Here is a 40,596-nt window from a genome sequence, read left to right on the forward strand (position 1 = left end):
TTCCAGAGTCAAGCGTTTATTTTCGCTTTTCTCTGCCGAAGTGCCCGGAGGCGCCTCGCTGACCGGCCGGCTTACTCGCCGTTGTTCCGTGTCAGTGGAGGCGCATTATAGGGAGTTATTCCGGGCTGACAAGTCTTAAATCGAAAAAACTTATCGATAGCCTAATTTTTAGGCGAAACGGTGATACAAAGCACAATTTCGCCTGGTTTATAAACAAAAACGAACCCCGCAGGGGCTCGTTTTACGCTTTTCACGCTCTACTGCACATTACTGCACGGCGGCAATGCGGTCGTCTTTCACCACCAGCTGTACCGTTTTGCCTGGAATCAGCTCCCCAGAGAGGATCTGCTGCGCCAGCGGGTTCTCGATCTGCTGCTGGATAGCGCGTTTCAGCGGACGTGCCCCGTATACCGGATCGTAACCGTTAGCGCTCAGCAGCTTCAGCGCCTCATCTGACATCTGCACGGCATAACCGCGCTCTTCCAGACGTTTATAAAGACGCTGCAGCTGGATCTGGGCAATCGAGGCAATATGTTTCTCACCCAGCGGATGGAATACCACGACCTCGTCGATACGGTTGATGAACTCCGGACGGAAGCTATGGCTCACCACGCCCATGACGATCTCTTTCATATGGCCGTAGTCCAGCTCACCGAAGCGCTCCTGAATCAGATCGGAACCCAGGTTCGAGGTCATAATCACTACGGTGTTGCGGAAGTCGACCGTTCTCCCCTGCCCGTCCGTCAGGCGTCCGTCATCCAGCACCTGTAAAAGAATGTTGAATACGTCCGGATGCGCTTTCTCTATTTCATCCAGCAGGATAACGGAATAGGGACGACGACGAACCGCCTCGGTCAGATACCCGCCCTCTTCATAGCCGACGTATCCCGGAGGTGCACCCACCAGCCGCGACACGGAATGTTTCTCCATAAACTCGGACATGTCGATACGTACCATGGCATCGTCACTGTCGAACATAAAGTTAGCCAGCGTCTTGCACAGCTCTGTCTTCCCTACCCCGGTTGGCCCAAGGAACAGGAAAGAGCCAATCGGACGGTTCGGATCGGACAGCCCCGCCCGGCTGCGACGGATAGCGTTCGAGACGGCCTCAACGGCTTCGTTCTGGCCAATCACACGGCTATGCAGCTGCTGCTCCATACGCAGCAGTTTTTCGCGTTCGCCTTCCATCATGCGGGCCACCGGAATACCGGTCCAGCGTGCCAGCACCTCGGCGATCTCGGTATCGGTCACTTTGTTACGCAGCAGACGCATGGTTTTGCCTTCCGACTGCGTTGCCTGCTCAAGCTGTTTCTCCAGCTCAGGGATTTTCCCGTACTGCAGCTCGGACATGCGGGCCAGGTCGCCAACGCGGCGAGCCTGCTCAATGGCAATCTTCGCCTGCTCCAGCTCGGCCTTAATGGTCTGCGTTCCGGAGAGCGAGGCTTTCTCCGCCTTCCACTCCTCTTCCAGCACTGAGTACTGGCGCTCTTTATCAGCCAGTTCGCCGTTGAGCATCTCCAGACGCTTAATGCTGGCGTCATCAGACTCTTTCATCAGCGCCTGCTGCTCCAGCTTGAGCTGGATAATGCGCCGGTCCAGACGGTCCAGCTCTTCCGGCTTGGAGTCGATCTGCATCCGAATGCTGGATGCGGCCTCATCGATCAGGTCGATAGCTTTATCCGGCAGCTGGCGGTCGGCAATGTAGCGATGGGACAGCGTCGCCGCCGCCACGATGGCCGGGTCGGTGATCTGCACATGGTGATGCAGCTCATAGCGCTCTTTCAGCCCACGCAGGATAGCGATGGTATCTTCAACCGACGGCTCGGCAACGAACACTTTCTGGAAGCGTCGCTCCAGCGCCGCATCTTTCTCAATATACTGACGGTACTCATCCAGCGTGGTTGCACCGACGCAGTGCAGCTCGCCGCGGGCGAGAGCCGGTTTCAGCATGTTCCCGGCGTCCATTGCGCCATCGGCCTTACCTGCGCCCACCATCGTATGCAGCTCATCAATAAACAGGATGACGTTACCCTCCTGCTTTGACAGGTCGCTCAGCACGCCTTTTAAGCGCTCTTCGAACTCACCGCGATATTTAGCCCCTGCCACCAGCGCCCCCATATCCAGCGCCAGCACCCGACGGCCCTTCAGCCCTTCCGGCACTTCGCCGTTAACAATACGCTGCGCCAGCCCTTCAACAATGGCGGTTTTACCCACGCCCGGCTCGCCGATCAGCACCGGGTTATTTTTGGTACGACGTTGCAGTACCTGGATAGTACGGCGGATCTCTTCGTCGCGGCCAATCACCGGGTCGAGCTTGCCCTGTTCGGCACGCTCGGTAAGATCGACGGTAAATTTCTTCAAGGCCTGACGCTGGTCTTCGGCCCCTTGATCGTTCACGCCTTCTCCTCCGCGCATCTGTTCAATTGCCTGGGTCACGTTGTTGGTATTCGCCCCCGCTGCTTTCAGCAGATCGGCGAGCGTGCCGCGCGACTCCAGCGCCGCCAGAACAAACAGCTCTGACGAAATAAAGTTATCGTTACGTTTCTGCGCCAGCTTGTCGCAAAGGTTAAGCACCCGCACCAGATCCTGGGACGGCTGAACGTCGCCGCCGGTACCCTCTACCTGCGGCAGACGGCTGAGCGCCTGGTCAATGGCGGTGCGGAGCTGACCGGCGTTGACACCGGCAGAGGTAAGTAACGGACGTACCGAGCCCCCCTCCTGTGTCAGCAAGGCGCTCATAAGATGAAGTGGTTCGATAAATTGATGGTCTTGCCCCAGCGCGAGTGACTGAGCGTCGGCAAGAGCAAGCTGGAATTTATTAGTAAGACGATCCAGACGCATAACTCCTCCCATAATACAGGTCAAATTTGCTACTGGAGATTAAATGAGGTCATCCCTCAATTATTCAAGGTTAATGATCTAAATTATGTACAAAGAATATTACACGTACTGGATCGTCTTGATTCTTTAGGTTATATCAGCCAAATGAAACTTGCCAGACGCCCGGTGGTTTTGTCGCGGCGATAAGAGAAGAATTCACTTTGTTCACTGAAGGTGCACCGGTCGCCACCGTAGACGGCGTCTACGCCGACGCGTGCCAGCCGCTGACGAGCAAGCTGATAGATATTAGCAAAATATTTTTCGCCTGCCGCACGAAATGCCGCTGAAGCGTTCGAATCTTCGGCAATAAAGGCGTCGCGCACTTCCGGGCCAACTTCAAAGGCATCAGGGCCGATAGCGGGTCCTAGCCAGGCAATGATGTTTTCCGGCTTATCTGCAAAACGGGCCACCGTCTCTTCCAGTACGCCTGCACACAGCCCACGCCAGCCCGCATGCGCGGCAGCGACTTCAGTTCCCGCACGATTACAGAACAGCACCGGCAGGCAGTCGGCGGTCATCACGGCGCACACCGTGCCGGGAGTATTGCTGTATGAGGCATCTGCGCGTTTAGAGGCATAAGGCTCGCCGGAAAGCGTAAGCACCGTTTTGCCGTGCACCTGCTCCAGCCAGACGGGCTTAGAGGGCAAACCGGCTGCGGCAAACAGCCGGCGACGGTTCTCCTCGACATGCTCAAGGTTGTCACCGCAGTGTGCGCCCAGGTTCAGGGAGTCCCATGGGGCAAGGCTCACACCGCCGTTGCGGGTCGAACTACAGGCCGCGACGCCTTCAGGCAGCGGCCACTGCGGAACAATCAGCGATGTCATAGCCAGTCAACGTCCTCTTTATGGGTTTCGAAATCGGCGCGCATGGCGTCGATCAGGTCGATCATATCCTGTGGGATCGGCGCATGCCACTCCATCTCGATACCGGTAATCGGGTGATAGAGACGCAGCATGGTGGCGTGCAGCGCCTGGCGATCGAACTGGCGCAGCGCGGTGATGAACTCATCAGATGCGCCCTTCGGCGGACGCGGACGGCCACCGTAGAGCTGATCGCCCACCAGCGGATGGGTAATGTGCGCCATGTGAACACGGATCTGGTGGGTACGGCCTGTCTCAAGACGCAGGCGCAGACGCGTATGCACACGGAAGTGCTCCATGATGCGATAGTGGGTCACCGCCGGCTTGCCCATCGGATGCACCGACATGTGGGTACGCTTGGTCGGGTGGCGGCTAATGGGCTCTTCCACCGTACCACCCGCCGTCATATGGCCAATGGCAACGGCTTCATACTCACGGGTGATCTCGCGCAGCTGCAGGGACTCCACCAGTCGGGTCTGGGCCGGTACGGTCTTAGCAACGACCATCAGGCCAGTGGTGTCTTTATCCAGACGGTGGACGATACCGGCGCGCGGCACGTCAACAATCGGCGGATAGTAGTGCAGCAGCGCATTCAGCACGGTGCCGTCAGGGTTACCTGCGCCCGGATGCACCACGAAGTCGCGCGGCTTGTTGATCACCAGAATATCGTCATCTTCATAGACGATGTTGAGTGGGATATCCTGCGCTTCAAAGCGCGCCTCTTCTTCGATCTCCGCATCGATGGCGACGCGCTCGCCGCCCAACACTTTCTCTTTGGGTTTGTCGCAAATCTTGCCGTTGACCTGCACGCGCTGGTCAAGGATCCACTCTTTTATGCGCGAACGTGAATAATCCGGGAACATTTCGGCCAATGCCTGATCTAAGCGTTGACCGAGTTGATTTTCGGACACCGTTGCGGTGAGTTGTACTAGTTGTGCCATAGACAGCTTCTTCGTTAACCTTGGGTTTTTACGGCTTTGCCGTTTAATATAGTGTGCTATTGTAGCTGGTCTTAATCGGGAGCAGGAACAGAGAATCCTCCCGCATAAACATTTTGAGGAAAGTCAAAACGTCATGACGCGCATGAAATATCTGGTGGCAGCCGCCACGTTGAGCCTGGCTTTGGTGGGTTGCTCCAGTTCAAAGGAAGAGGTGCCTGATAATCCGCCTAATGAAATCTATGCGACTGCTCAGCAAAAGTTGCAGGACGGTAACTGGAAACAGGCAATAACGCAACTGGAAGCGCTGGATAACCGTTATCCGTTTGGCCCTTACTCGCAGCAGGTTCAGCTGGATCTGATCTACGCCTACTATAAAAATGCCGATCTGCCGCTGGCCCAGGCCGCGATCGATCGCTTTGTCCGTCTGAACCCGACTCACCCGAACATCGATTACGTGATGTATATGCGCGGCCTGACCGACATGGCGCTGGACGACAGTGCATTACAGGGTTTCTTCGGCGTCGATCGTAGCGATCGCGATCCTCAGCACGCCCGCGATGCGTTTAATGACTTCTCGAAGCTGGTACGTGGCTATCCGAACAGCCAGTACGTTACCGATGCCACCAAACGACTGGTCTTCCTGAAGGATCGTCTGGCGAAGTATGAATACTCCGTGGCGGAATACTACACCGAACGCGGCGCGTGGGTGGCGGTGGTTAACCGCGTAGAAGGCATGCTGCGTGACTTCCCTGACACGCAGGCGACGCGTAACGCCCTGCCGCTGATGGAAAATGCCTATCGCCAGATGCAGATGAACGCTCAGGCGGATAAAGTCGCGAAGATTATCGCGTCCAACAGCAGCAGTACCTGATAGTCAAAAACCGATCGTTAAAAACACCAACGGCAGCTCTCGGGCTGCCGTTTTTTTATGCGGTTTCGGCTGCCCCTAAAGAAGTAGGCGGCAACGTAACTTATCAACTATGGCTCTCCTTCTCCTATCCAGCAAGTAAAATCTCATCTCTTCCTGTCCTATCTCACAAAATGTCGGCATTGACAAAAAGTGACAAAAATACGTGATTTACATCACACTTTTTGACCTTCAGAAAGGTATGCTGAGATCACCTGGACGGAAAGACAAGAGGTAACATTTATGACAGTGAACATTACCAGTAAACAAATGGAAATTACTCCGGCAATTCGCCAGCATGTCGCAGACCGTCTCGCCAAGCTAGAAAAATGGCAAACTCATCTGATTAATCCCCATATCATCCTCTCGAAGGAGCCGCAGGGTTTTGTTGCTGACGCAACCATTAATACCCCTAACGGCCAGCTGGTCGCCAGTGGCCGACACGATGATATGTATACCGCTATCAACGACTTGATTAACAAGCTGGAACGGCAGCTCAATAAAGTGCAGCACAAAGGTGAAGCCCGTCGCGCCGCCACGTCGGTGAAAGACGCCACCTTCGTTGAAGAAGAAGAAGAGTAATCCTTTACGAAGAGTAGTCCTTTACATTGAGTGTCTCACCCACGCGCCTTCGGGCGCGTTTTTTATTGACAGGGTGAAAACAGTACGGTTACTTTACCTGTAGACACAGACAGGACTATCCCATGAAACAGACGCCGTTTTTCTTCGCACGCTTTTTTACCTTCCCCTGAATGGGAGGCGTTTCGTCGTGTAAGAGTATGTGCGAAGACGAACAGCAAGGCCTCCCAAACCGGGGGGCCTTTTTTTATGGCTGATAGACAGATAACGATAACGACTAAGGCAACACTATGACACCGGAAAACCCGCTGCTGGATCTGCGTAAAAAGATAAGCGCCCTGGATGAGCAACTGCTGGCGCTGCTGGCCGAGCGTCGCCAGCTCGCCGTTGAGGTGGGCAAAGCCAAGCTGACCTCCCACCGTCCGGTGCGCGATATCGACCGCGAACGCGATCTGCTGGAGCACCTGATCCAGCTGGGCAAAACGCACCATCTTGATGCGCATTACATTACCCGTCTGTTCCAGCTGATTATTGAAGATTCCGTTCTGACCCAGCAGGCCCTGCTCCAGCAGCATCTCAATCAAACCAACCCGCACTCGGCGCGAATTGCCTTTCTCGGCCCCAAAGGCTCCTATTCGCACCTGGCCGCACGTCAGTACGCGGCGCGCCACTTCGAGCAGTTTATTGAGAGCGGCTGCGCAAAGTTCCACGATATCTTTCAGCAGGTAGAGACTGGCCAGGCCGACTATGCCGTCGTGCCGCTGGAGAACACCAGCTCCGGGGCGATCAACGATGTCTACGATCTGCTCCAGCACACCAGCCTGGCGATCGTCGGGGAGATGACCGTACCGATCGATCACTGCGTGCTGGTTTCGGGTACGACCGACCTGAGCAAAATCGAAACGGTCTACAGCCATCCACAGCCCTTCCAACAGTGCAGCCAGTTTTTAAACCGCTATCCGCAGTGGAAAATTGAGTATACCGAGAGCACCTCGGCGGCAATGGAGAGAGTGGCCCAGGCGAATTCGCCTCATGTAGCGGCGCTGGGCAGCGAGGCGGGCGGTGCACTCTATGGCCTACAGGTGCTGGAGCGTAACCTGGCAAACCAGACGCAAAACATCACTCGCTTTATTGTGCTGGCGCGTAAACCGATTAACGTCTCCGATCAGGTACCGGCTAAAACGACGCTGCTGATGGCCACGGGCCAGCAGGCCGGGGCGCTGGTTGAGGCGCTGCTGGTGCTGCGTAACCATAACCTGATTATGACTAAGCTGGAGTCACGCCCCATTCACGGCAACCCGTGGGAAGAGATGTTCTATCTGGATATCCAGGCCAACCTGGAGTCTGCATCCATGCAGAAAGCCCTGCGCGAGCTCGGGGAGATCACCCGCTCGTTGAAAGTGCTGGGCTGCTATCCTGGCGAGAACGTTGTCCCGGTCGATCCGGCTTAACGCTCAATAAAGGGGGATTTCTTCACGCCTGCCACGCTTACCGGCAGGGTGAAGATAGCCCCGGAGAGCGGAAACTTCGCCAGCTCGTCCTGCTTCATATTCTCCCGGGTGGTGGTGATAAACAGCGTCTTCATATCTTCACCGCCAAAGCACACCATCGTCGGGCAGCGCACCGGCAGGCGATACTCTTCTAGCTGTTCGCCCTCAGGGGAGAAACGCGCGATGCGCCAGCCGTCGTACAGCGCGCTCCAGTAACAGCCCTCGATGTCCGTGGCCGCGCCGTCCGGCTGCCCCTCCTCTTTTTTAAAGGTGCGGAACACCTCACGCTTGCCGGGCTCGCCCTGCTCATCCAGCGGCGTGCGGTAGATCACCTCCTGCGGCGTGTCGGAGGTGTACATCCACTTCCCGTCCGGGCTAAACGCTAATCCGTTGGCCCCAAGGATATCGCACTGGATTACCTTCGGGGTCAGATCGTTATCGACCCGCACCAGCAGCGCGCCGTTGTAATCCTGCGGTGCCCAGAATGTGCCAGCGTAAAAACGACCAGCATGATCGGTCCCACCGTCGTTAAAGCGCGCCAGCTCCGGATTAGAGGGGTTATCACACACTTTATGAGTCAGCAGGCCGCGTTTGTCCGCCAGCCAGATGGCACTACGCATCGCAACGATGAAACCGCCCTTCTCGCGCAGGGCAAAGCAGCCCACCTCTTCCGGAAACCGCAGGACGGTATGCTCAGCGGACGCCAGATGATAGCGGTGGATCTCTCCCTCCAGAATATCGGCCCAGTACAGCGCCTGTTCCGATTCGCTCCAGACAGGACATTCCGGCAGATGACCGGTGTAATCAAATAGCAGTTGCGGCTCAGCCATAGAGACTCCCATACAGTAAAAAGGCCAGCGGGTAACCCACTGGCCTTAAAGTATATACAGCTTTTAACCTATTGACGGTTGTCGTTTGCCTGACGTAGCAGGACCCGACTCTCGCTCTGGAAGCGCTGGGCGTAGTCGCCAAACCAGTGCTCAACCTTGCGGAAGCTATCGATAAACGCCTGCTTGTTGCCCTGCTCCAGCAGCTCAATCGCTTCGCCAAAGCGCTGGTAGTAGCGCTTGATCAGCGCCAGATTGCTTTCCGAGGCCATAATGATGTCCGCATAGAGCTGTGGATCCTGGGCAAACAGCCGCCCGACCATTGCCAGCTCCAGACGGTAGATGGGCGAGGAGAGCGCCAGCAGCTGCTCCAGCTGCACGTTCTCTTCCGCCAGATGCAACCCGTAGGCGAAGGTAGCGAAGTGGCGCAGCGCCTGAATAAACGCCATGTTCTGATCGTGCTCAACGGCACTGATACGGTGCAAACGGGCACCCCAGACCTGAATCTGCTCCAGCAGCCACTGGTAGGCTTCCGGCTTGCGTCCGTCGCAGTAGACCACCACCTGCTTCGCCAGGCTGCCGCTGTCCGGGCCGAACATCGGATGCAATCCTAAGACGGGTCCTTTATGCACGCTCAGCATGGCCTGCAGCGGCCCGCTTTTCACCGAGGCCAGATCGACAAGGATGCAATCCTCCGGCAGCGGCGGCAGGGAGGCGATCACCTGCTCAGTAACATGAATCGGCACGCTGACGATCACCATTCCGGCGTCGGCGACAATATTGCCCGCCTGCGCCCAGTCATCCTTCTCCAAGATACGTACCTGGTAGCCGGAGAGGGTCAGCATCTTCTCAAACAGCCGGCCCATTTGGCCGCCGCCGCCCACAATCACTACCGGACGCAGCGTCGGACAGAGGGTTTTGAACCCTTTATCGTTCTCGCTGGAGTAGGATTCACGCATTACGCGCCTGAGCACGTCCTCAATCAGATCCGGCGGTACGCCAAGTGACTCGGCCTCCTGACGGCGAGAAGCCAGCATAGCGGCCTCGCGCTCGGGCACGTAGATCGGCAGGCCATATTTACTCTTAACCTCGCCGACCTCGGCCACCAGATCCAGACGCTTCGCCAGCAGGGCCAGCAGCGCCTTATCTACTTCATCAATTTGATCGCGCAGGGCGGTCAATTCAGCAACCATAACAACCTCTTAAGCCAGACGTGCTGCCAGATGCCCACGCAGATGTTGGTTAATCTCACGCAGCAGCGCGTCAGTCGTCTCCCAGCTGATGCAGGCATCGGTCACGGAGACGCCATGTTTCATATCGCCGCGCGGCTGCTCGGACGATTGATTACCCTCATGAATATTACTCTCGATCATCAGGCCAATGATCGATCGGTTACCATCTTTGATTTGCGCCACAACGGATTCAGCGACCGCAGGCTGGCGACGGTAATCTTTATTCGAGTTACCGTGGCTGCAGTCTACCATCAGGGCGGGCTTCAGGCCTGCCTGCATCATCTCTTTCTCGCACTGCGCCACGTCAGCCGGGCTGTAGTTCGGCGCTTTGCCGCCGCGCAGGATCACGTGTCCATCCGGGTTGCCCTGGGTTTGCAGCAGGCACACCTGACCCGCCTGGTTGATACCGACAAAACGGTGCGGCATTGCCGCCGCGCGCATGGCGTTGATCGCCGTCGCCAGGCTACCGTCGGTGCCGTTCTTAAAGCCGACCGGCATGGAGAGGCCGGAGGCCATTTCACGGTGGGTCTGGGACTCGGTAGTGCGTGCGCCGATGGCCGACCAGCTAAAGAGATCGCCCAGGTACTGCGGGCTGTTGGGATCCAGCGCTTCGGTTGCCAGCGGCAGGCCCATGCTGACCAGCTCCACCAGCAGGCTACGGGCAATTTTCAGCCCGGTTTCGACATCAAACGAACCATCCATATGTGGATCGTTAATCAACCCTTTCCAGCCAACGGTGGTACGGGGTTTTTCAAAATAGACGCGCATGACCAGGTAGAGGCTATCGCTGACCTCCTCGGCAAGGGCTTTAAAGCGGTGAGCGTACTCAATGGCCGCCTGCGGATCGTGAATGGAGCACGGCCCGCACACTACCAGCAAACGCGGATCGCGCCCGGCAATGATATCGGAGATAGTCTGACGCGATTGCGAGATCTGCGCCTCCTGCTCTGCCGTCAGCGGAAACTCCGCCTTCAGGCGTTCCGGAGTGATTAAAACCTGCTCGTCGGCGATATGGACATTATTCAGCGCGTCTTTTTGCATGATGGCGATCCTGGTCGTTCGTTGCGATAGTCTTTAGCGATAGTGTTCTCAGCAGAGAGTAACCTAACAGTATCACAACCGGTAAAGATTTCAATCCATAATACGTACATAATTGTTTACATTACCCCTTAAAATGCAATTTAATTGCGCTTTTTATGTAAACAAAAATGCACACCGAGCAACCTGACGGCAACCAGGCTACGCTTTAATAACAGAAAAAGGAGCACGATAATGAAACCTGGAATGTACGCACTCTTAGCCATTCTGCTGTCTGGCTGCTCGGTTGAACCCTATACACACGCTCCCACATGGACCGGCACCGACTGGTACAGCACCGGGAAAGACGACGCCCTCTCTGGCGCGGTGGTCAAAGAGAACAGCGTCCTGGCTGCTCTGCACAATGACGCCAACGTCGATCGAAACCGCTATTTACAAGGCTATAAGGCAGGCCTGAAAAGGATTTGTCACGACGATTTTCTCTATGCCTGGGGTCGTGCGGGTAAAATCTATCCAGCCGGCTGCGACACGCAGGAGAGCGCCGCCCAGCTGCGTAGCGCCTGGCAAGCAGGTATGGACGAAGGCACCCGCGACGCCGTTCTCAATTAACTGCCGAAATATTATTCAATCTGTGAATAAGTCGAGATCACCCCTGGTCTATCCAGGGTAATATAACCACGATCTTAACAGGGGATATGCAGGTAAACGCTGTTTTTCTGCTACGTGTAATTATCAGCCGTCGTTGCGGGGAAATAATGATGAATAGGGATCTTTCACGGCCAACTTTTAAGCGTACCCTACGTAGAATCAATATTATTAACGTGATTATTACGATGACGCTGGTTTGGTTTCTTATCTCCGTCACGTCGGTACTGACGTTAAAGCAGTATGCCCTACGTAACTTAGAGCTGACGGGCGCGACCATGAGCCGCAATCTGGAGTTTGCCCTCGCCCGCCATGATGCGGCCGCCGCTGCCGATACGCTCTCTACGCTTGGCCAGCGGGGGCTCTATAGCGCGGCCGAGGTACGCGATGCAAAACAGCATGTCGTGGCAGGCTGGTCTTCGATGCCGAAGAGCAGCTATGACAAAGCCAGCGATCTCATCCGCCGGGGACTGCTTCCCGAACCGGTTAGGCAGCCGATCGTGCACGACGGTACACAGATCGGCGAGCTGCATCTGACGGCCCAGGCCAGCCTGATTGGCCACTTTATTCTGCTCTCCCTCGGCGTCCTGACCGGATCTATCCTCTTTGCCTCCGCCGTGGCGCTCGCCATCAGTCGCTATCTGCATAACGGCGTGTTCAACGCTCTGCAAAATATCACTGACGTGGTGCATGACGTGCGGACCTACCGCAACTTTTCTCGTCGCGTCGCCGACGAGCGTATTGACGAGTTTCATCGCTTTGGTCAGGACTTTAACAGCCTGCTGGATGAGATGGAGGAGTGGCAGCTGAGCTTACAGGCGCGCAATGCCCTGCTCCTGCGTACCGCCCTGCACGATCCGCTGACCGGACTGGCTAACCGTGCCGCGTTTCGCAACGCCATCGCTGCCCTGATGAAGGATGACGCCGCCCAACGCTGCTCGGCGCTGCTGTTTCTTGATGGTGATAACTTCAAGTACATTAACGACACATGGGGGCACGCCGTCGGCGACAGCGTCCTGATTGAGGTGGCGAAAAGGTTATCCGCCTTTGGCGGCAAGCAGCATATGGCCTACCGTCTCGGCGGAGATGAGTTTGCCATGATCCTGACCGGCGTGCATACCGAACATGAGGTAAAGCGTCTCACAGGCGCGCTGGTCCAGCAGTTCTATCATCCTTTCGATCTGCATAACGGCTCTACCACCATGATGACCCTCAGCATTGGCTATGCGCTGGCATGGGAGCACGCCAGCGCCGAAAGCCTGCTGGAGCTGGCGGACAAAAATATGTACAAGGTCAAGCAGCGCCAATCAAAGACGCCCTGACTCCTGTTCCGGCTGCAATGGTGCAGCGCTGGCCCGACGCCAGCGCACAATATCGACAGCAATAAACAGCAGCAGGCTGATGCCCAGTACCGGTAGCGCCAGCCCAATCAGTAGGGCAAGGATCAGGGTAATTATCCGTTCTCCCCTGCCGAGCGCCAGCCAGCTCTGCATCAGCGTTTGCACTGGGCTCATGCCGCCCTGCGCCGGACGGCGGATCCACCACAGCCGATAGCCCACCACGATGCTCACGCACAGCGCACTGCCAAACAGGATCAGCGCCAGCTGGTTTGGCAGGCCGAACAGCACACCCATATGGAAATCGACGCCCCAGCGGGTCAGCTTCGCCATCAGCGGGAAGTCAGCAAAGCGCGTCTGGTCGATCGCGGTCATGGTGTGACCATCGATCGCTACGGCATCAACCTGCGTGGGCCAGGCCCGGTCGATCTCCGTGACCGTCCACGCCTGGTCTGCACTGCGCGGCGGGCGGATCTCAAGACGGGAAGCATTGATGCCGGTCTGGCGGGCTACCTGCAATACCTCATCATACTGCACGCTGTCGGCATCGCTCTCCGCCATCGGCATCGTCATTCCCTCATGGTGCTCATGATGGGCATGATGTTCCGCATGGGGATCGGCTGGCTGGGCGGCTCCGTGCAGTTGGGTATTCACCTGCGGCGTCATCCAGCCCAGCGCCGCGCGCATTTTATCAACGTTACCTCCCGCCCACTGAGACCAGGTCAAACCGGTCGCGGAGAAGAGCAGCATGCCTGCCAGCAGCACCCAGCCCAGGCTCACGTGCAGGCGACGGCTGTTCTGCACCCGATTGTTAATCCGTCGTTTGGGCCGGGTGAACCACCACAGCGCAATGCCGCCGAGGGCAGCAATCCACATCCATGACGCCGCCAGCTCGCTATAGAGTCGCCCGACATCGCCGAGCAGCAGGGAACGGTGCAGATAATCGATAGTCTGGCGCAGAGGCAGAATGCCACTGGTGCCATAGACGGTCATATCGCCTTTTACCGCCAGGGTCACGGGATCGATAAAGATAGCCCGGTTCTCCGAGACGCCAAGCTGCGGATCGGCAAACATTACCCGCGTCGTCTCCCCGTTGATAAGCCCAGGGCGGACAGCGTGCAGACGCAGCGTTCCGCCGGTCACCCGCTCGGCCACCGCGATCTGCTCGGCCAGCGGCTGATGCTCACCGGTAACGGTGCCGTAGAGCGCATCGTGATAGAGCGCGTTCTCCAGCTGTGGCGTGGCCACATAGAGCGTCCCGCTGAGGGCGGCGATAAAGATAAACGGGCCAACAAAGAGACCGATATAGAAATGGAGGCGTCGCAGCAGGTTTACCCATGCCGCGCGCGAAGTGCAGGTAGTCATACTTTTCCTTTTTTTAGGTAAAAAGTTGCTGGTACGCCGGGGCGTACAGGAAATTTTTAGAGGGAAAAAGCAGACAGGCGCGGCGGCGCGCGGGTATCGGGGCAGAGCCAGGGGAAGAAGTGCCAGTGGCAGACGGTGGGCCGCGGTGGCGTTATGCGCAGCCTGAGCAGCACGCCACAGAGCAGAACGATAAGCGCAAGGATCACGCCTGGCACATGCGCTAGCAGCACGCAGTAGCCGCATGCCTCGGCATGGTCGACCGGCATGCTTTGCGATGCGGGCGAATGTTCAGGCATCGCATGATGCTCCGGCATGACGTGATGCTCAGGCATCATCGACATCTCGTGGTGCATGCCAGGCATCGCGCTCATGGGATCTTTTTGCAGCGCAACGGAGATCAGTGGTGCAATCACGATCAGCAGGATCGCAAACAGCGCGGTCAATGCCGCTGCGCGTTTCCATGTTGAGTGATGCATCAGGTTAGCCACTAGCCCTCCGGTCGAGAGCAGACATTGTAAAGGATTTATAACGCAGGAGTTAACAGATCGCGCGCGCAGGTATAAAAAAAGGGGCCAGCCCACAGGCCAGCCCCTTTTTATCAGGATGTCGCGAAAGCGAATCTTAGTTAAGACGCTCTTTGATACGAGCAGACTTACCGGTACGCTCACGCAGGTAGTACAGTTTAGCTTTACGTACAGCACCACGACGTTTAACAGCAATGCTGTCAACTACCGGAGAGTGAGTCTGGAAGACACGCTCAACGCCTTCGCCGTTGGAAATTTTGCGAACAGTGAATGCAGAGTGCAGACCGCGGTTACGAATAGCGATAACCACGCCCTCGAATGCCTGCAGACGTTTTTTGGAACCTTCAACAACCCATACTTTCACTTCCACGGTATCACCCGGACGGAAGGAAGGTACGTCCTGCTTCATCTGCTCTTGTTCAATTTGCTTAATGATGTTGCTCATAATTTAATCTCTTATCCTGGGTAAACTGATATTTGGAGGCTTACGCCATCCCATCATGTATTTGCTGCTGTTGTGCGTGCTCTTTTCGGAACTCCGCCAGCAGCTTTGCTTGCTCTTCAGTCAGAGCCAGGTTTTCCAGAAGTTCAGGTCTTCTAAGCCAGGTGCGGCCCAGCGACTGCTTCAGACGCCAGCGACGTATCTCGGCATGGTTACCCGACAGCAGAACTGCCGGCACCTCCATGCCTTCTAACACCTCAGGACGGGTATAGTGTGGACAGTCCAGCAACCCATCGGCAAAGGAATCTTCCGTTGCCGAAGCTTCATGCCCCAGTACGCCTGGAATAAACCGGGCAACCGAGTCAATCAGCGTCATTGCTGGTAACTCACCACCGCTGAGCACGTAATCGCCGATAGACCACTCTTCGTCGACTTCGGTTTGGATCACACGCTCATCGACCCCTTCGTAGCGCCCGCACACCAGAATCATTTTCTGATTCGTTGCCAGTTCGCTCACGCCCGCTTGATCAAGCTTGCGTCCCTGAGGTGACAGATAGATCACCTTTGCGCCCTCACCCGCCGCGGCTTTCGCTGCGTGGATGGCATCCCGCAAGGGTTGAACCATCATAAGCATCCCCGGTCCGCCGCCGTAAGGACGATCGTCCACGGTACGGTGCCGGTCATGAGCGAAGTCACGCGGACTCCAGCTCTGGATGCTCAGCAGGCCATTTTTAACGGCCCGGCCAGTTACCCCGTAATCGGTAATGGCGCGAAACATGTCAGGAAACAGGCTAACTATACCAATGAACACAAGCCAATCCCCATCGTGCCGTGCCTACCGTTTATCCGGAGGTTTAAAAACCAGGATCCCAATCTACTTCGATTGTACGAGTAGTGAGATCGACATTCTTGATAACCTGTCCATCGAGGAACGGAACCAGCCGCTCCTTGATACCAAACGCATCTTTCAGGTTTGCCTTAATGACGAGAACGTCATTTGACCCGGTTTCCATCATGTCGATGACTTTCCCCAGGGCATAGCCTTCTGTGGTTACTACCTGGCAGCCCATAAGGTCTTTCCAGTAGTAGTCACCCTCAGAAAGCGGCGGCAACTGCGACGAATCCACGACAATTTCACAATTAGTCAGCGCATTCGCGGCATCACGGTCATCAATGCCTTTCAGCTTAATGACGATGTCCTGATTGTGGTGACGCCAGCTTTCCAGCTCGACCATCTGCCACTTACCGGCCTTCTGGATAAACCAGGGCTGGTAATCAAAAATGCTTTCAGCGTCTTCAGTGGAGGAAAACACTCTGAGCCAACCACGGATCCCGTAGCAAGAACCCATTTTTCCCAATACGATCGGTTCAACAGGTGCTTTAATGCTCATCATGACCACCGTGACAGATTAAGCTGCTTTGTTTGCTTCTTTGATCAGCGTAGCAACGCGATCGGAAACGGTAGCGCCCTGGCCAACCCAGTGAGCGATGCGATCCAGATCCAGGCGGGTGCCTTCTTCTTTTTCGCTAGCGATCGGGTTGAAGAAACCAACGCGCTCAATGAAGCGACCGTTGCGTGCATTACGGCTGTCAGTAACAACAACCTGGTAGAACGGACGCTTTTTTGCGCCGTGACGAGCTAAACGAATAGTTACCATAACATCCTCTTGTGTGAATAAAACAACAGGCCCCGTCGAGGAACGGAGCCCGGTGTCATATTAAAAGCCCGAAAATTTTACTCGTTTCGGGGCAAAAAGCAATCTCTAAAGCGACTAACGCTTTGGAAAACCGGATGGCGGCATCATCCCTTTCATGCTACGCATCATTTTTGCCATCCCGCCTTTCTTCATCTTTTTCATCATGCGCTGCATGTCATCGAACTGCTTCAGCAGACGGTTTACGTCCTGCACCTGCATGCCGCAGCCTGCCGCGATACGACGCTTGCGGGAGCCTTTGATGATGTCCGGGTTGGCGCGCTCTTTCAGCGTCATCGAGTTGATGATCGCTTCCATACGCACCAGAACCTTGTCGTCCATCTGGGATTTCACGTTGTCCGGCAGCTGGCCCATGCCCGGCAGCTTGCCCATCAGGCTGGCCATGCCGCCCATGTTCTTCATCTGCTTGAGCTGCTCAAGGAAGTCGGTGAGGTCAAAGCCGTCGCCCTTCTTCAGCTTGTTCGCCAGCTTCTCTGCCTGCGCGCGGTCTACCTTGCTCTCGATATCTTCGATCAGCGACAGCACGTCGCCCATGCCGAGGATACGGGAGGCAATACGATCCGGGTGGAACGGCTCCAGCGCGTCGGTTTTTTCACCCACGCCGAGGAACTTGATCGGCTTGCCGGTGATATGACGAATAGAGAGGGCCGCACCGCCGCGGGCGTCGCCGTCAACCTTAGTCAGCACTACGCCGGTCAGCGGCAGCGCTTCGTTGAACGCCTTCGCCGTATTGGCGGCGTCCTGGCCGGTCATGGCATCGACGACGAACAGCGTCTCTACCGGGTTAATGGCGGCGTGGACGTGTTTGATCTCGTCCATCATTGCTTCGTCAACGTGCAGACGACCGGCGGTATCCACCAGCAGCACGTCGTAGAACTTCAGCTTCGCCTCTTTCAGCGCCGCGTTAACGATATCAACCGGCTTCTGGGCAACGTCGGACGGGAAGAAATCGACGCCGACCTGCTGGGCCAGCGTCTCAAGCTGCTTGATCGCCGCCGGGCGATAGACGTCGGCGGAAACCACCAGCACCTTCTTCTTGTGCTTCTCGCGCAGGAACTTACCCAGCTTACCGACGCTGGTGGTTTTACCCGCACCCTGCAGGCCTGCCATCAGCACGACCGCAGGCGGCTGTGCGGCCAGGTTAAGTACCTGGTTCTCTTCGCCCATCGCCGCAACCAGCTCGCCGCGTACGATTTTGACGAACTCCTGACCCGGGGTCAGGCTCTTGTTCACTTCATGACCAACCGATTTTTCTTTTACGCGGTTAATGAACTCGCGTACAACCGGCAGGGCGACGTCCGCTTCCAGCAGTGCCATTCGCACTTCGCGCAGCGTCTCTTTGATGTTCTCTTCGGTGAGGCGTCCACGGCCACTGATATTGCGCAACGAGCGCGACAGACGATCGGTTAAATTATCAAACATTGTCTTTCACCTGGGGTGGAAACGGTTGGCCGCCTGAGCGACACATAAATACGATTTTGCGGCAGTATAACATGAAGCCGCTGTTGTTGTGATGTCAGGGTAGTGATGCAACGGTTGTGATGCAACGGTTGGAGGCAAGGTCACGTAACGCTATACTGCCTCTCTTCTATCTACTGCAACTGTCGACATTACTATGCCCGTTTTTGCCCTGCTTGCGCTTATTGCTTACTCTGTCAGCCTTGCGCTGATTATTCCCGGCCTGCTGCAAAAAAACAGCGGCTGGCGGCGGATGGCTATCATCTCCGCGGTCATTGCCCTGGTAAGCCATGCACTGGCGTTGGAGGCGCGCATTTTTCCCGACGGCGATACGGGACAAAACCTAAGCCTGCTCAACGTCGGCTCGCTGGTCAGCCTGATGATCTGTACGGTGATGACCATCGTGGCGTCAAAGAATCGCGGCTGGCTGCTGCTGCCTATCGTCTACGCCTTCGCCCTGATCAACCTGGCCTTCGCTACCTTTGTGCCCAACGAATTCGTCACTCACCTTGAGGCGACGCCGGGCATGATGGTGCACATTGGCCTGTCGCTGTTTGCCTATGCGACGCTGATCATTGCCGCCATGTACGCCCTGCAGCTGGCGTGGATCGATTACCAGCTGAAGAACAAGCGTCTGGCCTTCAGCAGCGAGATGCCGCCGCTGATGAGCATTGAGCGTAAGATGTTTCACATCACCCAGATCGGCGTGGTGCTGCTGACGCTGACGCTCTGCACAGGCCTGTTCTACATGCGTAATCTGTTCAGCATGGAGAACATCGATAAGGCGGTGCTCTCCATCGTTGCCTGGTTTGTCTATATCGTTCTGCTGTGGGGGCACTATCATAAAGGATGGCGCGGTCGCCCGGTGGTCTGGTTTAACGTCGCGGGCGCAGGTCTTCTCACGCTGGCCTACTTTGGTAGCCGCGTTATTCAGCAATTTGCTGGCTAAGCACAAACGTAAAGTACGTAAGGAACTCTCTTGGAACACATCTCCACCACCACGCTGATTATCACGCTGATCGTCATGGTGGTGATCTCCGCCTACTTCTCCGGCTCCGAAACCGGCATGATGACGCTGAACCGCTACCGGCTGCGTCACATGGCGAAGCAGGGCAACCGCGCAGCAAAGCGCGTAGAAAAATTGCTGCGCAAACCCGACCGTCTCATCAGCCTGGTGCTGATCGGTAACAACCTGGTTAACATCCTCGCCTCCGCGCTCGGCACCATCGTCGGCATGCGCCTCTACGGCAACGCCGGGGTGGCGATTGCCACCGGGGTGCTGACCTTTGTGGTGCTGGTCTTTGCCGAGGTGCTGCCGAAAACCATCGCCGCGCTCTACCCGGAAAAGGTCGCCTTCCCCAGCAGCGTTCTGCTCGGGCCGCTGCAGATCGTCATGATGCCGCTGGTGTGGCTGCTCAATACCGTGACCCGCCTGCTGATGCGCATGGTGGGTATCAAGGCCGACGTGGTGGTGAGCAGTGCGCTGAGCAAAGAGGAGCTGCGCACTATCGTCCATGAATCCCGCTCGCAGATGTCGCGTCGTAATCAGGACATGCTGCTGTCGGTGCTGGATCTGGAGAAGGTCAGCGTTAACGACATCATGGTGCCGCGCAATGAGATTGTCGGTATCGACATCAATGACGACTGGAAGTCCATTGTTCGCCAGCTGACCCACTCCCCGCACGGGCGCATCGTGCTGTACCGCGAATCGCTAGACGACACCATCAGCATGCTGCGGGTGCGCGAAGCCTACCGCCTGATGACCGAAAAGCAGGAGTTTACCAAAGAGATGCTGCTGCGCGCGGCGGATGAGATCTACTACATCCCCGAAGGCACGCCCCTCAGCGTCCAGCTGGTGAAATTCCAACGTAATAAGAAAAAGGTTGGCCTGGTGGTCGACGAGTACGGTGACGTGCAGGGCCTGCTGACGGTAGAGGATATTCTCGAAGAGATCGTCGGCGACTTTACCACCTCAATGTCCCCTACCCTTGCAGAAGAGGTCACCCCACAGAACGACGGGTCGGTGATCATTGACGGCACCGCCAACGTGCGCGAGCTCAATAAAGCCTTTAACTGGCAGCTGCCGGAAGAGGAAGCGCGCACCATCAACGGCATGCTGCTGGAGGCGTTAGAGGAGATCCCTGCTGCGGGAACGCGGGTACGTATTGCCCAGTACGACATCGATATTCTCGACGTACAGGACAACATGATTAAGCAGGTGAAGGTGTTGCCGGTTAAACCGCTGCGGGAGAGCGTAACAGAGTAATAGGCCGGGCAAACGCAGTGCCGCCCGGCATAGCAGCCTCAGCACAGTAACGCCCGGTGGCGCTTCGCTTACCGGGCCTACAAATTACACCGTGCTGATTAGGCCTTCGCTTTCGCGACGGTGACCATCGCGGCGCGCAGGGTGCGGCCGTTCAGGGTGTAGCCTTTCTGCATCACAGCCAGCACGTTGCCTGCCGCGACCTCTTCAGATTCAACCATGGCAATCGCCTGGTGAACGTTCGGATCCAGCGGCACGTTGGTGTCGGCAACCACGTCAACGCCGAACTTGCGCACCACGTCCAGCATCGACTTCATGGTCAGCTCGATACCTTCCACCATCGGTGCCAGCTCTGGGTTAGCTTTATCCGCCACTTCCAGCGCGCGATCCAGGCTGTCGATCACCGGCAGCAGTTCATTGATAAACTTCTCCAGCGCAAACTTGTGCGCCTTCTCAATGTCCAGCTCGGTGCGGCGACGCAGGTTTTCCATCTCGGCTTTGATACGCAGGACACCGTCACGCTCGCGATTCTGCGCCTCGACTAACTGCGCTTCGAGGTTCGCAATTTTTTCATCGCGCGGATCCACCTGCTCAACAGAAGCGTCAGACTCTACTGCCTCAACCTCTTCATGCTGCTCCGTGATAATTTCTTCCGGGGCTTGCCCCTCAGGCGTTTTCTGTTCTTTACTACTCATGAATTTCTCCGCGTTTTTTTGCATTTATCTCGCTAACTTCGCTTATTATGGGGATCAGTTTTCCGGTTTCAAGAGAAGCCTTAAGATTGTCACCCTTCATTTGGCAAAAGGACTCCAGATAATGAGTACTCATTTCACCTGTATTGGGATCGTCGGCCACCCGCGTCACCCTACGGCGCTGACCACACATGAGATGCTCTGGCGCTGGCTGTCTGGCCGGGGATATGACGTCATCGTTGAGCAGCAGATCGCTCAGGAGCTAAAACTGACCAACGTGCGCACCGGCACGCTGGCGGAGATTGGCCAGCAGGCCGATCTGGCGGTGGTGGTCGGCGGCGACGGCAATATGCTCGGCGCGGCCCGCACCCTGGCGCGTTACGATATTAAGGTTATCGGTATTAACCGTGGCAACCTCGGCTTTCTGACCGATCTCGATCCGGATAACGCCCAGCAGCAGCTGGCGGACGTGCTTGAAGGGCACTACATCAGCGAAAAGCGCTTTTTGCTGGAGGCCCAGGTGTGCCAGCACGACTGCCAGAAGCGGATCAGCACCGCCATCAATGAGGTGGTTCTGCATCCGGGCAAGGTGGCGCATATGATCGAGTTTGAGGTCTATATCGATGAGGTGTTTGCCTTCTCCCAGCGCTCGGACGGCCTGATCATCTCTACCCCCACCGGCTCCACGGCCTACTCGCTCTCGGCGGGCGGCCCGATCCTCACCCCGTCGCTGGACGCCATTACCCTGGTGCCGATGTTCCCGCATACGCTGTCGGCTCGCCCGCTGGTGATCAACAGCAGCAGCACGATCCGCCTGCGCTTCTCGCATCGGCGTAGCGATCTGGAGATCAGCTGCGACAGCCAGATTGCGCTGCCGATCCAGGAGGGTGAAGATGTGTTAATCCGCCGCTGTGACTACCATCTCAACCTGATCCACCCGAAGGATTATAGCTATTTTAATACCCTAAGCTCCAAGCTGGGCTGGTCAAAAAAATTGTTCTGAAAACGGCGGCGGGTGCTTTACTGGATATAAAACCTGTTTATACTGTACGAAAACACAGTTATGGTTTTTCATACAGGAAAAGCGGCTATGCTGGCACAACTGACCATCAGTAATTTTGCAATTGTTCGCGAGCTGGAAATTGATTTTCACAGCGGCATGACCGCCATTACTGGCGAAACCGGCGCGGGTAAATCCATTGCCATCGATGCCCTCGGGCTGTGCCTTGGCGGGCGTGCAGACGCCGACATGGTTCGCACCGACGCCGCACGCGCCGATCTCTGCGCCCGCTTTTCCCTGAAAGACACCCCTGCTGCCCAGCGCTGGCTGGAAGCGAACCAGCTTGAAGATGGCCGTGAGTGCCTGCTGCGTCGCGTCATCAGCAGCGACGGCCGCTCCCGTGGCTTTATCAACGGCACGGCGGTGCCCCTCTCCCAGCTGCGTGAGCTGGGCCAGCTTCTCATTCAGATCCACGGCCAGCACGCGCACCAGCTGCTGACCAAGTCCGATCACCAGAAAACCCTGCTCGATGGCTATGCCGGGGAGTATGCTCTTACCCAGCAGATGGCAGAGCACTACCGCCTGTGGAACCACAGCTGCCGCGAGCTGGCCCAGCATCAGCAGCAGAGCCAGGAGCGCAGCGCCCGCGCCGAGCTGCTGCACTACCAGCTGAAAGAGCTGAACGACTTCAGTCCGCAGCCGGGCGAGTTTGAGCGCATCGACGAAGAGTACAAGCGTCTCGCTAACAGCGGCCAGCTGCTGAGCACCAGCCAGAACGCTCTGACGCTGCTCGCCGACAGCGACGACGCCAACCTCCAGAGCCAGCTCTACACCGCCCGTCAGATGGTGACCGAGCTGGTGGGCATGGACAGCAAGCTCTCCAGCGTGCTCGATATGCTGGAAGAGGCCGCCATTCAGCTGAGCGAAGCCAGCGACGAGCTGCGCCACTACTGCGACCGCCTCGACCTCGATCCGAACCGCCTCTACGAGCTGGAGCAGCGCATCGCCAAGCAGATTTCGCTGGCGCGCAAACATCACGTCACCCCGGAAGAGTTGCCGGCGCACTATCAGGCGCTGCTTGATGAGCAGCAGCAGCTTGACGATCAGGCCGACTCTCAGGAGACGCTCTCCCTGGCGGTGCAGAAGCACCATCAGCAGGCGCTGGCGACCGCGCAGCTGCTGCATGCGCAGCGCATGAAGTATGCCCAGGAGCTGAGCGGGCTGATCACCGAGAGCATGCACGCCCTGTCGATGCCGCACGGTCGTTTCCATATCGACGTTAGCTTTGACGAGCGTCACCTGACGCTGGAAGGGGCTGACCGCATTGAGTTCCGCGTAACCACCAACCCGGGCCAACCGATGCAGGCGATTTCGAAAGTGGCCTCCGGCGGTGAGCTGTCGCGTATCGCCCTGGCGATCCAGGTGATTACCGCCCGTAAGATGGAAACCCCGGCGCTGATTTTCGATGAGGTTGACGTGGGGATCAGCGGCCCGACCGCAGCGGTAGTCGGCAAACTGCTGCGCCAGCTGGGGGAATCCACCCAGGTGATGTGCGTAACGCACCTGCCGCAGGTGGCGGGCTGTGGTCACCACCACTTCTACGTCAGCAAAGAGACCGACGGTGCCATGACCGAAACCCACATGCAGCCGCTGGATAAAAAGGCACGGCTGCAGGAGCTGGCGCGCCTGCTGGGCGGCAGCGAGGTCACCCGGAACACGCTGGCTAATGCGAAAGAACTGCTCGCAGCCTAAACTTTTCAGCTAATTCTGGGTCATAGTGAGACATAAAATCGCCGCTGGATCCGATAGCAGAGGTTTCAAACTCGCTAAAGGTCTATTATTATCGGCATATTACAAATGAGCCGCGTACTACCAGGCCCGAAAAGGAACCAAATCACTATGCGCTGTAAAACGCTGACTGCTGCCGCAGCGGTTCTTCTGATGATGACTGCTGGCTGTTCCACTCTGGAGAAAGTGGTTTACCGCCCAGATATCAACCAGGGGAACTATCTGGCACCTAACGACATCTCTAAAATTCGTATCGGCATGACGCAACAGCAGGTTGCCTATGCGCTGGGTACTCCGATGATGAGCGATCCGTTTGGTACTAACACCTGGTTCTACGTGTTCCGCCAGCAGCCAGGCCATGAAGATGTCACGCAGCAGACGCTGACCCTGACCTTTAACAGTAACGGCGTGCTGACCAACATCGATAACAAACCGGCCCTGTCCAACTAGGTCCCGTCAGGTAAACAAACAAAAAGCGCTCAATGAGCGCTTTTTTGTTGGAGCACGTTTTTTATTTGAGCACGTCGCTATTCGTCGTCCGCTTTTTCCGCACGCTTGCGCCGCAGCTCTTTCGGATCGGCAATCAGCGGGCGGTAGATCTCCACCCTGTCACCGTCCTGCACGGCGTCGGCAAGCTTCACCGGACGACTGAAGATACCCACCTTGTTTTTCGCAAGATCGATATCGGAACGCAGCTCCAGCAGACCCGAGGCGTTAATCGCCTCCTCCACCGTTGCCCCCTCGCTCAGCGTCACGCGCTGCAGGTACTGCTTCTCCGGCAGGGCATAGGCCACTTCAACGCGAATGTCACCCGGCACTGTAAACCTCTTTGGCGCGATGGGTAAACGCCTGCACCATGTTTGAGGCCAGCTCTTTGAACACGTGACCAAACGCCAGCTCGATCAGCTTGTTGGTGAATTCGAAGTCCAGATTGAACTCAATACGGCAGGCATCGGGACTCAGCGGCGTAAACCGCCAGCCGCCCATCAGCTGCTTAAAGGGACCATCCACCAGCTGCATCAGAATGCTTTGGTTATTGGTAAGGGTGTTACGGGTAGTGAACGTCTTGCTGATGCCTGCCTTCGAGACATCAACGGCAGCCGTCATCTGCGTCGGGCTTGCTTCCAGAACCCGGCTGCCGGTACAGCCTGGCAAAAATTCCGGGTAGGACTTTACGTCGTTCACTAATTGATACATCTGCTCTGCGCTGTAAGGCACTAAAGCAGTTCGGCTTATCTGCGGCATAGCGTTATCCTGAGGTCTACACCTCATAAATAATAACATTTCCTGTCCAGGAAAGGAAAACGCAAAGGCAAACTCATGCTAATATAACGCGTTACACCTCGCAGGATAGATGGGGTATTTTTCAACAGCTGATTACCGACGATTTACGATACTTATGACAAAGAAAAAAGCACATAAACCGGGTTCCGCTACCATTGCGCTCAACAAGCGCGCCCGTCACGAATATTTTATCGAAGAAGAGTTCGAAGCGGGCGTCTCCCTTCAGGGTTGGGAAGTGAAGTCCCTGCGCGCCGGGAAGGCCAACATCAGCGACAGCTATGTGATCCTCATTGAGGGTGAAGCCTACCTGTTCGGCGCCAACTTTACGCCGCTGAGCGTCGCCTCCAGCCATGTCGTCTGCGACCCTACCCGCAACCGTAAGCTGCTGCTCAACCAGCGCGAGCTCGACACGCTCTATGGCCGCGTAAACCGCGAAGGCTATACCGTTGTCGCCCTCTCTATGTACTGGAAAAATGCCTGGTGCAAAGTGAAGATTGGCGTCGCGCGCGGTAAGAAACAGCACGACAAACGCTCCGATGTGAAAGAGCGCGAGTGGCAGGTCGATAAAGCCCGTATTATGAAAAACGCCGGGCGCTAAACTGCAACATCTCAAGCACCTCCCTCTCCGCTGGGGAGAGGGTGTGCCTGCCTTCTGTAAGATTGCCTAGCGCTCGCGCAGCGCCTCGTTGACCTTGTTCAGCGGCTTGATCAGGTAGTCCATCACCGATTTCTGTCCGGTTTTAATCTCTACGTTTGCCACCATACCCGGCAGGATTGGGAAGCGCTGACCACTCTTGTTTTGCAGTTCGGCGCTCTTGGTGCGCACATAGACGCGGTAGTAGAACTGGTCCCGGCGTACCTCATCCTGAAGCGTATCCGGCGACACCACCTCCACCAGACCGGTAAGATTCCCGTAGATCGAGGAGTCGTAGGCGGTGACCTTGACCGTCGCGGGCAGGCCCGGACGGATGTAGGCGATATCCCGTGGGTTAATCCGGGTCTCGACTAAAAGCTGATCCTCCAGCGGGACGATCTCCATCAGCTTGCCCCCCGGTTGCAGGACGCCGCCGACGGTGGTGACCTGAATATCCTTGACGATGCCGCGCACCGGCGAGAAGAGCGTCGCCCTATCCACCTGATCCGCTTTACCGCTCATCGCCTGGATCTGCGCGTCGAGATCGGCGTTGTTTTTTACCTGCTCCTCGCGGGCGCGCACCGCAAACTGGTTGCGCGCCTCGTCGATCTTACCCTGTAGCTCGGTAGCCTGCCGCTGAAGGCGGATCACCTCTACCTCACTTGCCGCGCCCTTGGCCACCAGCGGCTGGGTCATGCGCAGCTCTGACATCACCAGCTGATAGGTTTTTTGCAGGTTTGCCACCGTCTCGTTCAGATTGCGCCGCCGGGATTCGTACAGCTGCCGCTCACGCGCCACCAGCTCCGGCTCGCGCATCGACTCCTCGCTAAAGCGCAGCGGCTCTCCGGTCAGCTCCGAGCGCAGACGCTCGCTGGACGCGCGCAGCGCCCGCACCCTGGCCGCCGACTCACCGTAGTTAGACTGAAAGCGAGTGGGATCGAGCCGGGCAAGCATCTGCCCGCGCTCAACGATATCCCCCTCGCGCACCAGCATCGCGCTGACAATGCCGCCGTCGAGGCTCTCGATCACCTGAGCATGGGTTGACGGCGTGATCTTGCCCGTTCCCACCGTCACCTCATCCAGAATCGCCCACCACGCCCACACCACGAAGATCAGCAGCCCCGCCAACGTCAGCCAGATCACCGACGAGTAGAACCGCCCCTGACGGGCGAGATCGTCCTGCATACTCAGTTGACTCATCGCTCGCTCCTCAGGCTATCGATGCCACGTTGCTGTTGCGCGCCGCCTGCTGAAGCAGCGTGTCGCGCGGCCCGTCGGCAATCACCTTGCCGTTCTCCATCACCACAATTCTGTCGACCAGATTCAGCAGCGCCGGGCGGTGGGTCACCAGCACCAGCGTGCGTCCGGTGAGCCACTGCTGAAGCTGGCGAATGACCCACGCCTCCAGCTGTTCATCCATTGATGCCGTGGGTTCATCAAGCAGTACGATCTGCGGGTTGCGCACAATCAGGCGGCTGAGCAGCACCATCTGGCGCTGGCCGCCGGAGAGGCCACGTCCGCCCTCGTTAATCAGCCGGTCGAGGCTGGCGGCATCCTGCTGCACCATGCCAATCGCGCCGCTGATGCGCAGGGCCTGGATTAGCTCCGCCTCGGTAGCATGCGGATGGCCCAGCATCAGGTTCTGCCGCAGCGTGCCGAAAAAGAGGCGTGAGTCCTGGGAGAGGTAGCCCACCTGACGGCGAACATCCATGGGATCGATGTGCGCCATATCGACGCCGTCGATGATCACTTTACCCTTGCTGGCCTGCGCCTGACCTGACAGCAGCTTCAGCAGGGTCGATTTACCCGCCCCGGTCTTGCCGAGGATCGCCACCCGCTCGCCGGGCTTTATCTCCAGACCGTCGATCTGCGCCGCCTGATCGCCCTTCTCGGGATCGTAGCTGTACTGCACCTTCTGCACCTGATAGTGACCGGCCAGCACCGGGCAGTGGGCCATTTTCTGATCGGCGCTCTTATCCAGCGGCTTCTTGAGCAGATCGTCGAGGCCGTTCATCGCCATTTTGGCGTGTTGCCAGCGGGAGAAGACCATGGTCAGCTGCATCAGCGGCGCGATGGTGCGCGACGAGAGCAGGCTACAGGCCACCAGCGTACCGGTCGTAATGTTCCCCTCCATCACCAGATAGCAGCCGAAAACCAGCATCCCGGCATAGGTGATCTGCTGAACGGTAGAGGCCCAGCCGCTCAGCCGTGCACCCCAGACGCGCTGCTTCATGCCGATGTTGGCCCCCACGGCATGGGTGTGCTCCCACTGGCGCTGGAAGTACGGCTCGGCCTGCAGGGCCTTGATATCTTCGACGCCCTCAATGGACTCCACCAGCACCGCGTTGCGGATCGCACTCTCCCGCATCCCCTCTTTCGCCAGCTTGGCCATCGGCCACTGGACGAGGATCCCAGGGATCACGATCAGCGGAATGGCGATCAGCGGAATGATCACCAGCGGGCCGCCCACCAGCGCCATGATGCCGAGGAACAGCAGGACAAAAGGAATATCCATCGCCGCGCCGACGGTGGTCGAGGTGAGCAGCTCGCGCACCTGGTCAATCTCACGCAGCTGGGAGATAAACGAGCCGGTGGATTTTGGCCGGGAGTCGTTCTTGATCGCCATCGCGCGGGCAAAAAAGAGCGAGGAGACGTTGAGATCGATATGCTTGCCCATAATGTCAGAGACATGGGTACGCGCCAGGCGGATCATAAACTCCAGCAGGGCGGCAAACAGCACGCCGATAAACAGCACCCACAGGGTGGGGATCGACTGAGCGGGAATAACCCGGTCATAGACCTGCATCGAGAAGAGGATCCCCGCCAGAGCCAGCACGTTGCCCAGCACCGAAGCCAGGGCGATCTCGGAGAGCTTGCGCTTGGCATGGCGGAAGTGCCGCCAGAACCAGTGCTCCTCCCAGGGACGGGTAAAGTCGTCGATGCGGGAGTCGCGCCCACGGGCGGCAATACCGAGCATCACCACCTCCGGCTTAACGCGGGTGAGCAGCGTCTCCAGCGCCTCCTCGCGCACCAGATCGCCCCCCTCGCTCAGCCAGTAGGCCACCAGCCCGTCGGCATCAATAGACTCCAGCAGCATCAGTTCGCCGGACTCTAGCTGCACAATGACCGGCAGGTTTTGCGCATTCCAGCGCATCTTCTCCAGCTCTACTACGCGCACCTGGAGTCCCATCAGGCCGCTTAATCTCTCCAGCCGCGCGTTAAGCGGCAAACTCTCAAACCAGCGCATCTGCTGGCGTACGGCAGGCGCATCCGCCGGCAGGCCAAACCGCCCCGCCGCCCGCACCATGACATTGATCCAGCTATCAGTATCCGGCTGTTGCATAACTACTCCTTGGCCGTTAGCGCTTAAAGTGATGGCAGGGTATCGCCGATAGTGCGGCTACGCTCAATGCCTAACATATCTAATAGATTATCTGCGGCGGCCGCATAGCGTACCGCGGCATCCCAGGCGTCGTAGCGAGCGGTAATCGACGCGGTATCGGCCTGAAACACGTCCTGCTCAATGCTAAGCAGATCGTTAAGGCTGCGCTTGCTCAGGCGGTACTCGTCGCGATAGACCCCCCGGGCGCGATCGGCGCTCTGGTACTGGGCATCCCCTGCCTGCTGGCGCTGCTGCGCCCCGGTAAGGTCGGCCCACGCGGTGGCGGCGCGCTGGTTAATATCCAGCTTGCTGGCCTCCACCTGCGCCCGGGCGCTAGCCCTGTCCCCCTCGGCCGCATCAACGCGAGCACCGACGGCACCGCCCTGATAGATTGGGGCATCCACCACCAGCTGAACCTGATCGTCCCAGTAGCTGTCGTTATCGTTCTGATAGCGCGTCCGCCCCGCCTGCACCGAGACCGTCGGCCAGTGCTGAGCCTGGGCCTGACGAATGCGGTCGTCCGCCGCCAGCTGCCTCGCCTGAGCGCTGCGCACCGCATTGCTGCGTTCGTAGGGGAGAGAATTAAGGGTGATTTTCTGCTTCATCAGATCTTCAGGCAGATCGGGGAGCGTGTCCGACTTCACGCCGGTGAGCACGCTCAACGCCGCCTGAGCCGAGCGGGTCTGGGCCTCGTACTGGGCGAGCGAGGCGTTCAGCCCGGCGATGCGCGTCTGGGCCTGCAACACGTCGGACTGGGAGCTTAATCCGGCCTCGGCGCGCAGATCGGCCATCTCCTGCACGCTCTGCAGTGAGACAATATTTTTGCGTGCTGCTTCGGCCAGCGCCTGGTAGCGCTTGACCTGCAGGTAGGTTTGCAGCGTCTCCATGCCGACCTCATTGAGGGAGTTATAGAGATCGTAGCGGTAGGCATCGGAAAGATTATGCTGCTCATCAATGCTGCCGCCGGTTTTGCCAAAGTCGTAGATCAGCTGCTTGAGGCTGACGCCGCCGGAGCCGTTGTTGTTGAGGGAGCCTGCCGAGTCGTTGCGGTGCGAACGCCCCACGTTACCCTGCAGCGAAACCTGTGGAAACCAGGCGCTCTCCGCCTCGTCCAGATTCGCTTTTCCTACGTGTATCTGCGCCGCCGCCTGGGCAATTTTGGGGTTGCGAGCGAAGGCGCGTAAAATTGCTTCTTTGATTGTCAGCTGCGCCTGGAGCTGTTCTCCGGGGGCGGCCTGCCAGTTAAACTGCTCTTCTCCGTATGCTGTGCTCATCACGCTCGCTCCGAGCGCGGCCAGCAGAACTAAATACAATGCCTTTGCTTTCATCTATCCACCCTGACTTTCCCTGGTGATCTTTTTTTATCTTTTATGCCTCATCCCTGAGGCATAAATGACAGGGATAACGCTATACCATATTGACGTGCAGCCCTTGCTGGACCAGCACATCGCCTAACGTCGTGTTTTGAGCACTGTTGTGATAGACATCGAACTGCATCCCGTCGACTTCGCGCTGACCGCTGACAGCCCAGATGTCGTTCGCCCCATGCACCAGGTTCACCTGGTCACCGTTACTGCCTTTAATCACCAGATCGTCTTCCGGCTTATCGGTTACCGTCAGCGCTTCGTTCAGATCGAGCGTCAGGCTGTTAGTACCCGATTTACCGAGGTCGATGATCTCGACGTTGTGGACACGGCTCGCGGTATCAATAAGGTTAAGGATCATATTGACGCCATCCAGCACCAGGGTATCGGTGCCCGCGCCACCGTTGATATCAATAAAGCCCAGCGTCGAAAGGTGGATCGTGTCGCTGCCGGCGCTGCCCTGCACGCTCTCCCCGCTCTGCTGCGTCCCATCGGCCAGGGTGATGCTCAGGCCGCCAATGGTGAAGGCCTCGTCAGCCGTGCCGCCTGATGCACTAGCGTCAGAGGCATTTTCTTCACTGTTAGGGGTGGCCGCTACACGACTCACGGCGGCATGCGTTGCGCTATTCTCCTCCGTGGTCTGCTGGGTAGTATCGCTGCTCTCTACCGCACTGGCTGCCAGCAGCGAGAAGCTGGTGGCTTCTGCCGCAAGAGTTTGCGTCCCGACTGGCGGCGTGGTGGTGGGGTTACTGCCGTTGAGGCCAACGTTCAGGTATCCCACGTTCCCTGCCACGTCTGCGGCATAGAGATTGATGACCGTGCCAAGCGACAAAATCTTCGCTAAATCAAGCCCTACATCAAGCGTAGTTGACCATCTGCCGTCGGCACCGGTTATTGCCGTCGCCTGCGCAAGGTTGAGCAGGTTGAGGTGCACCAGCGCGCCCTGACCGAGGTTGTTGGAGGTCCCGCTGATGGTCAGCTTCGCTGAGCCAAGCAGGCCAGTGAGCACACCCCCAATAACACCTAACAGGTTGGTAATCGGCGTAATTGCCAGCGTTGGCTGGGTCAGCTTGACGCTAACGTCCGCCTCGGTTGCCGTGGTGTTACCCACCCGGTCGGTTACCGCTACGCCGACCTTCAGCGCCCCGGTAGCAAGGTTTTGCAGCAACGAGTTGCTAACCGTCGCCGTCCAGTTGCCCGCTGCATCAACGAGGGCGTTAATCGGCGTTCCGCCAAGGGTAACGACAACAGACGCTCCCGCCGGTACACCGCCGATTTTACCGCCGATGACCTGGCCCGACGCCGCCTCGTTGATGTTGAGGTAGCCATCATTACCAAACAGCGAGGTCAGCGAGATGGTCGGCAGGTTGTGGGTGATCACATCCACCAGCGAGGTAGCAGCAGCGTTCTTGCCTGCCGGGTTGACCAGGCTGGCGTTGACCGTCAGCGTCCCATCCAGCAGCGCCGCGAGGTCGGTTTTCGGCACCGATACAGACCAGTTGCCGTTGGCCGCCACCGTTGACTGGTAGGTTTTACCGCCAAGGGAGACGTTGACCAGCGAACCGGCCGCGTTAGTACTGGTCCCGGTGATGACCTGCGCGCTGAGGATCTCAGCCGCGTTCAGCCCGTTGCCGCCAAACAGGGTATTGATCAGCAGCGAAGGTGCCTGCTGGATCGCCACCGTCAGATCCTGTGCGGTGTTGGCAACGTTACCCGCCACGTCGCGGGCGGTGGCGGTGACCTGCAACACGCCGTCAGCCAGCCCTTGCAGCGAGAGGGTTGGTACCGGCAGCTGCCAGGTTCCGTTCGCCCCGACGGTGGTGGTCAGGCTTAATGGCCCGATTTTAACGTCGATAAGCGTACCAGCGGCCAGGTTAGAACTGGTCCCCGACAGCAGCGGCGTGGAGAGGAGATCGCCCAGATCCAGCGTGCCGTTACCAAACAGCGTGTTGAGGCCCAGCGTCGGCAGGTTCTGCACGATGGCATTCACCACCTGGTTGCCGGTGACCACGTTGCCGACGGTATCCACTACGCTGGCAGTTACGCTCAGCGCGCCGTTGACCACGCTACCCGCTAAGGCCCCTGCCGGTACCGTCACCGACCAGACCCCGTCAACCACGTTGCCGGTGAAAGGCTGGCCTGCCACGTTGACGGTGACAAGGCCCGATGCGAGCCCTGCCGCCGTCCCGCTGATGGTCTGAGCGACGCTCAGGTCGGCAAGGTTGATGTAGCCATCGTTGCCGAACAGGGAGTTGATTACGACCGTCGGCAGGTTAGCCAGGCCTACCCGCACCTCCACCGGCGCGGCGATCTGGGCGCTGTTGCCGTCCGGAGTGACGATCGTCACCTGCGGCTGGAAGGCACCGTCCAGCAGGCCGGTCAGATCGGATGGCGCCAGATTGATTGAGAACAAGCCGCCCGCCCCGACCGAGCCGAGGAAGGTTTTACCTGCCACCTGTACCTCGACGCGGGAGCCGACCGGCGCGTTACCCACCACGCCGCTGATGGTCTGACTCAGCAGCGAGTCCGCGACGTTGAGTACGTTGTCGGTAAATACCGCCAGGCTATTAAGCACCGGTGCCACCAGGTCCACCCGAATGCTAGCCGTCTGGCTTGCCGGGTTGCCGTACTGGTCGAAGGCGCTAACGGTCACCGGCACATCCCCCGTGCCGATACCCTGTAGCAGAGCCTGCACCGCCGCCGGCAGGTTCACGGCCCAGCGACCGCTGCCATCGACGTTGGTGGTAAAGGCCTCGGCGTTACCGATCTGGATAGTCAATTGCTGTCCGGCGAGGCGGGTTGCGGTGCCGCTCAGGGCGGAACCCAGCAGCTCAGGAATACTCAACACGCCGTCGCTAAACAGCGGATCGAGCCCAATGGTCGGCAGCGCCCGCGCCACGTTAAAGCTGGCGCTGGTATTAATGACGTTGCCAAAGGCGTCGGTGATGGCAAGACCCACGTTCGCCTGGCCGTCCGGCAGGGTGTTAAGCAGCGTCTCCGGCAGTACCGCAGACCAGGCCCCGGTGACGGTATCCACAACCGCATTGATCGCCTGACCACCAAAGTTGACCACCATGCCCGTGACGTTCGCCGCGTTGTCGAGCGTCCCGCTCAGGGTCTGGGCAACGCCGCTCTCTACGCTGTTAAGCACGTTGTCCGCCGTCATCAGGATCTCGCCCACGACCGGCAGGTCGGTCAGTGCCAGGCCTACGTCAACAATCTCCTGACGGGTATTACCGTTGGCGTCGATGACGTCAAACTGCAGCGCCAGGGTGTCGGTCAGCAGCCCCCGCAACAGCTCCGGCGGCAGGTTGACGGAGAAGCGACCGTCCGGCCCGACCAGTAGATCGTTAATGGTCACGTCCGTGCCCACCAGCGTCAGGTTAACTCGCGCCCCGCGATAGTCGCCTTCGACCCGGCCCGTCAGGGTCTGGGTAACCAGCGACTCGGCCACGTTCAGAATGCCATCGCCAAAGAAGAGCGAGTCAAAGAGCAGGCCCAGAGTAGGATTGAGCGCAACGTTCAGCGCAACGTTGTTAGTAGAAACGTTGCCAGCGCTGTCCCGCGAAGAGATGCTGATCACCTGCGGACCATCGGCCAGCGTGGTCAGATCGATATTCGGGAAGTCATAGCGCCAGTTACCCTGCGCATCGACCTGCCCGGTCCAGCTGATCGGTCCAAGCTGGATGGTCACCTCGTTACCCGGATCGCCCGTCCCCTGCAGCAGCAGTCCTGTCGCCGCGCTGGCGGTATTGAGCACCGCCGGCACGCCCAGGGCGTCAACGTAGAGCAGCGGCGCGCTGGCATCGACCGTTACCGTCTGGGTGGTGCTTTGCGGGTTGCCTGCCGCATCGGTAATGCTGGCAGTCAGCGGATAGGTGCCGTCGGTCAGTCCTGCGACGTCGCTCTGCGGAACGGTAACTGCCCATTCGCCTTGAGGATTGACCGTTGCATAGTAGGTTTTGCCGTTGAGCGTCACCTGGACATCGCGGCCCGGCTCGCTGGCGGTCCCGCTGATGGTCTGGCTCAGGCCCTTCTCATCAGTATTGACAACGTTGTCACTGGCAAAGTTGTTCAGCGTGATGGTTGGCACAACGGTATCGACAACAAACGGCTGGGATGACGTGAAGCCCGGCGTGGTTACGCTCTCGACGCTGAGCGTATGCGGGCCGTCACCCAGCGCCGCGCGCGGCACGTTGAAGGCCCAGCTGCCGTCCGGGGCGATAGTCGCGTTTCCAATGAACTGTCCATCAAGCAGAATGTTCACCAGCCCGGTCACGTTAACGGCCCGGCCAGCGATCGGCAGGGTATCGCCCGTAAGTTCGCTGGCATTAACAAGGTTATCGCCTGCGATCACGTCCAGGGTCAGGAAGGCTGGCGGCGGGGTCAGATCGACCGCCAGCGTGCCGCCGTCGATTGACACCAGGTTGCCCGCGCGATCCGTGGCCTGAACGGTGATGGTGCCCGCCGTCAGCCCTGCCATATCCGCTGGCGTAAGCTGCAACGTCCAGCTGCCGTCCGCTTGAATAGTGGTATTGAAGGTGCTTCCGTTAGGGAAGGTCACCAGCAACGGTTGCCCGGCTTCCAGGTTAGTTGAGGTCCCGGCGATGGTCTGCACCGTCTGGCTCTCTTCGTAGGTCAGGACATTATCGCCAGCAAACGGCGTGGTGACCGTCAGCGTCGGCACATCGATCAGGATAGTGACCGGGGCGCTGGTGCTGTTGGCGTTGCCCGCGCCGTCGGTTACCGTGACCTGCACGCTTTGATCCCCTCGCGCCACGCCCGCCCAATCGGCGTCGGTCAGCGTCAGAGACCAGGTCGTACCGTTTACCGGCACGTTAGTAAAGAGCTTGCCGCCCACCGTCACGTCAACGCGGCTTCCCACCGGGTAAGTCGTGGTAAAGCTACCAGCGATGGTATTGGTGCCGCTCGCCTCATCCACGCTGACCACGTTATCGCCAAACAGCGGCGTAGTGATGGTCACGTTTGGCGGGGTCAGCGCCACCTGGTACGGTACCGGGACGGTAGCGCTGTTGCCGTACTGATCCTCGGCATAGATCACCAGCTGGTGCGGCCCCTGGGCCAGCGACTGCAGCGAGCCTGCCGGCAGGTTAATGGTCCATGTGCCATCTTCCAGCACGTTAGCCGTATACGGCGTACCGTTCACATCAACCCGAATGGTCACAAACTGGTTAGGCCCGAGCACCTGGGTAGATCCGGTGATCTGCGCCGCGCCCGCCGCTTCGTTGATATTGAGAATGTTATCGCCAAACAGGTTATTAGCAACCGGCACAGGTAGCGCGGTACGCACCTGGAAGCTGCCCGGATCGGTATCGATATTGCCTGCCCGATCGCGGACGGTCACCTCAAAGGTCGGCGTGGTGTTGTTAGCCAGGGTTTGCAGATCGGTAGCAGGCAGGGTGATGATCCAATCGCCATTCTCCTGCACCGGACCGTTATAGATCTGGCCGGTGCTCAACGTGACGCTAACCGTCTGCCCCGGCCCGGTGACGCCGGTATTGCCGCGCAGCACCTGATCGCTTTGCGATTCGGTGAAGTTCAGTGTGCCATCGCCAAACGGGGTCACAAACTGCGCCTGCGGCAGGGCATCAACAATCGCTTCAAAGCTGCCCTGCCCGGAGATCTGGTTCCCGGCGATATCGGTGACGGTAATGTTTACGTTCAGCACACCGTCCGGCAGCGCCTGCAATTGTGCGGCGGTCAGGGGCAGCGTCCAGGTGGCGCCTGTTACCGTCGCCACGAGTGCCGGACCGCTGTTGATGCTCACCAGCACGCTGCCCACCTGACCAGCAGGCACGCCCGTCGATCCGGTCAGCGCCGAGTCAGTCAGCGTCTCGGCGGCGCTCAGGAAGCCATCCGTAAAGGCGGTATCCAGCGTCGGCGGCGTCAGCGCATCGGTACGAACGGTAAAGTTCTGTGCTGGCGAGGTAGCGACGTTGCCCGCCCGGTCGGTAACGATCACCGTCATGGTATGGGTCGCGTCAGTAAAGGCATTCAGCTGCTGTGGTGTTAACGGCACCGTCCAGTTGCCGTTAACGTCTACGGTACCGACAAACTCCTGTAGGCCATCAATGACGATCCTCACCTGCTGGTTTGGCCCGGCCTGGCCGGTTGAGCCGGTAATCTGCGCCCCGGTATTGGCCTCCTCCTGGTTGAGGTAGCCATCACCAAACAGCGCTGGCGGCAGCTCTGCCGCAGGCCCAAAGCGCACGACGTCGAGACTGGTGCTGGCCGTGGCCGGGTTACCAAATGCATCAAGCGCCGTTACCGTAACAGGCAAGATGCCATTCCCGGCCAGTTCACCGCCTGCTACGGTTACGGCCCAGGTGGTGCCGGTAACGGTGCCAAAGAAGTTTTGCGTACCAATAGTGACGGTGACCTGATTGCCGGTTGGCACACCGCTAACCGTCCCGGTGAGGGTCGTGCCCGCAGCCAGCTCTGCCGAACTGACGATGTTATCGCCAAAGGCGGCATTGAGCGTAATGGCCGGTGCATTCTGGGTATTGACGTTAATCGACACCGGCACAGATTGACTGTTGCCCTGCGGATCGGTGACGCTGAAGCCCAGCTGTGAGGTTCCCTGCGGCAGCGATTGCAGATCCCCTGCCGGAATAGTCATGCTCCAGCCACCGTCACCGTCAATGACCGCCGCAATGGTTTTGCCGTTAATGGGCAGCAGCACCGTCAGGCCCGGCGTACCGGTTCCGGTGATGATTTGATCCAGCTGCGACTCAGCGATGTTGACCCGGTTATCCTCCAGGAAAGAGCCTGCTGTCTGCACGGTGAGCAGCGGCCGCGTCAGATCGACGCCAACGGTATGCGTAGCCTGGGCACTATTCTGCGCCGCATCTACCGCCGTGGCGGTAACGGTATAGGTGGTACCATCAGCGAGAGTCTGTACCACCGACTGTGGCACGATAAACTGCCAGCTGCCGTTGCTGCCTACGGTCGCGCTGTAGGGTGCGCCAGCGAAGGTGGCGCTGATCACCGTACCCGCTGCCAGATTGCTCGACGAGCCACTAACGATCAGATCACGACCCTGCTCCTGAATATTGACGATGTCATCCTGCGCCACGACGTTCACGGTCAGCGTCGGCTGAGAAGCCGGGGTGGCGGCGAAGGTTACGTTCTGCGCCCCCGTCGCCACGTTGCCAGCGCGATCGGTCACCTGCACGCTGATGGTTTGCGCCCCGTCAGCCACTGCCGCCAGCGCCGTAGGCGGAATATCCAGCGTCCAGCTGCCGTCGGCAGCGACCTGAGCGGTATAGCTCTGACCGCTCAGGATCACCGTAACGGTCTGTCCCTCTTCTACCCGCGTGGTGGTGCCGCCGATCGTCAGCGGGCTCTGCGCCTCCAGTGCGTTGACAAAGTTGTCTGCCGACACGGTATTCACCGCAATCAGCGGGGCATTCAGCGGCGAGGCATCAAGGATGAAACTGCCCGGGGTAGTAGTAGTATTCCCTGCTGGATCGGTGATCCTTGCTGAGATCGCCACCGGCCCGTCGGCAACGTTTGCCAGCGCCCCGGCTGGCAGAGTAATGCTCCAGGTCCCGTTCGGCTGCAGGATCGCATCGTAGTTCTGGCCGTTAACCAGCACGATCACCGCCTGCACGTTCTGGGCATCGTATGGCCCACCGGTACCGCTGATCACAATGGCCCCGCTGGCTTCGCTGCCGTTGATGGTGTTATCCACCGTCACGTCATTGATCGTCAGCAACGGCGCTACGGTATCAACGTTCAGCGGTGCGGTCTGGGTATTCTGGTTGCCCGCCGCATCCGCGACGGTGACCGTCACCGTATGCGATCCCTGCCCCAGCCCACTGATTTGCGCTGGCGTCAGCGGCAGCGTCCAGTTGCCGTTGGCATCCACCGTCCCGGTTAGTGGCGCGTTGTTGTCCAGCTGGACGGTGACGGTCTGGCCTGCGCCACGGCTGCCGGTCGTGCCGGTTAACGCTCCGCCTGCCGCAGCCTCAACGATATTGATAGTGCCATCGCCAAACGGCGTGTTGATTGTTGCCAGCGGCAGCTGCTGAGTAATGATCACGAACTGCTGCTCGCTGGACAGCGGTGCGCCGTTAACATCGACCGACGAGACGGTCACGGTTGCCGTACCATCGCTGATAAGCGCGGCAGCGGCATTCGGTACGTTCACGGTCCAGAAACCGCCGCCGTTCACTATGCCCTGATACTGCTGCCCGTTAAGGGTAACGGTGACCGGCGTACCTTCAGGAATGCGCACCGACGAACCGCTGATGGTGATCCCGTCGCTGATATCCGCCAGGCTGATGGCGTTGTCCCCTTCTACCGGGTTGATCAGCAGCGCGCTGGCGGTGGAGTCAACGGCAAAACCGACGTTCAGCGGCGCAGAGGCGTTGCCCGCGCTGTCCGTGACCGTCACCGTAAGCTGCTGTGGACCGTCGCCGAGGCCGCTGAGGGCCGTAGCCGGAACCTGTACCGCCCAGCTGCCGTCGGCGTTAACCACGCCGCTGAGCGGCTGGCCGTTAACGGTAAGGGCCACCGTTGCGCCTGGTTCGGCAGGCACGGTGCGGCCCGTGAGGGTAAAGCCGTTTGCCAGTTCGGCAGGATCGAGCACGTTATCACGGGTAACCGGATCGACCACCACGTTCGGCGGCGTCCCGTCCAGGCTAACGCCCCGGGTAATGATCGTTGCGTTACCGGCCGCATCGGTCACGGTCACGGTATAGGCGACCTGCCCGTCAGGCAGCGCAGCCAGCGCACCGGCAGGCAGGGTCACCACCCAGCTACCCGGCGTGGCACCCGGCAGCGCCGTGTAGCCTGCACCGTTGATGTTTACGGTCACCTGGGCGGCATCCGGTGAGATAATATTGATAGCCTGGTTGCTCTGCACTTCCGTACCGTTAAGCGTATCCGTACCGTTGATCGGCTGAACGGTTACCTCCGGCGGCACTTTATCTACGTTGAACGGGATGGTCTGGGAAGCGTCGTTGCCTGCGGCATCGGTAACGGTCACGTCAAACGATGCCGGGCCGTCCGGCAGGGTCGTCATCGCCCCGGCTGGCAGGACAAGCGACCAGCTGCCATCGGCGGCAACGGTACCGGTGTACTGCTGCCCGTTGAGCGTCGCCACAACCGTCTGCCCTGCACCGGTGACGCCGGTATTGCCGGTCACGAACTGATCACGCTCGGATTCAGTAAGGTTCACCACCCCATCACCAAACGGCGTATTGACCACCGCCTGCGGCAGATCGTTAACGATCACCGTAAAGGTATGACTGTCGATGACAACACCGTTAGGGCCGGTTGCGGTAGCGGTCACCACGGCAGCGCCGTCGTTCAGTGCCAGCAGATCGGCAGAGCCGATTGTCACCTGCCACGCACCGTTGGCGGCAATCGCACCGACATAGTTTTGCCCGTTCAGCGTGACGGTTACTACGGTACCGACCGGCAGCCCGGCGCTGTTGCCGTTGATCACCAGATCGCTGCTCGCCTCATCAAAATTCAGGTAGTCATCGCTGGAGATAATGCTGATCGCCACCGCATCAACGGTGGTATCAACGGTAAAGCTATGCTCAACCGAGGTGTTCTGACCGTAAGTGTCGGTTACGCTGACGGTTAGCGTGTTGGTGCCGTCTGCAAGCTTTTGCAGCTCCACGGCAGGCAGGGTCACGCGCCAGCTGCCACCCGCATCCACGGTGCCCTGATAGCTGCCCGAACCGAGCGTCACGGTAATCACGCTACCCGGCTCGGCATTGGTCACCGTTCCCTGAAGGATCTGATCGACCTTGATCTCTGCCGCATCCAGATCGTTACCGTCGGTCAGCGCCTGGACGTTAAGCGCAGGTAAGGCGGTTTTCACATCGATATTTTGCGTCACGGTCTGGGTGTTACCGGCCGCATCGGTCAGCGTCGCCGTCAGCGGATAGCTACCCTGGCTCAGCTGCTGCAG

Annotated in this window: 32 protein-coding genes and 1 other annotated feature; of the genes, 12 read left to right on the forward strand and 20 right to left on the reverse strand. The window is 58.5% G+C overall.

The features are described 5' to 3' along the window. Window positions 1-267: 267 nt before the first annotated feature. The 3 genes from clpB to rluD all read right to left on the reverse strand — a co-directional run bounded on the left by clpB (window position 268) and on the right by rluD (window position 4,681). Entirely contained in the window at window positions 268-2,841 is a 2,574-nt protein-coding gene (gene clpB, locus EV102420_RS00005; RefSeq protein ID WP_042387486.1) for an ATP-dependent chaperone ClpB, read from the reverse strand. Between the two features lie 131 nt (window positions 2,842-2,972). Next, window positions 2,973-3,704, reverse strand: coding sequence for a purine nucleoside phosphorylase YfiH (gene yfiH, locus EV102420_RS00010; protein WP_042387488.1), 732 nt, complete (start codon window positions 3,702-3,704; stop codon window positions 2,973-2,975). Continuing rightward, window positions 3,701-4,681, reverse strand: coding sequence for a 23S rRNA pseudouridine(1911/1915/1917) synthase RluD (gene rluD / locus EV102420_RS00015; protein ID WP_042387491.1), 981 nt, complete (start codon window positions 4,679-4,681; stop codon window positions 3,701-3,703). Before rluD ends, yfiH begins: the two co-directional genes overlap by 4 nt. Window positions 4,682-4,814: 133 nt before the next feature. Between rluD and bamD the strand changes: the two genes are divergently transcribed. The 4 genes from bamD (at window position 4,815) to pheA (ending at window position 7,618) form a co-directional block, all read left to right on the forward strand. Beyond that, on the forward strand, window positions 4,815-5,552 hold the full coding sequence (bamD, locus tag EV102420_RS00020; protein ID WP_042387494.1) for an outer membrane protein assembly factor BamD: 738 nt from the start codon (window positions 4,815-4,817) through the stop codon (window positions 5,550-5,552). A 279-nt stretch (window positions 5,553-5,831) separates the two neighbouring features. Continuing rightward, window positions 5,832-6,170, forward strand: a complete 339-nt coding sequence (gene raiA, locus EV102420_RS00025; RefSeq protein WP_042387495.1) for a ribosome-associated translation inhibitor RaiA — start codon at window positions 5,832-5,834, stop codon at window positions 6,168-6,170. A 121-nt stretch (window positions 6,171-6,291) separates the two neighbouring features. Then, window positions 6,292-6,417: a sequence feature (Phe leader region), on the forward strand. Further along, window positions 6,293-6,340, forward strand: coding sequence for a pheA operon leader peptide PheL (gene pheL / locus EV102420_RS22645; protein WP_181016674.1), 48 nt, complete (start codon window positions 6,293-6,295; stop codon window positions 6,338-6,340). It overlaps the preceding feature by 48 nt. A 40-nt stretch (window positions 6,418-6,457) precedes the next feature. Next, window positions 6,458-7,618 carry a bifunctional chorismate mutase/prephenate dehydratase gene (gene pheA, locus EV102420_RS00030; protein ID WP_042387497.1) on the forward strand — a complete coding sequence of 387 codons (1,161 nt, stop codon included), beginning with the start codon at window positions 6,458-6,460 and terminating at the stop codon, window positions 7,616-7,618. Here the strand turns inward: pheA and EV102420_RS00035 are convergent. The 3 genes from EV102420_RS00035 to aroF form a co-directional block, all read right to left on the reverse strand. Further along, window positions 7,615-8,487: an SMP-30/gluconolactonase/LRE family protein gene (locus EV102420_RS00035; protein ID WP_042387499.1), complete on the reverse strand. Its 873-nt coding sequence runs from the start codon at window positions 8,485-8,487 to the stop codon at window positions 7,615-7,617. The genes pheA and EV102420_RS00035 overlap by 4 nt on opposite strands. A gap of 68 nt (window positions 8,488-8,555) precedes the next feature. Beyond that, window positions 8,556-9,677, reverse strand: a complete 1,122-nt coding sequence (tyrA, locus tag EV102420_RS00040; RefSeq protein WP_042387500.1) for a bifunctional chorismate mutase/prephenate dehydrogenase — start codon at window positions 9,675-9,677, stop codon at window positions 8,556-8,558. A 9-nt stretch (window positions 9,678-9,686) separates the two neighbouring features. Continuing rightward, window positions 9,687-10,757, reverse strand: coding sequence for a 3-deoxy-7-phosphoheptulonate synthase AroF (gene aroF / locus EV102420_RS00045; RefSeq protein ID WP_042387502.1), 1,071 nt, complete (start codon window positions 10,755-10,757; stop codon window positions 9,687-9,689). A 231-nt stretch (window positions 10,758-10,988) separates the two neighbouring features. On the opposite strand from aroF, the gene EV102420_RS00050 reads away from it, so the two are divergent. Together EV102420_RS00050 and dgcN are read left to right on the forward strand one after the other, a co-directional pair. Next, entirely contained in the window at window positions 10,989-11,363 is a 375-nt protein-coding gene (locus EV102420_RS00050; RefSeq protein ID WP_042387503.1) for a DUF2799 domain-containing protein, read from the forward strand. 149 nt (window positions 11,364-11,512) lie between these two features. Then, on the forward strand, window positions 11,513-12,721 hold the full coding sequence (dgcN, locus tag EV102420_RS00055) for a diguanylate cyclase DgcN/YfiN (RefSeq protein ID WP_042387538.1): 1,209 nt from the start codon (window positions 11,513-11,515) through the stop codon (window positions 12,719-12,721). On the opposite strand, the gene EV102420_RS00060 is transcribed toward dgcN, so the two are convergent. From EV102420_RS00060 to ffh, 7 genes are all read right to left on the reverse strand, one after another. After that, window positions 12,707-14,101, reverse strand: a complete 1,395-nt coding sequence (locus tag EV102420_RS00060; RefSeq protein ID WP_042387504.1) for a PepSY-associated TM helix domain-containing protein — start codon at window positions 14,099-14,101, stop codon at window positions 12,707-12,709. The genes dgcN and EV102420_RS00060 overlap by 15 nt on opposite strands. Window positions 14,102-14,157: 56 nt before the next feature. Further along, window positions 14,158-14,577, reverse strand: a complete 420-nt coding sequence (locus EV102420_RS00065) for a DUF2946 domain-containing protein (protein ID WP_370678330.1) — start codon at window positions 14,575-14,577, stop codon at window positions 14,158-14,160. 145 nt (window positions 14,578-14,722) lie between these two features. Next, the gene (rplS, locus tag EV102420_RS00070) at window positions 14,723-15,070 is read right to left on the reverse strand and encodes a 50S ribosomal protein L19 (RefSeq protein WP_006178051.1); all 348 of its coding nucleotides are present in this window, start codon (window positions 15,068-15,070) and stop codon (window positions 14,723-14,725) included. Between the two features lie 40 nt (window positions 15,071-15,110). Further along, entirely contained in the window at window positions 15,111-15,878 is a 768-nt protein-coding gene (trmD, locus tag EV102420_RS00075; protein ID WP_042387508.1) for a tRNA (guanosine(37)-N1)-methyltransferase TrmD, read from the reverse strand. 43 nt (window positions 15,879-15,921) lie between these two features. Continuing rightward, complete coding sequence (gene rimM / locus EV102420_RS00080) at window positions 15,922-16,461, reverse strand: ribosome maturation factor RimM (protein ID WP_042387509.1); 540 nt, start codon at window positions 16,459-16,461, stop codon at window positions 15,922-15,924. A 15-nt stretch (window positions 16,462-16,476) separates the two neighbouring features. Further along, complete coding sequence (rpsP, locus tag EV102420_RS00085) at window positions 16,477-16,725, reverse strand: 30S ribosomal protein S16 (RefSeq protein ID WP_042387512.1); 249 nt, start codon at window positions 16,723-16,725, stop codon at window positions 16,477-16,479. Between the two features lie 114 nt (window positions 16,726-16,839). Next, window positions 16,840-18,204, reverse strand: a complete 1,365-nt coding sequence (gene ffh / locus EV102420_RS00090) for a signal recognition particle protein (protein ID WP_042387514.1) — start codon at window positions 18,202-18,204, stop codon at window positions 16,840-16,842. 193 nt (window positions 18,205-18,397) lie between these two features. Here ffh and EV102420_RS00095 point away from each other — a divergent pair, with 193 nt between their 5' ends. Together EV102420_RS00095 and EV102420_RS00100 are read left to right on the forward strand one after the other, a co-directional pair. Continuing rightward, the gene (locus EV102420_RS00095) at window positions 18,398-19,189 is read left to right on the forward strand and encodes a cytochrome C assembly family protein (RefSeq protein ID WP_042387515.1); all 792 of its coding nucleotides are present in this window, start codon (window positions 18,398-18,400) and stop codon (window positions 19,187-19,189) included. A gap of 30 nt (window positions 19,190-19,219) precedes the next feature. Continuing rightward, the gene (locus EV102420_RS00100) at window positions 19,220-20,506 is read left to right on the forward strand and encodes an HlyC/CorC family transporter (RefSeq protein WP_042387518.1); all 1,287 of its coding nucleotides are present in this window, start codon (window positions 19,220-19,222) and stop codon (window positions 20,504-20,506) included. Window positions 20,507-20,604: 98 nt separating this feature from the next. On the opposite strand, the gene grpE is transcribed toward EV102420_RS00100, so the two are convergent. Beyond that, entirely contained in the window at window positions 20,605-21,198 is a 594-nt protein-coding gene (gene grpE, locus EV102420_RS00105; protein ID WP_042387519.1) for a nucleotide exchange factor GrpE, read from the reverse strand. A 121-nt stretch (window positions 21,199-21,319) separates the two neighbouring features. Here grpE and nadK point away from each other — a divergent pair, with 121 nt between their 5' ends. From nadK to bamE, 3 genes are all read left to right on the forward strand, one after another. After that, window positions 21,320-22,198: an NAD(+) kinase gene (nadK, locus tag EV102420_RS00110; RefSeq protein ID WP_042387520.1), complete on the forward strand. Its 879-nt coding sequence runs from the start codon at window positions 21,320-21,322 to the stop codon at window positions 22,196-22,198. 87 nt (window positions 22,199-22,285) lie between these two features. Next, entirely contained in the window at window positions 22,286-23,947 is a 1,662-nt protein-coding gene (recN, locus tag EV102420_RS00115; protein WP_042387523.1) for a DNA repair protein RecN, read from the forward strand. Between the two features lie 147 nt (window positions 23,948-24,094). Then, complete coding sequence (gene bamE / locus EV102420_RS00120; RefSeq protein ID WP_042387524.1) at window positions 24,095-24,433, forward strand: outer membrane protein assembly factor BamE; 339 nt, start codon at window positions 24,095-24,097, stop codon at window positions 24,431-24,433. A gap of 77 nt (window positions 24,434-24,510) precedes the next feature. Here the strand turns inward: bamE and EV102420_RS00125 are convergent, their stop codons facing one another. Together EV102420_RS00125 and EV102420_RS00130 are read right to left on the reverse strand one after the other, a co-directional pair. Then, on the reverse strand, window positions 24,511-24,801 hold the full coding sequence (locus tag EV102420_RS00125) for an RnfH family protein (RefSeq protein ID WP_042387526.1): 291 nt from the start codon (window positions 24,799-24,801) through the stop codon (window positions 24,511-24,513). After that, on the reverse strand, window positions 24,791-25,228 hold the full coding sequence (locus EV102420_RS00130) for a type II toxin-antitoxin system RatA family toxin (RefSeq protein WP_042387527.1): 438 nt from the start codon (window positions 25,226-25,228) through the stop codon (window positions 24,791-24,793). Before EV102420_RS00130 ends, EV102420_RS00125 begins: the two co-directional genes overlap by 11 nt. Before the next feature lie 154 nt (window positions 25,229-25,382). Here EV102420_RS00130 and smpB point away from each other — a divergent pair, with 154 nt between their 5' ends. Then, entirely contained in the window at window positions 25,383-25,865 is a 483-nt protein-coding gene (smpB, locus tag EV102420_RS00135) for an SsrA-binding protein SmpB (protein ID WP_042387529.1), read from the forward strand. A gap of 66 nt (window positions 25,866-25,931) precedes the next feature. Here the strand turns inward: smpB and EV102420_RS00140 are convergent, their stop codons facing one another. From EV102420_RS00140 to EV102420_RS00155, 4 genes are all read right to left on the reverse strand, one after another. Next, the gene (locus EV102420_RS00140) at window positions 25,932-27,101 is read right to left on the reverse strand and encodes a beta-barrel domain-containing protein (protein WP_042387530.1); all 1,170 of its coding nucleotides are present in this window, start codon (window positions 27,099-27,101) and stop codon (window positions 25,932-25,934) included. Window positions 27,102-27,111: 10 nt separating this feature from the next. Then, on the reverse strand, window positions 27,112-29,244 hold the full coding sequence (locus EV102420_RS00145; RefSeq protein ID WP_042387533.1) for a type I secretion system permease/ATPase: 2,133 nt from the start codon (window positions 29,242-29,244) through the stop codon (window positions 27,112-27,114). Between the two features lie 23 nt (window positions 29,245-29,267). Then, entirely contained in the window at window positions 29,268-30,557 is a 1,290-nt protein-coding gene (locus EV102420_RS00150) for a TolC family outer membrane protein (protein WP_255211638.1), read from the reverse strand. Between the two features lie 133 nt (window positions 30,558-30,690). Next, window positions 30,691-40,524 carry a beta strand repeat-containing protein gene (locus tag EV102420_RS00155; protein WP_217996431.1) on the reverse strand — a complete coding sequence of 3,278 codons (9,834 nt, stop codon included), beginning with the start codon at window positions 40,522-40,524 and terminating at the stop codon, window positions 30,691-30,693. Window positions 40,525-40,596: the final 72 nt, after the last annotated feature.

It is taken from the genome of Pseudescherichia vulneris NBRC 102420 (assembly GCF_000759795.1).
Taxonomy (GTDB): domain Bacteria; phylum Pseudomonadota; class Gammaproteobacteria; order Enterobacterales; family Enterobacteriaceae; genus Pseudescherichia; species Pseudescherichia vulneris.

Excerpts from the sequence above, each read along its gene's own strand:
- EV102420_RS00130 (WP_042387527.1), bottom strand. The coding sequence starts at position 25,228 with ATGCCGCAGATAAGCCGAACTGCTTTAGTGCCTTACAGCGCAGAGCAG.
- nadK (WP_042387520.1), top strand. The coding sequence starts at position 21,320 with ATGAGTACTCATTTCACCTGTATTGGGATCGTCGGCCACCCGCGTCAC.
- rpsP (WP_042387512.1), bottom strand. The coding sequence starts at position 16,725 with ATGGTAACTATTCGTTTAGCTCGTCACGGCGCAAAAAAGCGTCCGTTC.
- EV102420_RS00050 (WP_042387503.1), top strand. The coding sequence starts at position 10,989 with ATGAAACCTGGAATGTACGCACTCTTAGCCATTCTGCTGTCTGGCTGC.
- smpB (WP_042387529.1), top strand. The coding sequence starts at position 25,383 with ATGACAAAGAAAAAAGCACATAAACCGGGTTCCGCTACCATTGCGCTC.
- raiA (WP_042387495.1), top strand. The coding sequence starts at position 5,832 with ATGACAGTGAACATTACCAGTAAACAAATGGAAATTACTCCGGCAATT.
- EV102420_RS00145 (WP_042387533.1), bottom strand. The coding sequence starts at position 29,244 with ATGCAACAGCCGGATACTGATAGCTGGATCAATGTCATGGTGCGGGCG.
- pheA (WP_042387497.1), top strand. The coding sequence starts at position 6,458 with ATGACACCGGAAAACCCGCTGCTGGATCTGCGTAAAAAGATAAGCGCC.
- recN (WP_042387523.1), top strand. The coding sequence starts at position 22,286 with ATGCTGGCACAACTGACCATCAGTAATTTTGCAATTGTTCGCGAGCTG.
- rplS (WP_006178051.1), bottom strand. The coding sequence starts at position 15,070 with ATGAGCAACATCATTAAGCAAATTGAACAAGAGCAGATGAAGCAGGAC.
- rluD (WP_042387491.1), bottom strand. The coding sequence starts at position 4,681 with ATGGCACAACTAGTACAACTCACCGCAACGGTGTCCGAAAATCAACTC.
- EV102420_RS00035 (WP_042387499.1), bottom strand. The coding sequence starts at position 8,487 with ATGGCTGAGCCGCAACTGCTATTTGATTACACCGGTCATCTGCCGGAA.
- dgcN (WP_042387538.1), top strand. The coding sequence starts at position 11,513 with ATGAATAGGGATCTTTCACGGCCAACTTTTAAGCGTACCCTACGTAGA.
- EV102420_RS00065 (WP_370678330.1), bottom strand. The coding sequence starts at position 14,577 with ATGCATCACTCAACATGGAAACGCGCAGCGGCATTGACCGCGCTGTTT.
- yfiH (WP_042387488.1), bottom strand. The coding sequence starts at position 3,704 with ATGACATCGCTGATTGTTCCGCAGTGGCCGCTGCCTGAAGGCGTCGCG.
- bamE (WP_042387524.1), top strand. The coding sequence starts at position 24,095 with ATGCGCTGTAAAACGCTGACTGCTGCCGCAGCGGTTCTTCTGATGATG.
- ffh (WP_042387514.1), bottom strand. The coding sequence starts at position 18,204 with ATGTTTGATAATTTAACCGATCGTCTGTCGCGCTCGTTGCGCAATATC.
- rimM (WP_042387509.1), bottom strand. The coding sequence starts at position 16,461 with ATGATGAGCATTAAAGCACCTGTTGAACCGATCGTATTGGGAAAAATG.
- tyrA (WP_042387500.1), bottom strand. The coding sequence starts at position 9,677 with ATGGTTGCTGAATTGACCGCCCTGCGCGATCAAATTGATGAAGTAGAT.
- aroF (WP_042387502.1), bottom strand. The coding sequence starts at position 10,757 with ATGCAAAAAGACGCGCTGAATAATGTCCATATCGCCGACGAGCAGGTT.
- EV102420_RS00140 (WP_042387530.1), bottom strand. The coding sequence starts at position 27,101 with ATGAGTCAACTGAGTATGCAGGACGATCTCGCCCGTCAGGGGCGGTTC.
- EV102420_RS00060 (WP_042387504.1), bottom strand. The coding sequence starts at position 14,101 with ATGACTACCTGCACTTCGCGCGCGGCATGGGTAAACCTGCTGCGACGC.
- EV102420_RS00150 (WP_255211638.1), bottom strand. The coding sequence starts at position 30,557 with ATGAGCACAGCATACGGAGAAGAGCAGTTTAACTGGCAGGCCGCCCCC.
- clpB (WP_042387486.1), bottom strand. The coding sequence starts at position 2,841 with ATGCGTCTGGATCGTCTTACTAATAAATTCCAGCTTGCTCTTGCCGAC.
- bamD (WP_042387494.1), top strand. The coding sequence starts at position 4,815 with ATGACGCGCATGAAATATCTGGTGGCAGCCGCCACGTTGAGCCTGGCT.
- EV102420_RS00095 (WP_042387515.1), top strand. The coding sequence starts at position 18,398 with ATGCCCGTTTTTGCCCTGCTTGCGCTTATTGCTTACTCTGTCAGCCTT.
- grpE (WP_042387519.1), bottom strand. The coding sequence starts at position 21,198 with ATGAGTAGTAAAGAACAGAAAACGCCTGAGGGGCAAGCCCCGGAAGAA.